Origin of the sequence: Streptomyces sp. NPDC058401 (assembly GCF_042722885.1) — a bacterium.
GTDB lineage: Bacteria > Actinomycetota > Actinomycetes > Streptomycetales > Streptomycetaceae > Streptomyces.
The window spans coordinates 1-52,987 of record NZ_JBHXKA010000053.1 but is presented as its reverse complement, the minus strand read 5'-3'; the positions used below and the strand labels follow the sequence as shown (position 1 = coordinate 52,987).

General features: G+C 73.0%; 35 protein-coding genes. 16 read left to right on the top strand and 19 right to left on the bottom strand.

Going from position 1 to position 52,987, the window contains the following annotated elements:
* Positions 1-398 precede the first annotated feature (398 nt).
* The 4 genes from ACFWNV_RS20755 to ACFWNV_RS20740 all read left to right on the top strand — a co-directional run bounded on the left by ACFWNV_RS20755 (position 399) and on the right by ACFWNV_RS20740 (position 5,101).
* Positions 399-1,355 carry an oxidoreductase gene (locus ACFWNV_RS20755; protein WP_383948911.1) on the top strand — a complete coding sequence of 319 codons (957 nt, stop codon included), beginning with the start codon at positions 399-401 and terminating at the stop codon, positions 1,353-1,355.
* 103 nt (positions 1,356-1,458) lie between these two features.
* On the top strand, positions 1,459-3,060 hold the full coding sequence (locus ACFWNV_RS20750) for an esterase/lipase family protein (protein ID WP_383948908.1): 1,602 nt from the start codon (positions 1,459-1,461) through the stop codon (positions 3,058-3,060).
* Between the two features lie 154 nt (positions 3,061-3,214).
* Positions 3,215-4,687 carry an FAD-dependent oxidoreductase gene (locus ACFWNV_RS20745; RefSeq protein ID WP_383948905.1) on the top strand — a complete coding sequence of 491 codons (1,473 nt, stop codon included), beginning with the start codon at positions 3,215-3,217 and terminating at the stop codon, positions 4,685-4,687.
* Positions 4,688-4,723: 36 nt separating this feature from the next.
* A complete protein-coding gene (locus ACFWNV_RS20740) occupies positions 4,724-5,101 on the top strand; it encodes a VOC family protein (protein ID WP_383948902.1) in 378 nt (125 codons plus the stop codon).
* Between the two features lie 45 nt (positions 5,102-5,146).
* Here the strand turns inward: ACFWNV_RS20740 and ACFWNV_RS20735 are convergent, their stop codons facing one another.
* Complete coding sequence (locus ACFWNV_RS20735; protein WP_383948900.1) at positions 5,147-7,453, bottom strand: immune inhibitor A domain-containing protein; 2,307 nt, start codon at positions 7,451-7,453, stop codon at positions 5,147-5,149.
* A gap of 265 nt (positions 7,454-7,718) precedes the next feature.
* On the opposite strand from ACFWNV_RS20735, the gene ACFWNV_RS20730 reads away from it, so the two are divergent.
* From ACFWNV_RS20730 to ACFWNV_RS20715, 4 genes are all read left to right on the top strand, one after another.
* The gene (locus ACFWNV_RS20730; RefSeq protein WP_383948897.1) at positions 7,719-8,981 is read left to right on the top strand and encodes a hypothetical protein; all 1,263 of its coding nucleotides are present in this window, start codon (positions 7,719-7,721) and stop codon (positions 8,979-8,981) included.
* Positions 8,978-11,203, top strand: a complete 2,226-nt coding sequence (locus ACFWNV_RS20725) for a hypothetical protein (RefSeq protein WP_383948894.1) — start codon at positions 8,978-8,980, stop codon at positions 11,201-11,203. Before ACFWNV_RS20730 ends, ACFWNV_RS20725 begins: the two co-directional genes overlap by 4 nt.
* 100 nt (positions 11,204-11,303) lie before the next feature.
* On the top strand, positions 11,304-12,440 hold the full coding sequence (locus tag ACFWNV_RS20720) for an AAA family ATPase (protein WP_383948892.1): 1,137 nt from the start codon (positions 11,304-11,306) through the stop codon (positions 12,438-12,440).
* On the top strand, positions 12,437-16,054 hold the full coding sequence (locus tag ACFWNV_RS20715; protein ID WP_383948889.1) for an SAV_2336 N-terminal domain-related protein: 3,618 nt from the start codon (positions 12,437-12,439) through the stop codon (positions 16,052-16,054). The genes ACFWNV_RS20720 and ACFWNV_RS20715 overlap by 4 nt, the downstream gene beginning before the upstream one ends.
* On the opposite strand, the gene ACFWNV_RS20710 is transcribed toward ACFWNV_RS20715, so the two are convergent.
* The 8 genes from ACFWNV_RS20710 to ACFWNV_RS20675 form a co-directional block, all read right to left on the bottom strand.
* Complete coding sequence (locus ACFWNV_RS20710; protein WP_383948886.1) at positions 16,014-16,787, bottom strand: class I SAM-dependent methyltransferase; 774 nt, start codon at positions 16,785-16,787, stop codon at positions 16,014-16,016. The two genes, ACFWNV_RS20715 and ACFWNV_RS20710, sit on opposite strands and share 41 nt — an antisense overlap.
* 128 nt (positions 16,788-16,915) lie before the next feature.
* Positions 16,916-17,722, bottom strand: coding sequence for a hypothetical protein (locus ACFWNV_RS20705; protein WP_383948883.1), 807 nt, complete (start codon positions 17,720-17,722; stop codon positions 16,916-16,918).
* Complete coding sequence (locus tag ACFWNV_RS20700; RefSeq protein WP_383948880.1) at positions 17,722-18,984, bottom strand: VWA domain-containing protein; 1,263 nt, start codon at positions 18,982-18,984, stop codon at positions 17,722-17,724. Before ACFWNV_RS20700 ends, ACFWNV_RS20705 begins: the two co-directional genes overlap by 1 nt.
* Positions 18,985-19,042: 58 nt before the next feature.
* Positions 19,043-21,511 (bottom strand): protein kinase, encoded by a 2,469-nt coding sequence (locus tag ACFWNV_RS20695; protein WP_383948877.1) that lies wholly within the window; start codon positions 21,509-21,511, stop codon positions 19,043-19,045.
* Positions 21,512-21,614: 103 nt separating this feature from the next.
* The gene (locus ACFWNV_RS20690) at positions 21,615-22,772 is read right to left on the bottom strand and encodes an ABC transporter permease (RefSeq protein WP_383948874.1); all 1,158 of its coding nucleotides are present in this window, start codon (positions 22,770-22,772) and stop codon (positions 21,615-21,617) included.
* 41 nt (positions 22,773-22,813) lie between these two features.
* Positions 22,814-23,542 carry an ABC transporter ATP-binding protein gene (locus ACFWNV_RS20685; protein ID WP_383948871.1) on the bottom strand — a complete coding sequence of 243 codons (729 nt, stop codon included), beginning with the start codon at positions 23,540-23,542 and terminating at the stop codon, positions 22,814-22,816.
* Positions 23,539-24,741 carry a peptidoglycan-binding protein gene (locus ACFWNV_RS20680; RefSeq protein ID WP_383948868.1) on the bottom strand — a complete coding sequence of 401 codons (1,203 nt, stop codon included), beginning with the start codon at positions 24,739-24,741 and terminating at the stop codon, positions 23,539-23,541. Before ACFWNV_RS20680 ends, ACFWNV_RS20685 begins: the two co-directional genes overlap by 4 nt.
* A gap of 2 nt (positions 24,742-24,743) precedes the next feature.
* Positions 24,744-25,337: a hypothetical protein gene (locus ACFWNV_RS20675; RefSeq protein WP_383948865.1), complete on the bottom strand. Its 594-nt coding sequence runs from the start codon at positions 25,335-25,337 to the stop codon at positions 24,744-24,746.
* Between the two features lie 168 nt (positions 25,338-25,505).
* Between ACFWNV_RS20675 and ACFWNV_RS20670 the strand changes: the two genes are divergently transcribed.
* Entirely contained in the window at positions 25,506-26,162 is a 657-nt protein-coding gene (locus tag ACFWNV_RS20670; protein ID WP_383948862.1) for a response regulator transcription factor, read from the top strand.
* Complete coding sequence (locus tag ACFWNV_RS20665; protein ID WP_383948859.1) at positions 26,159-27,415, top strand: sensor histidine kinase; 1,257 nt, start codon at positions 26,159-26,161, stop codon at positions 27,413-27,415. The genes ACFWNV_RS20670 and ACFWNV_RS20665 overlap by 4 nt, the downstream gene beginning before the upstream one ends.
* 145 nt (positions 27,416-27,560) lie before the next feature.
* On the opposite strand, the gene ACFWNV_RS20660 is transcribed toward ACFWNV_RS20665, so the two are convergent.
* A complete protein-coding gene (locus ACFWNV_RS20660; RefSeq protein ID WP_383948857.1) occupies positions 27,561-31,937 on the bottom strand; it encodes a S8 family serine peptidase in 4,377 nt (1,458 codons plus the stop codon).
* A gap of 121 nt (positions 31,938-32,058) precedes the next feature.
* Between ACFWNV_RS20660 and ACFWNV_RS20655 the strand changes: the two genes are divergently transcribed.
* Together ACFWNV_RS20655 and ACFWNV_RS20650 are read left to right on the top strand one after the other, a co-directional pair.
* On the top strand, positions 32,059-33,030 hold the full coding sequence (locus tag ACFWNV_RS20655) for a helix-turn-helix domain-containing protein (protein WP_383948854.1): 972 nt from the start codon (positions 32,059-32,061) through the stop codon (positions 33,028-33,030).
* Positions 33,031-33,244: 214 nt separating this feature from the next.
* Positions 33,245-38,032, top strand: coding sequence for a HEAT repeat domain-containing protein (locus tag ACFWNV_RS20650; protein ID WP_383948852.1), 4,788 nt, complete (start codon positions 33,245-33,247; stop codon positions 38,030-38,032).
* Positions 38,033-38,258: 226 nt separating this feature from the next.
* On the opposite strand, the gene ACFWNV_RS20645 is transcribed toward ACFWNV_RS20650, so the two are convergent.
* From ACFWNV_RS20645 to ACFWNV_RS20625, 5 genes are read right to left on the bottom strand one after another with little or no spacing between them, the layout of a single operon-like run.
* Complete coding sequence (locus ACFWNV_RS20645; protein WP_383948850.1) at positions 38,259-39,683, bottom strand: cytochrome P450; 1,425 nt, start codon at positions 39,681-39,683, stop codon at positions 38,259-38,261.
* Between the two features lie 10 nt (positions 39,684-39,693).
* The gene (locus ACFWNV_RS20640; protein WP_383948847.1) at positions 39,694-40,254 is read right to left on the bottom strand and encodes an ATP/GTP-binding protein; all 561 of its coding nucleotides are present in this window, start codon (positions 40,252-40,254) and stop codon (positions 39,694-39,696) included.
* Positions 40,255-40,257: 3 nt separating this feature from the next.
* A complete protein-coding gene (locus tag ACFWNV_RS20635) occupies positions 40,258-40,650 on the bottom strand; it encodes a DUF742 domain-containing protein (RefSeq protein WP_383948845.1) in 393 nt (130 codons plus the stop codon).
* Positions 40,643-41,485 carry a roadblock/LC7 domain-containing protein gene (locus tag ACFWNV_RS20630; RefSeq protein ID WP_383948843.1) on the bottom strand — a complete coding sequence of 281 codons (843 nt, stop codon included), beginning with the start codon at positions 41,483-41,485 and terminating at the stop codon, positions 40,643-40,645. Before ACFWNV_RS20630 ends, ACFWNV_RS20635 begins: the two co-directional genes overlap by 8 nt.
* On the bottom strand, positions 41,482-42,741 hold the full coding sequence (locus tag ACFWNV_RS20625) for an ATP-binding protein (protein WP_383948840.1): 1,260 nt from the start codon (positions 42,739-42,741) through the stop codon (positions 41,482-41,484). Before ACFWNV_RS20625 ends, ACFWNV_RS20630 begins: the two co-directional genes overlap by 4 nt.
* Before the next feature lie 847 nt (positions 42,742-43,588).
* Between ACFWNV_RS20625 and ACFWNV_RS20620 the strand changes: the two genes are divergently transcribed.
* Together ACFWNV_RS20620 and ACFWNV_RS20615 are read left to right on the top strand one after the other, a co-directional pair.
* Positions 43,589-43,987, top strand: a complete 399-nt coding sequence (locus ACFWNV_RS20620; protein ID WP_383948837.1) for a CPCC family cysteine-rich protein — start codon at positions 43,589-43,591, stop codon at positions 43,985-43,987.
* 142 nt (positions 43,988-44,129) lie between these two features.
* Complete coding sequence (locus ACFWNV_RS20615; protein ID WP_383948834.1) at positions 44,130-44,327, top strand: antitoxin; 198 nt, start codon at positions 44,130-44,132, stop codon at positions 44,325-44,327.
* 251 nt (positions 44,328-44,578) lie between these two features.
* On the opposite strand, the gene ACFWNV_RS20610 is transcribed toward ACFWNV_RS20615, so the two are convergent.
* The 4 genes from ACFWNV_RS20610 to ACFWNV_RS20595 form a co-directional block, all read right to left on the bottom strand.
* Positions 44,579-45,340, bottom strand: coding sequence for an enoyl-CoA hydratase/isomerase family protein (locus ACFWNV_RS20610; protein WP_383948831.1), 762 nt, complete (start codon positions 45,338-45,340; stop codon positions 44,579-44,581).
* Positions 45,341-45,372: 32 nt separating this feature from the next.
* Positions 45,373-46,242 (bottom strand): cytochrome P450, encoded by an 870-nt coding sequence (locus ACFWNV_RS20605; protein WP_383948828.1) that lies wholly within the window; start codon positions 46,240-46,242, stop codon positions 45,373-45,375.
* 580 nt (positions 46,243-46,822) lie between these two features.
* Positions 46,823-47,491 (bottom strand): TetR family transcriptional regulator, encoded by a 669-nt coding sequence (locus ACFWNV_RS20600; RefSeq protein WP_383948825.1) that lies wholly within the window; start codon positions 47,489-47,491, stop codon positions 46,823-46,825.
* 1,097 nt (positions 47,492-48,588) lie between these two features.
* On the bottom strand, positions 48,589-49,767 hold the full coding sequence (locus ACFWNV_RS20595; RefSeq protein WP_383948822.1) for a magnesium and cobalt transport protein CorA: 1,179 nt from the start codon (positions 49,765-49,767) through the stop codon (positions 48,589-48,591).
* Between the two features lie 173 nt (positions 49,768-49,940).
* Here ACFWNV_RS20595 and ACFWNV_RS20590 point away from each other — a divergent pair, with 173 nt between their 5' ends.
* Both ACFWNV_RS20590 and ACFWNV_RS20585 read left to right on the top strand, forming a co-directional pair.
* Positions 49,941-51,125: a winged helix DNA-binding domain-containing protein gene (locus tag ACFWNV_RS20590; RefSeq protein WP_383948820.1), complete on the top strand. Its 1,185-nt coding sequence runs from the start codon at positions 49,941-49,943 to the stop codon at positions 51,123-51,125.
* A gap of 252 nt (positions 51,126-51,377) precedes the next feature.
* A complete protein-coding gene (locus ACFWNV_RS20585; RefSeq protein ID WP_383948817.1) occupies positions 51,378-52,928 on the top strand; it encodes an AMP-binding protein in 1,551 nt (516 codons plus the stop codon).
* Positions 52,929-52,987 lie beyond the last annotated feature (59 nt).

Below are 52,987 nucleotides of genomic sequence, written 5' to 3'. Positions count from 1 at the left end.
GCGTTTGAGGCGCGGGGTCTGGGGCGGAGCCCCAGGGGGTCCGGGCGCAGCCCGGAGCTCCTCCTCCAGCCCGTCCGGCGTTTGACCGGGGTCCGGGCAGCGCCCGGGGAACGGTGGAAGGGCGGGTAGGGGAACTCCGCCCGCGCAGCGGAATGGGTCGAGGCAGGGGCTCCGCCCCGCGCAGCGGCAAGGGGGGTGTGGTGGCGCCGCCTCGGGCAGTGGTGAGGGGGGTGGCCGGGGGCTTTGCCTCGCGCAGCGGTGCGGGTTGCTGCGGGGGCTTCGCCTCGGGGCGTGGCGAGTGGGGGCTGCGGGGGCTCCGCCCCGTGCAGCGGGGTGGGGGCGGAGTAGGGTGCGGGGGTCGGTGGGTCGTTGGGGCTGCCGGGGTGGGAGGAGCTGGCATGGCGGGTTGGACGGCTGGCCGGATTCCGGATCAGAGTGGGCGCGCTGCCGTCGTCACCGGAGGCAACAGCGGGATCGGCTACGCCGCCGCCAGGGAACTCGCACGCCGCGGCGCCTCGGTGGTGCTGGCCTGCCGGAGCGCCGCCCGGGGGCGGGCCGCGGAGGTCGCGCTGCGGGGGGAAGTGCCCGGTGCCGAGGTGGAGTTCATGGAGCTCGACCTCGCCGATCTGGGCTCCGTGCGGGAGTTCGCAGCCGCGTACGGGCGGCGGAGCGGCACCCTTGATCTCCTCGTGAACAACGCCGGTGTGATGGCGCTGCCTTACGGCCGCACCGCCGACGGGTTCGAGACGCAGTTCGGGGTCAACCACCTCGGGCACTTCGCCCTCACCGGACTCCTGCTGCCCCGGCTGCTCGACGCCCCGCCCGGCGCGCGGATCGTCAACCTCTCCAGCAGCTTCCACGTCCTGGGGGACGTGGCCCACGACGACCTGAACAGCGAGCGGGACTACCGCCGTTGGATCGCCTACGGACGCTCCAAGAGCGCGAACCTGCTCTTCACCCACGAGCTCGCCCGCCGCCTTGCGGCCGCCGGTTCCGGGATCGTCGCGGCCGCGGCCCACCCCGGCTACGCCGCGACCAACCTGCACGTGGGGGCGACCCCGCAGGCGGGTACCACCTTCACCTCGCGGTTCACCGCCGCCGCCACCGCACTCGGGAACGCGATCGGCAACACCGTCATCGCCCAGTCCGCCGCCTCCGGCGCGCTGCCCACCCTGTACGCGGCCACCGCGCCCGGGGTCCGGTCCGACGAGTTCATCGGGCCGCGGCTCGGCTGGCGCGGTGCGCCCGTCCGTTCCCGGCGGGCGAAATGGACCCTGGACGACAAGTCCGGCGAACGGCTCTGGGGTGCCTCCGAAAAGCTCACCGGAGTCTCGTACACATCTCTATCGCGCTGAATCCCCGGCGGCTAACTTGCTACTCGCCAGTCACTTCAGGCTGAGTTCGGAGTTCTGAGCTCGGAGTTCCGAGTTGCGTCACGCCGCATCCCCTGGGAGAGCCATGCGCAGATCCGCCCTGCCCGTGCCCTTGTTGTTCCCGATGCTCGTCGCCCTGGCCGCGGCCCTCGCCGCGGCGCTCGTCGCCACCCTGCTCACCGCCCCGACGGCGCGGGCCGCGGCCGCCGTGGACGGTACCGTCCGGGCGGAGCGGCGTACGCCGGTCGTTCTCGTCCACGGTTTCGGGGACACCGCGGCCTCCCTCGACGGGCTGGAGGACCATCTGCACGCGCAGGGGTGGCTGTCGAGCGACCTCGCCGAATTCGGCTACGACTGGGCCGCCACCAACGACGCCAACGCCGCCCGCTTCGGCGCCTTCCTCACCGAACGGTTCGGCAGCCGCCCCGTCGACGTGGTCGCGCACAGCATGGGCTCGCTGCTGACGCGCAAGTACCTGAAGGACGGCGGGAGTTCGCGGGTCCGGGCCTGGGTCTCGCTCGGCGGGCCCAACCACGGGGCGGGGGACGCGGCGCCCTGCGGCCCCTTCGCCACCTTCTGCGACATCCACGCCGCCTCGCTCGCCGACATGACCCCCGGCAGCCCCTTCCTGAACTCCCTCAACGCGGGCGACGAAACCCCGGGCGCCACCCGCTACACCACCATCAGCTCCACCTGCGACCAGCAGATCCCGCCCGGCGACAGCCGCGCCCCGCGCTCCACCGAGCTGGCGGGAGCCGTCAACCACGTGCTGCCGGTGGGGGACAGCGGCTGCCCCTCGCACTACGGGCTGCTCGGCAACGACTGGGTGCGCCGGCAGATCGTCGCCGAGTTCTCCAAGGACCCGGTGAGTGAAGTGGAGCTGAAGACGGGGCCGTTCAGGATCACCGTCGACTCGGCCCGGTTCACCTCCACCGGCGAGAGCGGGCCCGAGCTCTACGACGGCCTCACCCTCACCACCGAGGGGACCGCCCGCTCCCTCTGGCACCGCGACCGGTCCGGCGCCACCGCCTTCCCGGACCACGACCCGTGGTTCGGGCTCGACGATCCTGCCCGGAGCCAGGTCTTCAGCGGCCGGGCGACCGTCACCGCCTACCTCACCGACGCCGACTACAGTGCCGGGAACAACGACGACGTGATGGCCGCCGGCCGCGTCCACTGGGATCCGGCGCTCGGCTTCGGCCGGTTCACCGCCCGGATGTCCGGTGTGGACGGCGGCGAGGTCTCCGTCACCTACACCGTCACCCCGGTGCAGGGCGTTCCCGCCTGCCGGGTCCGCGTGGACCAGGCGGAGCTGACCTACTTCGACGACGGCACGACCCGCCCCGCGCTCTACGGGGACATTGCGGTCCGGACCGGCGACGGTGCGCGCACCGCCGTGTGGTCGCGCTCCGGCTCCGACCCGTCGACCTTCCCCAACCAGGGCAACCGCACCGACCCGGACCCGTACTTCTACCAGCGCGTCGGCTCGGGGACCACGTACGGACCCGGACCGTTCGAGATCGGCGTCTTCCTCTGGGACTACGACGCCTCCTCGGCCGACGACCTGGTCGCCCGGGGCACCATGGCCTGGGATCCGTACACCGACCGGCCGGGGACCCGTACGAGCGAGTTCCGCGGGGACGACGGCGGGCACGTGAAGGTCACCTGGACCGTTCTCTGCCCCTGATCCGGCGGGGGTCCGGACGGGGGGACGGGCGATGGTCCGGGTGACGGTCCGGACGGGGGCGCGCCCCGATATGAGCCCGTCCGCCCCCGTCTGCCTCCGGGCGCCCCGTCCGGGCCCTGACCAGGCCGCCCCGTCGGCACCCACACTCGGCGGCATGGACGACGACGCAACGGACAACCACCTACGTACCACCGGCCCGCACGCCGAGGAGCACAGCGAAGACCGCTCCGAGGACCGCGCCGGGGACCATGCCGTGGTCCTCGGCGCGGGCATGGCCGGACTGCTGGCCGCGCGCGTGCTCGCGATGCGGTTCTCCCGGGTCACCGTGCTCGAGCGGGACGAACTGCCGCAGGAAGGGCCGGTGTTCAGAGCCGGTATACCCCAGTCCCGGCACACGCACGTCCTGTGGGCGCGGGGCGTGGAGCTGATCGAGCTGATGCTGCCGGGCATCACCGGCAAGCTGCTGGCCGCGGGGGCGACCCTCCTCGACACGCCGCGCGACTTCCTCTGGCTGAGCCCCGCCGACTGGTTCGGGCCGGTGCCGGGAGCCAGGGTGCTCCTCGCGAGCAGGGAGCTGCTCGACTCGACGGTGCGCCGGGAGGTACTGCGCAACCCCCGGGTGCGGATCCGGGGCGGTGCGACGGCCGCCGGACTCGTCGCCGGGCCGGACGGCCGCACGGTGACCGGTGTGCGGCTGCGCGACGGCGAGCGGCTGGCCGCACGCCTGGTCGTCGATGCGACCGGCCGTACCTCGAAGGCGCCCGCCTGGCTCACCGAGATCGGCCACCCGGCGCCCGCGGTCACCCGCTACGACTCCCATCTCGGGTACACCAGCCGCTACTTCGCGATCCCGGACGATCCTGCCCGCAGTTGGCAGGGCGTGTACGTCCAGGGCCGGCCGGACCTGCCGCGCGGCGGGGTGCTGATGCCGCTGGAGGGCAACCGCTGGCTGGTGACCCTCGTCGGGAACGGCGAACATGCCCCGCCCGTCCGGGAGGAGGAGTTCCTGCCCTTCGCGCGGAGCCTGCGCAGCCCGGCCCTGTACGACGCCATCCGGGACGCGATCCCGCTGTCCGCGCCCACCGCCTTCCGGAACACGGCGAACGAATGGCGCCACTACGAGCGCCTGGAGCGCTGGCCGGCCGGCTTCCTGGTCCTCGGCGACGCCAACTGCCGTTTCAACCCCGTGTACGGGCACGGGATGACGGTCGCCGCGCTCGCCGCGGAGGCCCTGGCCAAGGAGATCCGCACCCTGGACCCGGAGCGGATCGCCGCGGCCTCCCGCCGGATCCAGCGCCGGACCGGTGCGGTGGCCGCCGTCCCCTGGCAGATCGCCACCAGCGAGGACCTGCGGTACGCGGTGACGGAGGGGCCGCCGCCGGACCGGGCCACGCGGATCCTGCAGCGCTACATGTCCCGGGTGATGGCGGGAGCCAACGTCGACCGGACGATCGCCGCCCGCTTCTTCGGGGTGCTGTCGCTGACCCGCCCGCCGGGCACCCTTTTGGACCCCGTCACGATGGTCCGCGTCCTGTCCAAGCGGCACCTCCCGGCCGATCCGGACACCACCGCCTACCCGCCGCACCACCGCGCACCCGCGGAGCGGGGGGCACGCCGCACCGCCTGAGCGGCCCGGGCCGCATGGGCCGCCTAGGATCCTCCCGTGATCGCCGAGATGCAGTGCGTGGTGCTGGACTGTCCCGACCCGGCGGCACTGGCCGGGTTCTACCAGTGCCTCACGGGCGGTGAGGTCAACCGTCCCGACCGGCGCTGGGCGACCGATGAGACCTGGGCGACCCTGCACCTGCCGGCCGGTGCGGTCCTCGCCTTCCAGTACGCCGAGGACCACCGGCCGCCCCGCTGGCCGGACCCGGCCCGGCCCCAGCAGCTCCACCTGGACTTCGCCGTCGCGGACCTGGAGGCGGCCCACGCGCAGGTGCTGGCCTGCGGCGGCACCCTGCTGGACGGGGACCGGGAGGGCGAGGGCTGGCGGGTCTACGCCGATCCGGCCGGGCACCCGTTCTGCCTGGTGCGCCACTGACCGGCGGCCCCCGCCGACCCCCTGCTGCCGTTCGGCTCCGTCAGGTCACTTCGACGGGGTGAGCTGTACCGTCGTCAGGGCCCCGCCCGCGGCCTCCTTCACCACCGTGAGCCGGGTCCCGGTGTCCGGGACCTTGACCCCGAGCTGCGGCAGCTGCGCGTTCCAGTACGTCCCGTGGCGGTCGTCGAAGACGGGTACGCCGCTGCGGGCCGGGATCACGGTCGGGACGCCCGCCTTGTGCAGGACGATGCGGTCGCTCCTCCCGAGGGAGAAGGGGGCGTCGAAGGTCTGCGCACGCGCGTTGAGCAGGGTGCCGTCCGTGTGGGTCAGCGGCTCCGGGCGGGAGTCGACGGGCAGCAGCATGCCGCCGCCGGGGTGCGCCTTGGTGGTGTTGTCGCTGTACGCGGTGTCCCAGAGCCAGACCAGCACGCCCTGCTGGTACGGGTAGAACTCCACCTTGTCGCCCGTGAAGCCGAAGTTGTACGGGCCCGTCCGCAGCAGGCTGCCGTAGCCGGTGTAGCGGCGGTTCTCCACGAAGTACGCCCGCGGGTGCTGCTCGCTGCCCGTACGGCCCTCCGTACGGGACCACTTGACCGCGGTCCAGCCGTTCGCGCCCTGCTCCGCGCCGTCGCGCAGCAGCACCCGGCCGTCGTCGCCCGCCGTGACGCGGATGTCGTCGAAGGTGACGCCCTTGCCGTGCGTATTGCTGTCGGAGGTGACCCGAAGCCTCAACTGGACCCGCTTGCCGTCGAAGTGGGTCAGTGGGATCGAGAGCTGCGTCCAGCCCGCGGAGGTGCCGGAGATGCCCTTCGCCCCGATCGGCGCCGCGTCCACCGTGCCCGGCAGCGCCGTCCAGGCGGCTCCGCCGTCCGTGGAGGCCTCCACCGTCAGGTAGTCGAAGTCCTGCTCGATGTCGTACCAGACCCGCGCGTCCAGGCGGGCCGGTGTCCCGGCGGCGATCCCCGAGAGGTCCACGGTCCGCGACAGGGTGTTGTCCATGAAGTCGCCGGTGCCGCTCCACCACTGGCTGCCGCCCTCGTACGGGTCGGCCAGCTCGGTCGTGGTCACCGACGGCGGCAGGTGCACCAACAGGGCCTGCGGGTCCTCGGTGTTGTAGCCGGACACCCCGAGCGTGGCCCGCGTGGTGCGGCCCGCATCGGCCTCCGTGTACTGGAGCCAGCCCAGTTGCAGCTTGCTCCAGGGGTCGAGGTCGCCCGGGAACTCGCCCGTGGAATTGCGGCCCTTGCCCAGGTAGGACGCCGAGGACATCAGCGACCAGAAGTTGACGCTGTTGTCCCCGTCCGAGCTGTACAGGTCCGGCAGGCCCAGGTCGTGCCCGAACTCGTGCGCGAAGAGGCCCGCGCCGCTGTTCTCCCCGCCGGTCAGGTAGTCCCCGGCCCAGATGCCGGTGTCGCCGACGGGGGTGCCGCCCGCCTTGTTGCCGGCCGGGCCCGCGCTGCCGGCCTGGTTCCAGTAGGCGAACCAGCGGTGCGCCCACACGGCGTCCTTGCCCTGCGTGCCGCCGCCCCAGGTGCCGTCCTTGCCCGCGTGGACGACGACGAGGTGGTCGAGGTAGCCGTCCGGCTCGTCGAAGTTGCCGTCGTGGTCGGCGTCGTAGCGGTCCCACACGTCGTACTCGGCGAGCTGCGCCTTGATCTGTTCGGCCGTACGGCCCTTCGCGCGTTCGGAGCGGTACCAGGAATCGGTGGCGTCCCGGATCATGTCCCAGTTGCTCCGGCACTGGCCGGACTCGGAGCAGTTGTCGGTGCCGTAACGGGCTTCGTTCCAGGGGAGTTTGACCCAGTCGGTCACCATGCCGTCCATGTCGTACCGGCCGGAGGACTGGAGCCGGTAGTAGGAGCGCAGGGACGCCGACTGCGGGTCGGTGGAGAAGAACTGCTTCTGGTAGAAGGACCGGTCGAAGTCCTTGCGCCACAGGGTGTGGTTGTCGTCCGCGGCCGGCTTGCCGATCGTGTTGTGCGCCGGGCCCGGGGTGCCGCCGAAGCGCGGCTTTCCCTCGAACTCCGTGGTGTTGTCGACCTGGTCGCCGAACTCGGCCAGGATCACGAAGACCTTGTCCTTGCGCTCCTGGGCCAGCTCGACGTACCGCTTGCCGATCTTGGCCTGGCGCGGGAGCCTGCCGTCGGCCCCTGCGCGCAGGCCGTCGGGGCGGCCCGCGGCCACCTCTTCGAGGGCCTGGCGGCGCAGGGCCTGCCGCTGGAGTTCGAGGGGGGCGGGCGGCGGAGCGGCCCGGTCGGGCTGCTGCCCGGCGGGCGCCGGCGCCGGGGTCGGGGGTGCGGTGGCGGCGAGCGCGGGGGCGGCGAGGAGGGCGAGTGATATCGCCGCTCCCACCGCAGCGAGTCTGCGCAAGATGGCTGGCCTTTCTGGGAGTTCCGGTCGGTCGGGTTGGCCGGAGCGGGAGTAATATTTCACATGTGACAGATGATTGATAGGTGTGGGAAGAGGGGAGGAGCGCAAGGCGGGAGGGCGGCCGGGACCTGCTCCCTGACCCCTCCGAACGCGACGGCCCCGCCGAACTCGACGTTCCGAGGGCCCCGTTCACCGCGCGGCGCTATCGTGCCCAGCGGGGGCGACGGTGCGAGGGGGCGGAACCGCGATGCGATTTCTGTTTGTGCACGGCACGGGGGTGCGGCGCGAGCGCCACGACATGCTCTTCGCCCTGGTCCGGGACCGGCTGACCGCCCGGTTCCCCGGGGCCTGCGTCGACTCCTGCTTCTGGGGGGAGCGGTTCGGGGCCACCCTCAGCGCCCAGGGGCGCTCGGTGCCCGGACTGGGCGCCGACGGCGCGGCCCCCGGCGCGGACGAGGAGGAGATCGCCGAGTGGGGGCTGCTGATCGCCGACCCGCTCTGCGAGCTGCGGGTCCTGGCGGAAGCGGGCTGGGACACCGGCGCCGGTGTCCTCCCCGACGAGGACCCCGGCGATCCCTACGCGGACGGCTTCGCCATGCCCGGCGTGCAGTCCGCGGGAGACCGCGTGCTGGACCTGCTCGCCGCACTCCCCGGCCTCCCCGACGGCGGCGAACAGGCCGCGCTGCTGCACGGCACCGGCCTCGCCGCCGGATTCCCCGCCGCCCTGGAGACCGTCTCCCGCTCCGCCGAGGCCGCCCGCGCCGGGAGCCGGGCCACCGGCGAGACGCAGGCCCGGGAGCTGGCCAAGGCCCTGGCCCGCGCGGTGACCGCCGCCGCGCTCGGCTCGGCCGGAGCCGAGGCCGACTGCACCGGAACCGAACGCGACCGCCTGGTCGAGCTGATCACCGCCCGCCTCGGCGGCGACGCCCGGGTCCCCGGCGCCCGCGCCGCCGCCGTCCTCGGCCGGCTCGCGATGCGCGTCACCACCCAGCCACTGCTCAACGCCTGGCGCGGCTCCCTCACCGTCGGGGCCACCCCCGCCCTCGGCGACATCCTGCGCTACCAGGCCCGCGGCGCCGACCTCCGCGCGTTCCTGCACGAGCGGATCACCGCCGATCCCGGACCGACCGTCCTCATCGGCCACAGCCTCGGCGGCATCGCCCTGGTGGACCTCCTCGCCCTCGCGGCCGCCCGCGGCGAGCCGGTGCCCGGGGTCGAACTGCTCGTCACCGTCGGCTCGCAGGCCCCCTTCCTCTACGAACTCGGCGCCCTGGCAGGGGTGGTGCCGGGCACCAAGCTCCCGTACGCCTTCCCGCGCTGGCTCAACGTCTACGACCGCCAGGACGTGCTCTCCTACCTCGCCGAGCCCGTCTTCCCCGGCGACCCGCGCGTCACCGACCAGGAGATCGGCAGCCGCCAGCCCTTCCCGGCCTGCCACAGCGCCTACTGGAAACAGGACTCCCTCTACGCACGCATCGAACAGGCGGTGACCGAAGCGGAGATCGGGTGAACCCCCTCGGCCTCCCGCCCTCCGAGCTGGGGCCGCGCACCTTCGCGCTCGTCGCCGGGGTCGAGAAGTACGAGATCAGCCGCCACTGGAACCTGCGCGGCCCGGCCCGCGACGCCCTGCGCTTCGCCCGCTGGCTGACCGGACCGGGAGGGGTACCGCCGGGCCACGTACGGCTGTTGCTGTCCCCGCTCGACGACCCGGACTCCCTCGACTGGTCGGCCTCCGCCGGTCTGGAAGCCCTGCGCGGTACGCACCGCCCGGCGACCGAGGCCAACACGAAAACGGTGCTCTTCAGCGAACTCCCCGCATGCGACGGAGATTTACTCGTGATCTTCTGGGCCGGACACGGCTACACGGAACCGCTCCGCGGTGACCTGATGCTGCCCTCCGCGGACGCCCGGCCCGGCCAGATCCTCCACCTCAACCTCGACTCCGCGCTGCGCTGGTGGCGCACCAGCCTGGTCAGGCGCGAGATCTTCCGCCACCAGGCCGCCCTGGTGGACGCCTGCCGGGTCGACGCGCCCCGCGAGGCCCGGTGGAACTTCGGGGCCAACGACTACGGCGGCGGCGCCACCGTCCCGGGGCGGCGCCAGTTCCGCCTGTACGCCTCCCGCGAGGGCGAGGCGGCGAAGAACGACGCCGAGCGCGGCGCCGGCCGCTTCACCGAGGAACTCCTCGCCGAACTCGGCGAACGCCCGGTGCGCGAGGCCGTCTCCGGTCTCGCCGACACCGCCCGCTCCATCCACCGGACCTTCCTGGACCTGCGCGAACGCGGCGAGGGCTGGCAGCTCCCGCAGTTCGTCGTGGACCGCAACTGGGACGCCTCCTCCTTCCTCGACGACGACGTCCCCGGACTGGCGCCGCCGGCCGCGGGCCGCCTCGACCAGAGCGCCTGGGACGGGCTCGGCGAGCTCTTCGCGGACCGCGACCTGCCGCGCTGCGCCCACGAGGCGTACCTGTGGGCGTTCAAGGCGGCCGGCTGCGCGGCCCCCGCCCGGGGCGGCCTGCCCGGCGACAGCCTGCTGGAGGTGGTCCAGGACCTCGACGAACGCCACGGCGGGCCGGGCGGCATGCCGCTCGCGGTGCCCTTCGTACGGTTCCTCGGGGAACAGGGCGCGGCGGGCGACGAGCGCTGGGCGGTCCGGGCGCGCGACTGGGTGCGCGCCACCCGCGAGCGCCTCGGCCTGCCCGCGCTGCCGCCCCCGCCCCCGCCCCCGCGCAGGACGGCCCTGCACGTGCGGCTGGAGACGCCGCCGGGCGGCGAGGACGGTTTCCTCGCCCGGATGTGGCTGCGCCGGGAGGCGACCGAACACATATGGGAATCGGAGGGGGAGCCGGTCCGGCTGGACGCGGTACGGAACGCAGTCGTACGGCAACTGGCACTCGCGGCGAAGGCGTTGGGAGCCGAGGCGGAGGCGGGGCGGCCGTCCGGGGCGGTGGAGCGGATCGAGTTCCACGTACCGTACGAGCTGCTCGACCTGGACTTCGACCAGTGGCCGGTCCCGCGCGGCCCGGGCGGGCGCTCCCGGCCCCTCGGGGCGCTCTACCAGGTGGTGGTGCGCTGCCCGCAGGAACGCGAGGACAGCGGCGCCGAATGGCGCGGCAAATGGCGCTGGCTGTGGGCCCAGGGCGGCCGGCACCCGGAGGCGGTCAGGGTGGTGGCCGACGCGGACGCGGGCGACGGGCTCGGCATGGAGCTGGGCGCGGGACCGGCGCCCGCGTGCGTACTGGCCCACACCCGGGCCGGGGCGCGGACGTCGGCGGTGGTGGAGGCGGTCCTGGAGGGCGGTGTCCCGGTGGCCCTCTGGCGCCGCGGCCCCGCTCCGGCGGGCACGGACCGGGCCGGAGCGGACCGGGCGGGAGCGGACCGGGCCGGAGCGGCGCAGGCGGCTTCCGGCGGCTTCGCGTACGCCGGGGCCGGCCGCGCGGTGGCTTCAGGGGGCGGCGGCGGTGGCGGGAGCGCCGGAGGCGCAGGTCCGGGCGCGTCCGCGGGCGACCTGCTCGATCTGCTGGTCCCGGCCGGCGAGGACGGGCGGCCGCCCGACCCCGGCGCACTCGACGTGCTCGCGCTGCCCGCCCGCGTGCGCGCGGTGCGCCGGGCGGCGGCCGTCGCGGGCGCGGGCGCCCCCGGCGGCGACGGCCGACAGCCGCCGGGGGGAGACCGGTTGGTCCTCTTGTGGGACGATCCCGACGACACCCTCACCCTCCGGTCCCTGGCGTGAATCCGATCCCGCTCGCGACCCCGCTCCCGACCCCGCCCCCCGACTTCGCATCCGCACCGATCCCGATGACCGTGCGCGGCAAGGGCCCGCGACACCGACGATGGAGGCAGAGGCAGTGGTGAAGGACTGGTGGCTGTACCAAGGGACCGGCGAGGCCGCCGAGCGCCGGGCCAGGCTGGAGGCGGGACCGCCACCGCCCTGGCGCGATTTCAAAGGCGTCCCCGATCCGGGGTACGCACCCCCCGGCTGCGAGGGGCCGGCCTGGGAGCGCACCTGGCGGCGCGGCGAGGGCTACGTGCCCGACGAGCTGGAGAAGGACGTGGTCAACACGGCCCTGCACCTGCGCCGGCCGCTGCTGATCACCGGTAAACCGGGAGTCGGCAAGTCCACGCTCGCCTCCAGCATCGCCGCCGACCTGGGCCTCGGGCCGGTACTGCACTGGCCGGTCACCAGCCGTACGGTGCTGCGCGACGGCCTCTACCTGTACGACGCCATCGGCCGGCTCCAGGAGGCCGGGCTGGAGCAGATGCGGACACCCGGAGCCGAGCCGCCCGCGGTCCGCGCCCGGGCCGTCGCCTCGGCCTCGGCCGCCGGCTCGGTCGCCGCCTCGGTCGCGGTCCCCGCCGCAGGCTCCGCCGGGGGCGGCCCGTCCATCGCCCGCTACCTGCGCCTCGGCCCCCTCGGCACGGCCCTGCTGCCCCAGGACCGCCCCCGCGTCCTGCTCGTGGACGAGATCGACAAGAGCGACATCGACCTCCCCGGAGACCTCCTCACCGTCTTCGAAGACGGTGGCTTCGTCATCCCCGAGCTCGCCCGGCTCGTCAAGGAGGCCCCCACCGTCGCCATCGGCACCGACGACGACACGGAGGAGGCCGTCCGAATCACCCAAGGCCGTGTCCAGTGCCGGTACTTCCCCATCGTCGTCCTCACCAGCAACGGCGAACGCGATTTCCCGCCCGCCTTCCTGCGCCGCTGCGTCCGTCTCCACCTGGACCCGCCGGACCCCGACAAGCTCGCCCGCATCGTCCGCGGCCGGCTCGGCGTCGACATCGAGAGCAGCGACGAGTACCGCGATCTGGTCCAGAGCTTCCTGGAGCGCGCCGAGGACGGCGACCTCGCCACCGATCAGCTCCTCAACGCCATCCAACTGCGCCTGGCCGGTGCCTGGTCGGCCCCCGGAGACCGCCAGCGCTTCCTCGACACCGTCATGCACCACCTCACCGGGCCCTCAGCGTGATCGAGAAGCTCCTCGCCGCCCTGGCCGAGGGCGCCGAGGACAACGGCCCGCGCCCCGGGCTCGGAGCGGAGGAGATCGCCGACATCCTGTGGCTCGCGACCCGGGTGGACGCGGCCGCCCCCCGGCCGGATCCCCCCGGGGAACCCCCGGCCGCCGGACCCGAACCGGAGGCGAACGACACCGAGTTACCGGCCAAGGCGCGCGGCGGAGCCGTCGATCCGGGAGTCCAGTACTACCCTGCGGCCGTACCCGCCCCCGACCCCAAGGGCCCGGCGGAGCCCGCCGCCGGCCGGGCCGCGGGAGGCGCCGCCGCGCCCGCGCGCCGGGGCACCGCGGTGCGGCTGCCGCGCGCCGCCACCCTCGACGACCCGCTCGCCCTGATGCGCGCCCTGCGCCCGATCGGCCGCCGCAGCATCGGCGGGCCGGGGGAGGAGCTGGACGAGCAGCTCACCGTCGAGCGCAGCATCGAGCGGATGGTGCTCACCCCGGTCCTGCGCCCCGCCGAGAGCCGCTGGCTGGACGTGGCCCTGGTCGTCGACTCCCACCACTCGATGCTGCTCTGGTCCGACCTGGTGGACGAGGTGCGCGGGGTCCTCACCCGCAGTGGGGTCTTCCGGGACGTACGGACCTGGCGGCTCGCCGGCACCGGCCCCGGCGGCGTGCCCGTGATCGCGCACCATCGCGACGGCCCGCCCCGCAACCCCCGGGAACTGGTGGACCCGGCGGGCCGGCGGCTGATCCTGGTGCTCTCCGACACGGTGGCCGGCGGCTGGCGCGAAGCCCCGCTGCGCGGCGTGCTCCGGCAGTGGTCGGCGCACAATGCCGTGGCCGTACTGAACGTCCTGCCCGAGCGGCTCTGGACGCGCGGGGCGGTCCGGCCGGTCCCCTTCGCCGTCCGCGCGGACCGGCCCGCGGCGGCCACCCGCTCCTGGCAGCGGGTCCCGATGTCCCGGCGGGCCCGCGGCGGCGGGGCGGTGATCCCGGTCGTCGGCATCGCCTCCGGGAGCCTGGCCCGGCTGGTCCGCGTGGTGTCCGGCGACGGCCGCTGGCGCCGCCTCGCGTGCCTGCGCCTGGACGCGGAACCCGCGCGCGGAGCCTCGTACGCGACCACGCCCGAAGGCCCGGCGCTCCTCCCGGACCCCCTGGAGGCGGTGGAGCGCTTCCGCGCGAGCGCCTCGCCGACCGCCCAGCGCCTCGCCGACCACCTGGCCGCCGTACCGCTCACCCTGCCCGTGATGACCCTCGTACGCCGCTCCCTGCTGCGGGGGTCCGAACACGGCCACCTCGCCGAAGTCGCCCTGGGCGGACTGCTCGCCCCGTGGGACGGCGAACAGCACGCAGACACCGTGCAGTTCGAGTTCCTGCCGGGCGTACGGGAAGCCCTGCTCGGGTCCCAGCTGCGCGGAGACGTGGCCGCCGTACGGGAGCTGGTGCGGCGCCGGGTGTGGGAGTACATGGCCCACGCGCGCGGCACCGGCCGCGAGTTCACCGCCATCCGCCGCGGGCCCCGGGGCGGCGGACGGCGCGAACTCACCCCGGAAGCCATGCCGTTCGCCGTCGCCGCGGGGCCGGTGTCGGGGCTGGCCGACCGGGTGGTCCGGGTCCGCTTCGAGCCGCAGGGGGAACCGCAGGCGGTGGGCGTCCTCCTGTCTCCCCGACTCGTCCTGGCGGTCGGCGAGTCGGCTCAGACCCAGCGGACGAGCGCTACCGCATGGGTCCGGGTCGGGGACCAGGAGTTCCTCTGTCAGCAGGCGTGGGGAGACGGGGCGGCGCCCCAAGTGCTCCTGCTCGTCTCGCACACGGACATCGTGGACCCCGCCGACTGGTCGGGGCCGGCCTGGGCGGCGGGATTCGCCGCCGCGGGGGACCACCTCGTCGTGGACGGTTCGACGGACCAGGGCGAGGCGGTGGCACTGACCGGCGAGGTCCTCCCGTACGAGGGGGAACGCAACGGGGAACTCGTCCGGCTCTCCGCCGAACCGGAGGCCTGGAGCCACTACACGGGCTCCCCGGTCTCCCACGGCGGACTGCTGGTGGGCATCGTGCACAGCGTGCTGCCGGACCGGATGGTGTTCCTGACGGGGCACGCGCTGCGGGAACAGCCGGGATTCCGCGAGGTCGTGGCGGCGCACGAGCAGGTCCGCAACGTGCGGTCGGGCATCTGCATGGCGGTACGCCTCCACGTCGAACTGGGCCCGGTCGGCCGGTCGGCGGAGGAGGAGCTGACCATGCTGGTCGGCCGGGTGCAGGCGGATTCGGGTGCCGGCGGGGTGAGCCTTCGCCGATCGGACGGGGTCCTGCTGGTTCCCCTGGCCGATCCGGGCGCCCTCGGCCGGGCCGGGCTCACCCTGGCCGCACTCCCGGAGGCCCTGGCACGGCTGCGCGGCGGCTCCGGGGAATGGGAGGCCGCCCTGATCGTTGCCCTGGCCGCCGGGGAGTTCACACTGGACGGGGAGGGGATTCGGGGTCCTGCGGCGGACGAGGCCCTGGCACTGGTCCACCGCAGCGACCTCCTGGAGCGGCAGAGCAGCCTCGGCACGTCGGGGACCGTCCTCGTCGTCAACGGTGATTCGCTGCGCCGTATCAGCGGGCTGGAAGCCCTGGCAGCGGAGTCGGACCGCCCCGCCGCGGTGGCGCGGGCGCTGGCCGATGCCGAGCTGAGCATCGACGAGCCGGGAATCGGCTGGTCGCGGTGCGGATACCCGAGCCCGGCGGAGGGGCCGGGCGGGTGCATCGGCATCCGGCTGCCGTGGAGCAGGCGCTGCCTCGTGCACGCGAGCGGCACGGAGCGCGCCGACTACCTCGATGCCCTGCGTCCGGGATCGAAGGTGGACCTGCGGGGAACCACCTTCGCCGACGATCTGCTCGATCGGCTTCTGCTCGCCCTGAGCGAGCCACCGACGGGCCGGGTGAGGCTGGGGTCGGCCAAGTTCGACCGGGCACGGTTCGTCGCCGACTGGTCAACGCCGGGTGCGGAGTTCGAGGGCCCTGCTTCCTTCGACCGAGCCGTCTTCGAGGGCCGGGCGGACTTCTCCGCGGCTCGTTTCCAGCGGAGAGTCTCCTTCGGGCGAACGGTGTTCCGGCGTGACTGCGGGTTCGCCGGAGTGACAGTCGACGGCGAAGCACGCTTCGTGCGGGCGGACTTCGGAGGCGAAGCGGACTTCACGGACAGCGCGTTCGCGGGAGACCTGGACATGGCCTGGGCCGAGCTGTGGGGCAGGGCTCGGATGGGCCGGATGCGGGTTCTGGGTGACGCGGAGTTCAATCGGACGCTCTTCCACGGCCGTACCGAGTGGAGGCTGAGCAGCTTCGTGGGGCCCGCCTCCTTCGCCGACGCGGTATGGGGCTCGACCGTCCGGTTCGACGAGGTCCGCTTCATGGACCGGGCTACCTTCGACCGGGCCGTCTTCGCCGACCACGCGTCCTTCTCGTCCACGGGGTTCGCCGACCGGGTGACGTTCGCCGACGCGGATTTCGCGGGGCGGGCCGACTTCTCGGACGTGACGTTCGCGCATCCCGGAGACCTCCCCGGCACGTGGCTGCCCTACGTGCCGCCGTCGGGTTCCGCCACGTTCACTCTGGGAGGCCCCGACGGAGCAGGAAGAACAGGCTAGGGCCGAAGTTGAGGGCGGCCAGGGGGCTCTGGACGCGTTGCTCGACCGCCAGCAGGCGGTCCTCGCCCAGGCTGCGCTTCAGGCGGCCGCTGCGCATGTTGGACACCGAGAGCTTGTCCTCGACCCGTAGGCCGGATTGCGCGAACTGCTCCACGACGGTGTCCGGATGGTGGTTGACGAAGGGGATGCCGCCCTCGGCCGCCTTCTCGGCGGAGCGGATGTCCACGGGGTCCCGCGGGACGCCCCGCAGCCGCTTCGCGTAGCGCAGCTTGTTCAGCATGTGCGCGGAGTTGGCCACCTCGATCAGGGCGCGGCCGCCGGGCTTCAGGACGCGTGCGATCTCGCGCAGCGTGGGGCCGGGGTCGGGAAGGTGGTGCATGACGCGGATCATGGAGACGAGATCGGCCGAGCCGTCGTCGAGCGGCAGTTGGCCGGGGCGCATGGAGTGCGCCGTGATCCCGGGGTGGCCGGCCAGTAGCCGCCCGGCGATGGCCACGTGCTTGGCGCTCGGGTCGCACATCATGACCCGGTCCGCGTACTCCTTGAGGACCGGGCTCAACCGTCCGAAGCCGCCGCCCACTTCACAGACGAGCTCGTAACGGCGGTCGCCGACCAGTCGTTTGACCGCGGCTATCTCCGCCGCGTGTTCGTAGTCGCGCCCCTGCCAGTAGGCGACGTAGTCCTCCGACTCGTCGTCGTACTGGTCGCCCCGTACCGCTTCACCGTCGTTCATGTGCCGCCCCCCGATGTGCGTGTGTGGCGCATCATCCCGGCGGAGCCCGGGAGGAGGCAACGGCTCCGGTGTGCGGATGCTGCGCGGATTCCCGGGTGCGGGGCCGACGGCCCCGCACCCGGTCCGGATCAGGCGATGGGCGGTACCCGTCCCGGGCGGCCCGCGCCGCGGGTCAGGCGGTAGCCGCCGATGCCCGCGAGGGCGGCGATCAGGCCGCCGGCCGCCGTCCAGAGCCAGCGGTCCGACCACCAGGTGCCCGACCAGCCGTCGGCCGGTTCGACGGTGGACGCCGTGCCCGCGCCGGGGACGAGCGGCACGGCCAGGGCGTTGTCGGCCGCGTAGGCGCCACCGACGTCCTGGGCCTCCGCGCGCAAGCCGGCCCGTACGGGCTGGCCGAGGTCCTCCGGAGCGAGGTCGGTGACCGTGAGCCGGATGTAATAGGCGCCCGGCAGCGGGTCGTTGGCCCACTGGTCGGCGCCCGAGCGGACCGGACGCAGGGTGCAGGACAGGTCGACGGTCGCCGCGTCCTTGGCGGCCGTGCCGGTCTGCGTGCCGTACGTGCAGGGCTGGCGGCGGCGCAGGCCGTCGTACACGTCGAGCTGCCACGTGGAGGCGGAGTGCCGGCCGGCCGCGGCGGGCAGGGTGACCGAGGCCCGCACGGTGGCGCGCTGCCCCGAGTCCAGCGGGAGCACCCAGTAGAGGTAGTCGCCGGTGGAGGCGTCGGCCGTGGCCGCCTGCCCCAGCTGGAGCGGTGTGGCGGTACGGAAGGCCGTGCCGGCCTCGGTCGGCGCCTCCCCGCCACCGCTCGGGCTCGGCGAGGGCGAGGCCGCCACTCCGAGCAGGCCGCCGCCCACGAGCAGGGCGGCGGTCAGCACGCGCCGCACGCGCCGGCCGGTGGTCGGGGCATCGTCGCGTTCACGTCTCAGGGCACTCATCAGTTGGTCCTCCAGACCGCGATACGCCAGCGGGAGACCCAGCCCCACACCAGTCCGGCGACGAGGCCGGTCAGTGCCAGTACGCCGATCAGCCACCAGCCGCGTCCGAGCCCGAAGGAGGCCACGTCGGAGGCCTCGTCCGGGCCGTCCACCACGTCGATGGTCAGCTCGACCGGCATGCCCGGGGTGGTCTTGACCGTGGCGGGCGCCGAGAAGGAGTTGCTGACCTGGAGGCACACGGTCTCGGCCGGCTCCTCATCGTCCGCGCTCCCGGCCTTCGGATAGCGCAGCCCGGACGAGATCAGGTCGGTCCGTCCGTCACCGGCTTCCTGGCCGCGTACGATCTCCCGGCCGCTCAGCGTCGTGGCGCGCAGCAGCACGCCGTAGTCGTTGTTCACGGCGCGGTCGGCCCCGATGCTGACCGAGGCCCGCAGTTCCTGGCCCGGAGCCACGGAGACCCGGTACCAGCGGTGCTCCCCGAAGCTCTCGCGGTCGCTGTAGAGACCGGGCTTCAACTCCGGTGCTCCCGTGCACTGCTTGGTACCCTCGGTGGCCACCGGGTTGACCACCGGGGTGGCCGCACGTCCGACCAACTGCCGTACTCTGCCCGAGAGTTCGGCCGTGTGCTGTACGGAGGTGTACGTGCCGCCGGTGGCCTCGGCGATGCAGATCAGCTGGTCGCGGGTCTTGGCGTCGGGCACGAGCCCGAGGGTGTCGATGACCAGGTGGATCCCCTGGGCCGCGATGTCCCGCGCCACTTCGCAGGGGTCGAGCGGGGCGCAGGTGTCCTCGCCGTCGGTGATGAGCACGATCCGCCGGGTGGCGTCGCCGCCCTTCAGGTCCTCGGCCGCTCCGAGCAGCGCCGGCCCGATGGGCGTCCAGCCGGTGGGGGCCAGTGTGGCGACCGCCGTCTTGGCCTCGGTCCGGTCCAGGGGGCCGACCGGGTAGAGCTGCTTGGTGTCCTTGCAGCCGAGGTTCTTGTCGGGGCCGGGGTAGTTGGCGCCCAAGGTCCGTATGCCGAGCTGCACTTCCTCGGGTACCGCGTCCAGTACCTCGTTGAACGCCTGTTTCGCGGCGGACATCCGGGTCTGCCCGTCGATGTCCTGCGCGCGCATCGAGCCGCTGACGTCGAGCACCAACTCGACCTTGGGCGCTTCCTTGGCCACCGGTTCACCGGCGGCGGCACCTGCCGGGAACAACCCGGCAGCGAGGGTGACGAACAGGCCGCACGCACTGGCCCTCACCCATCTTCTAGTGATCATCGCCGGATCGTATTGAGATTCCCGGCACCCGCCAAACCGAGCGCCCGTTCCCCACGCCCTAGACGGGGGTTGGTTCCACGGAGGACCACCCCTTGGCCGTCGGGGTGAAGACGATCCCGCCCACCACCAGGAACCCGAACGGATCGTCGGACCCGGTGCGGACACCGCCCGGAACGGTGAAACGGGCGGTCTGCTTGCGGGAGGCCAGGTCGATGACCACCCCCGAGGTCCTGCACCGTACGTACGCCAGCCCGCTGGTCACCACCACCGCGTTCGAGGCCTCCGGGCGGTCCGGATCGGTGCACTCCCGCGGCAGCGGAATACGCCACACGGCCCCGCCGGACTCCTGGTTGAGCTCCATGAACCCCGGCTCGCCGCCCGCGGCCGTCGCCATCAGGTACACCTTGTCGCCGGCCACGGCCGGTCCGGACAGGGTGGTGCCGGCGTACGGGAGGTCCGCGCTCCGCCGCCGCGCCGGCTCGCCGCGCAACACCCCGGCCCCGTTCTCCTTGTTGCACAGGAAGACGGTCGCCTCGCTCTCGTCCCGGCCCAGCGTCAGTCCGCGCGTCTCGCAGGTCCCGGGCATCGCGAAGCGGGTGCCGTCCGCGGGAGTCCCGAACGGCAGCTTCTTCCCCGTGGCCCCGTCGAGGGCGGTCACGAAGGTCTCGAAGCCCATGTCGGCCTTCTGGGCCCGCCCTTGTACGTACACCCGGTCCCCGTCCACGCGCAGCGCCGGATAGCCGTCGTCCGATCCGGGCACCGCCTGCTGCCACAGGACCTTCCCGTACCGGGTCTCCAGCGCGGTGACCGTGCCCTGCGCGGAGACCGCGAACACCCGGCTGCCGTCCGCGTCCAGTACCGGCCGGCGCAGCTTCTCCTTGGTGGGGAACTCCCAGCGGGGGGTGCCCTCGACGAGGTCCAGCGCGGTGAACCCCCTGCTGTCGAGCGCGATCACGGTGTGGGTTCCGGCGACCGTTCCGGGGGCCACCAGCGGAGCCTGCCCGTCCGTGGCGCCCTCCAGCAGCTGCCCCCACAGCAGTTCGCCGGTGGCCGCGTCGAACCGGCTGAGCCCGTCGCCCGGCAGCTCCTTGCTCGGGCGGGGCGAGGTGCACACCAGCGAGGACTCCGCGTACACGCAGGACCCCATGTCCTTGCCGCCGTTCCAGGCCCGCCATCCGGTGGGGCGCCGGGCGGGCGCGTCCGCGTAGGCACGGCCGCCGCCCGGGCTGCCGCCCTCGGTGGCCACGTACGGGGCGAGGCTCCCGAAGGGCGCCGGCCCGGAGGATGCGCCCGGAGCGGCGCCGGGGGTGCCGGAAGGTCCGGCGGAGGACTCGGGGGCCTTCGCGTCGTCCCGCGAACCGCCGGCCGGCGGGGCGAGGCGAAGGTAGACCCCGCCGCCGGTCAGCAGCGCGGCCACCAGCGCCCCGGCGAGGAGGACGCGCCTACGGGGCCGCCGCACCCGCCGGGGCCGTACGGGCACCACGTCTGCGGCGGGCCCGGTCGGGGGGCCGGAACGGTGGGTGAGCGGGCCGCCGGCGTCCTCGGCTCCCGCACCGTCGGCGCCGGCAGCGGCACCCGCCCCGGCCGCCGGGTCCGCCGCCTCGCCGGCCGTCGAGCCGGTCCCGGTCCCGGTTCCGGCTCCGGCTCCGGCTCCGGCCCCGAGGGGCTTACGAGCCTCCCCGCCGGGGAAGTCCTCCCCGCGGAGCGGGCTCTCCCAGTCGGCCGCCGGGATCTGCGCCAGCACGGCCAGCAGTTCGTCCGGGCCCGGCCGGGCGCCCGCCTCCTTGGCCAGGCAGGCACCGGCCACGGCCCGTAGCGAATCGGTCAGATCCTCGATGTCCGGCGCCTCCGACACCACGCGGTAGGCCGTCATGTAGTGGGACTCCGCGTCGAAGGGGCCCCGGCCGGTCGCGGCGAACACCAGCACCGACCCCAGCGAGAACACGTCCGACGAAGCCCGCACCCGGGCCGGAGCCGACAGCTGCTCCGGTGACATGTAGGGCGGCGTCCCCAGGATCTGCCCGGTCGAGGTCAGCGTCTGCTGCCCCGCCGCCCGCGAGATCCCGAAGTCGATGACCCGCGGCCCGTCGTCCGTCAGCATGACGTTGTCCGGCTTCAGGTCGCGGTGGATCACCCCGGTGGTGTGCAACTCGCGCAGCGCCTCCACCAGTCCGAGCGCCAGCACGCGCAGCGCGCTGCCGCGCAGCGGCCCGTCCGCCTTCACCCGGGCGCCCAGGGTCCACCCCGGCACCAGCTGCGTGGCCATCCAGGGCCGCTCCGCGTCCGGGTCGGCGTCCACCACCGCGGCGGTGAAGGCCCCGCTCACCCGCCGGGCGGCCGCCACCTCCTGCCGGAACCGGGTCCGGAACTCCGGGTCGTCGGCGAACTGCTGGTGCACCAGCTTCACCGCGACGAGCCGCCCCGAAGCGGCCCGCCCCGAGTACACCGTCCCCATCCCGCCGGAACCCAGCCGGGCGATCAGGACATACCCGCCGATCGCCCGCGGATCCCCGTCCCGCAGTGTCATGTCCCGCCCCACTCCACCGAGTACGTCCGTCGGCGGCACCCTATCCCGGACCTGCGCACTCGTACCGCGAACACGCTCCCGCGCCCGCACGGATCCGTGGGCGTCACGCCGAACGCAAGGCGTCCGTGGGGGAGGCCCCGGCGGCCCGCAGCGCGGGATAGAGGCCGGCGAGCGCGGCCACCACCACCGAGACCGAGGGACCGGCGACCAGGGTGTAGAGGGGGATGGCCGCCGGCCAGCCCTGGACCAGCGCGTAGCCGTACACGGTCACGCTGCCGAGGACCAGTCCGCCCGCGCCGCCGATGAAGCCCATCAGCACGGCCTCCAGCAGGAACTGCGCCGAGATCTGACCGCCCCGGGCGCCCAGGGCGCGCCGCAGCCCGATCTCGCCGTGGCGCTCCATCACTCCGACGACCATCGTGTTGGCGATGCCGACGCCGCCCACCAGCAACGCCACGCCGGCCAGGACGAGAACGAGCGCGGTGAGGCTGTTCTCCGTCTCGGTGCGGGCCAGCAGGAGATCGGAGGGCCGGCTCACCGCGACCATGGTCGGGCTGCCGGGGTTCGCGCTGGCCGCGGCCACCGCCTGGACCTGCGGCACGCGTGCGGAGTGCGAGCGCAGGTAGACGGTCGCGGCGCTCCCGTCGGCGCCCAGGTGGGCGACCGCCTGGGGCCAGCCGACCAGGGCCGCCGTGCCCAGCTCGGGGGCGAGCTCGTTCGGGGCGAGGATGCCGAGGACCTGGTACCACTGCCCGCCCAGCCAGACCCGCTCGCCCGGGCCGGTGACGCCGAGCCGCTCGGCGGCCTGCCCGCCGAGCACGGTCACCGGCAGGTTCTCGCTCGCGGCGTCCAGCCACCGCCCGCTGTGCAGTTCGGCGCGCAGCACCTCCAGCAGGTTCAGGCGCGCGGCCAGCACGGTGAGGCTCCCGGTCTGCTGGGCCGGCACCAGGTCGTTGCGGTACACCTGGGCCTTGGTGGCCCCGGTGGCGGTGGTCCGCTGCACGGGCGCGATCACGGACAGCATCTTCTCCGCGGTGAGCGGCAGCGGCACCGGCTGCTGGTCGGGCCCCTTGCCGGGGGCCACGGTGATCAGATTGGAGCCGAGCTGGTCCAGCCGTGCCAGCAGGTGCTGCTGGTGGGAGCCGGCGATGCCGGTCACCGCGACCACGGCGGCGATGCCCAGCGCGATGCCCAGCGCGGACAGCGCGGTACGCAGCTTGCGGGTGCGCGGCCCGATCATGCCCAGGCGCAGCAGGTCCATGGGGCGCAGCCGGGTAGGGGACGTTCTTTTCGCGCGGTTCTTCATCGGCTTGCTCCCGCGGGCTCCGGGAGCCGTTCGTCGAACTCGATTAGGCCGTCCTGGATGCCGACCCGCCGGGGGAACGAGGCGGCCAGCGCACGGTCGTGGGTGATGACCACCACCGTGGTGCCGTCCGCGTTCAGGGTGCGCAGCAGCTCGACCACGGCGGCGCCGGACACGCTGTCCAGGGCTCCGGTGGGCTCGTCGGCGAGCAGCAGCGCCGGTCGGCCGATCAGTGCGCGGGCGATCGCCACGCGCTGCTTCTCGCCGCCCGAGAGCTGGTCGGGGCGGTGGTCCAGCCGGTGCCCGAGGCCCACGGAGCGCAGCGCCTCCACGGCCCGCGCGCGACGCTCGGAGACCGGCGCCCCGGCGTACAGCAGCCCGGTCGCGACGTTCTCGACGGTGGTGAGGCCGGAGAGCAGGAAGAACTGCTGGAACACGAAGCCGATCCGGTGCGCCCGCAGCGCGGCCAGCTCCCGGTCGGACAGCCCGGACAGATCGCGGCCCTCGAAGCGCAGCCGGCCCGAGGTGGGCCGGTCGAGCGAGCCGAGCAGCGCGAGGAGGGTGGACTTGCCGGAGCCGGACGGGCCGACGACGGCGAGGAGTTCACCGGCTTCGACGGTGAGGTCGATGCCGTGCAGCACGCGCAGCGCGGGCGCGCCCGGATACTCCTTGCCGAGGCCGGACAGCTCCAGGACGGGCGCCGTGCCCGCCGCGGGGGGAGTCGTCACTTGGGGATCACCACCTGCGCGCCGGGCCGGACGTCGCCGGTGATCTGCGCCTTGGCGTCGGCGATCAGGCCGAGCTGCACCTTGACCAGCCGGGGGGTCGGCCCGGGCGCCGGACCGTCGGAGACCCGCACGCCGTAGCCGCCGCCGTCCAGGGCGAGCAGCGCGGTCACCGGAACGATGAGCGCGTGCTCGGCGGTGTCGCCCACCACGGTGACGGTGACCGCGGACTGGCCCGCCCGCTGCGCCTGTTGCTGGTCGTCCGGCACGATCGTCACGGTGGTCCTGGCGCCGCCGGGGCCGCCGGAACCCTCCCCGGAACCGCCGCCCGGCCCGCCGGACCCGTCCTCCGCGCCGGAACCGGGCCCGGAGCCGCGGATCAGCGAACGGACGCGCCCCTCGACGGCGGTGCCGTCGGCGGTCTTGATGCGGACGCGTCCGTCCGGCTTGAACCGGGAGAGCTGGTTCTCGGCGGGCCGCACGGTGACCACGAGGTCCTCACGGGTCACGGTCATGACCGAGGAACTGCCCGGGGCCGCGCCGAGCTGCGCGCCGACCTGCTGCACGCGTACGGACTCCGGCGGCAGCATGGTGACGGCGCCCAGGGGGACCGTGCCGGTCTCCGGCAGGCCCAGGGACTTCTGCCAGCGCTTCACGGCGGTGGCGGTGTCCGGGGTGAACTTCTGGTCGGCGGCCAAGCCGAGCCCCTTGGCGTGGCCGAGCCGCAGCAGGTTGCGTTCGAGCTGCTCCACGTCGGAGCCGGCGGGAACACCGGGGCCCAGGTCGCGCCACATCGGGCGGTCGCCGGCCATCAGCACCACCGGCTGTCCGTCGACCTCGTAGAGCTTCTGTCCGACCTTGACGACGGCGCCCACGGCCGGGAGCCACGTGAGGGTGCCCTTGCCGGCCGCGACGACGGGGGTGGGCGCGTCGTACACGAGCGAGCCGGTGAGCTGGATGCCGCTGGACAGCGAGCCCTGCTCCACCGGGGCGAGGCCGTACTGCACGCCCTCCCGCTCGGGCCCCGCGGCGCCGCGGTCCCACGGGCGGGCGACGGCGACCGCCCCGGCCCCGGCCACCACGGCGGTCAGCACGAAGGGGACGAGGACCCTGCCGCGCCGCTTCCTGCCGCGCACGCGGCCGCCCTCCCCGGCGGGTTCTGCCGCTTCTGCGGGCCCCGCGGGCTCCACGGTGCGGGTCACGCTCACTCCCCGATCCGGTAGCCGGGCAGCGGGAACTGCGCATCGCAGGCACGCGAAGCGGCATCCCACTTGGCCGCGTCGAACAGGGCGCGCGGGATGACGACCGTCGCCTCCTCGGGATCCGGATCCGGCATGTCCGGGTAGCCGTTCTTGCGCGCGCACTCGACCCACTTGCGGGCCAGCTCCACGAATTTGGCGCTGTCGGCCTTCTGGATCTGGTGGATGCCGGGCACCTTCTCGTCGCACAGCCGGGCGGCGGCGTCGTACCCGGACGGCAGGCCCGTGTCCGTGCTCGCGGCCGGAAAGCCGATGTTGCCATCCTTGTCCTGCTCGACGCTCGTCTGCCCCTGCTGGTGCATGCAGTCCACCCAGGCCCGGCGGACCGCGTTGTCGTCCTGCGGCTTGACCTTGCCGCCGCGGTCGCTCCCGGCGACCTCGGGCGCCGGGGCGGCGGCCGAACAGCCGGCCAGGGCCAGCACCGCCACCGCGGCGGCCGCGCCCGGAACCGCTCGCAGGCGCCGCAGGCCCCGCAGGCCCCGCAGTTCTCGTAGGCCTCGTACCGACCGCCCGCGTATCGCGGTGGATGCGCCTCGCATGTCCCACACTCCCTGTGCGTCGCCGATGAACGCCCAGTTCTACGGTCCGCGCGGTGAGCCCCCCGTGATCGCGCGCCTAACCACCGGCTAACCGGCCTGCGGGCAGGCTGGTCCCCGGCGCCGGCCCGGAGGGAACAGCGGCGGCACGGGCGAACGGAGCGGGACGCGATGCGGGTGCTGATTGTCGAGGACGAGCGGGAACTGGCCCTGATGCTCGCCGAAGGACTCCGCGACGAGGGCATGGTCTGCGACCTCGCCCACGACGGCCTGGAGGCGCTGCGGCAGACCGGCGAGGCCGACTACGACGTGGTGATCCTGGACCGGGACCTGCCCGGACTGGGCGGCGACGCCGTGTGCCGGGCGCTCGCCGCGATGGGCCACCCGGCCCGGATCCTGATGCTCACCGCCGCGGACACCCTGTCCGACCTCGTCGAAGGCCTCGGCCAGGGCGCCGACGACTACATGACCAAACCCTTCTCCTACCTGGAGCTCGTCGCCCGGCTGCGCGCGCTCGGCCGCCGCTCCGCGGCCGGCCGGGCCGAGGTGGTGCTGAGCCGGCGCGGAATCAGCCTCGACACGGTGCGCAGGGTCGCCGAACGCGAGGGCCGCCCGCTGCACCTGACGCCGAAGGAACTGGGCGTCCTGGAACTGCTGCTGGCCGCGGACGGAGCCCCGGTCAGCACCGAGGAACTGCGGGAACGGGTGTGGGACCCGGCCCTCGACCCGGCCACCACGGCGGTACGGGTCACCGTGCACGCGCTGCGCCGCAAGCTCGGCGATCCGCCGCTGATCGTGCACGACACGGGCTACGGGTACCGGCTGTGAGCCGCTACGGGCCCGGCCGGCTGCCGCTGCGCGGCCGGCTGACCCTGGTGACCACGGCCGTCTTCGCCGTGCTCGGCTGCGGGGTGCTGGCACTGAACTGGCTCAGCTCGCGCCAGCTCATCGAGGCCAACAGGGACCTCATCACGGCCTCCGCCGGAACCCCGCAGGCGCCGCTCCCCGACCCGGGGACCACCGAGGCGCCCCCGGGGACCACCGAGATCCCCCCGGGGACCGGCGAGCTGCCCCCGGGGACCGGCGAGCTGCCCCCGGGCTCCACCGGCGCCGTCCTCACGACCCCGGCCCGGGCCTTCGACCACTTCCAGAACGCCATCCTGGGCGACCTGCTGACCCGCTCCGTGCTGCTGCTCACCGTCTTCACGGCGCTCGCCGCGCTCCTGGCCTGGTGGGCCAGCAACCGCTCCCTGCGCCGGCTCCACCAGGTGACCGGGGCCGCACGGCGGATCAGCACCGGCAGCAGCCTGGAGGAGCGGCTCGCGCTCGAAGGCCCGTACGACGAGATCCGCGAACTCGGCGACACCTTCGACGCCATGCTCGACCGGCTCGACCGCAGCTTCACGGCCCAGCGGAGCTTCACCGCGCACGCCTCGCACGAGCTGCGCACCCCGCTGACCGTCCTGCGCACCGCGCTGGAGATCCCGCTGGCCCGCGGGCGGGTCCCGGACGACCTGCGCCCCGCCGTGCTGCGCGCGCTCGACGCCAACGCACGGATCGAACGGCTGATCGCCGCCCTGCTGACCCTGGCGCGCGCGGAGACGGCCACGCTGGCGCTGCGCCCGGCGGATCTGGCGGACGCCGCCCGGAGCGCGGCGCACGAACTGACCGACGAGGCCGGTACCGCCGGGGTCCGGGTCACGCTCGACGCGGCGGACGCGCCGGTGGACGGCGACCCCGCGCTGCTCCGGCAGGTCGCGCTCAACCTGCTCGCCAACGCGGTGCGCCACAACCACCCCGGCGGCACCGCCGTGATCGCGACCGGGACCACGGACGGGACGGTGTTCCTCGAGGTCTCCAACACCGGCCCCGTCCTGCCGCCGGAGGAGGTGCCCGCCCTCTTCGCGCCGTTCCACCAGGGCCGGGAGCGCGGCAGCGGTTTCGGGCTCGGGCTCGCCGTGGTCCGGGCGATCACCGCCACCCACCACGGCGAGGTGGAGGCCACGCCCCGCGCGGGCGGAGGACTCACGGTCCGGGTCGTCCTGCCGTCCCGCAAGAGAGGCGCTGTCCACAGGGGTTGACCCCCTAGGTCGCCTCGGCCCCGCCCGCGGACACGGACGCCTTGCGGTGCCTGAGGTTGACGGCCGCCGCCCTGGCCACCACCAAGATCGCGGCGGCCCCTCCGGGTCCGGCCCGGACGCGGTCCGGACCCGGAGGGGCCGGATTTCAGTCGTCCAGCTCCAGGCGGTGGACGCCGCCCTGGTCGACTCCGGCGAAGAGGTACCGGCCGTCGGGCGAGGCCGCCAGGGACAGGACGTCCTTGTTCGGCATCCCGCGGGAGATGTTGTGCCAGGTCAGCCCGCCATCGGTGGAGCGCAGCACACCGCGCCCGCCGGTGGGGGTGAAGTCCGTCCAGCGGGTGTCGGTGCCCGCGTAGAGCGTGTTTCCGACCCGGAGGAGGTCGGAGACGCTGATCCGCAGCGGGCCCGTGTCCGCCTTGGTGAACGTCTTGCCGCCGTCCTTGCTGACCCGGATCGCCTGGCCGCCCGTGACCATCGCGCCCGCCGTGAACTGGATGGCGTGCACCTCGGCTTCGGACACCTGGTGCAGGGTGGCCCCGAAGTCGTCCGAGTAGGACAGCCCCCACCAGCCGCCGAACCAGACCCGCCCCGGCGTGCCGGGGTCGGCCACGATGGTGTCGTAGTACCGGCCCTGGTCGAAGGTCTTCCAGTGGGCGCCGCCGTCGGTGGTGGTGTAGAGGCCGGCCGAGCCGGAGCCCCGGTACGAGATCATCATCCGGTCCGGGTTCGCGGGGTCGGTCAGGAACGCGGTCCCGTTCGCCTCCCGCGCGGCGACGTCCGACCAGGTCCGGCCGCCGTCCGTGGTCTTCTGCAGCACCAGGTCGTAGAGGTAATTCACCAGCTGCCAGCCGGACTTCGGGTCCGCCGCGGAGGGCTGGAACCCGACGACAGCGGTACCGGTCGTGCCCTCGCGCTCCGCCGCACCCCACTCGGGGCCCGCCGCGGGCACCGTGGTGCGGTACGTGCCGACCGAGGTGCCGGCGAGGAGCTGGTCTCCGAAGGCCGCCAGCGCCGGCACGGACTCGCCCTGGACACCGATCCGGCGGTAGCCGCCGTCCCGGGTGGAGCGGAACAGACCGGCCGAGGCGGAGCCGATCGTGTGCGAACCGTCCGCCCAGCGGTCGTAGTCGTAGACCACCGAACCCGGTACGGGCTGCGCGGCCGTGGTCCACGTACGGCCGCCGTCGCGGCTCAGGGCGCCGGTGCCGCTCAGGTCGTCCTGGTAGATGTCGCCGCCGGAGACGTCGACCAGACCGCTGTAGGTGCGGCCGGACTTCTCCACGCGCCGGCCGCCGTCACGGCTCACGTACAGGCCCGAGTCCTGGCCCTGCACCTTGATGGCGAGCAGCGGTCCGTCCACGTCGAATCCGCCGATGAGCTGCACGCGCGGCGCGGCCTGGAACACCTGCCGCGCGGGCTTGGGCGAGCCGGTGACGAAGTCGCGGACCACCCAGATCGCCTGGCCGGCCCAGACGTACAGGTCATCGCCGCCGATCAGGCTCTTGGCGACGTACCCGGTGATCCCCGTGAGGTCCACCGGCGCCCAGGTGGAGCCGTGGTCCCGGCTGACGAACCGCTCGCCGGTGAAGTCGGAGACGGCGAGCAGGACGCGCGTGCGGGCATCGGCGCTCAGCTCCGTGATCGGAGCCGGCGGCCCGGCGATCCGCTCCCAGCTGCGGCCGCTGTCCTCGGTGCGCATCAGGGCGCCGCCCTCCGGGAACGCCGACGGGTGCGCACTGACCACGGCCTCCCACCAGCGGTTCGGATGGCGGGAGTCGATGACCAGGGACGGTTCCCGCAGCGCGCTGCTGACCGGGGTGTGGCCCCGCTGCTGCCAGCTCCTGCCGCCGTCGGTGGTGAGCCAGGCACCCGGGCGGGTGCCCTGGGTCATCACGGCCTGGCGCGGTGCACCGGGCGTCAACTGGGTCGTGCCCACCGCACTGTTCGGGCCGACCGCCTTCCAGTCCTTCGCCCTGGACGCCGTGAGGGTCACCTCGACGGCGCCCGTACCGTACTGGCGCACCCCGGTGGAGGTGGTGGCGCGGGCGGTCATCGTGTGCACGCCCGAGCCGAGACCGGTGAACTCGGCCCGGTAGTAGGACGGGTCCGGGGTGACCGCCGTCGCCTTGGTGTAGGCCCTGCCCCTGGGCGGGGTGACCGTCAGCACCGGCGGCGCGGTGAGCGGCGTCGGGCTGTACACGTAGACGGTGGTGGAGCCGTCGTTGGACGGGTCCTCGGCCGGGTCCACGTACAGCGGGATCGCCGCCATGAGGTACGGGACGGTGAGCGCCCGACCCTCCCCGGGGGTGACGGTGACGCGGCCGCTCAGGTAGTTGGTGGCGTAGTCCGTGACGTCGGGCCGGTCGCGCCCGACGGTCAGCACGACCTTCGCCGAGCCGCCCGCCGGGATGTCGACGTGGTCCGGGGCGACGGTCGCGGGGCCGGTGACGGTCACCTTGCCGCGGACCGGCCCGCCGCCGGGGTTGTGGAGGGTGATCTCCCGGCTGCCGGTGACCTTCGGCTGGTCCATGTGCGCCAGCCCGAAGGAGACGGTGGCGGGGGAGGCGTACAGCCCGGCCCGGGCCGCGGCGGCGGTGTCGAGCCGGCCGCTGCCCTGCGCCTGCAGGTCGGGGCCGTCGAGCGGCTTCGCGGAACCGATCACCTCGGCGCGCAGCCGGTCCGCGGGGCGGTCGGGGTGCAGCTGGCGCAGCAGGGCCGCGGAGCCCGCGGCGAGCGGCGAGGCCATCGAGGTGCCGGACATCCGCCGGTAGCCCGTCGGCTCCAGGGCCTTGGGCACCGTGGAGAGGATCTCGACACCGGGCGCGACGATCTCGGGCTTGAGGCCGAGCCGTTCGGAGTCCGGGCCGCGGGAGGAGAACGAGGCCATCTCGTCGGTGGAGTCGCGGCCGCCGAGCACCAGCTCGCCGCCGGACTCGGCCAGCGAGGCCAGCCGCTGCCCCGTCTCGGGGTCCACCCCGGCCACGACGAGCCGGTCCAGGCGCAGGGAATCGCCCGATTCCGCGGGCGTGGCACCGAGCAGCACCTCGCTCCGGGCCGCGGTCGCGGCGCCGCTGCGGGTGGGCGGCGCCTGCTCGCGCTGCGCCTGGAGCGGGTTCGTACGGCTCCGGCCGCCGAACACGACCGGGCCGCCGCCCCCGCCGCCGACGCCGCCCACCAGGGCGACGGCGCCGCGCCGTTCGGCCTCGCGCCAGGTGTCGAGCTCCTCGGGCCACACGTCGTACGGGTTCACGGCCGGCGGGATCGCGTACAGCACCACCTTGCCCTTGACGTCGCCCGCCTTCGCCCAGTCCTCCGCGGTGCCCATGCCGACGTCGACCACCCCGGCGGTCACCTCCGCGGCCGGCGGATTGGCGGACCGCCCGCCGCGGTAGCTCTGCAGGGTGTCGCCCGCCGCCTTGAGCACGGGCAGCCGGATCCCGCTCGTGGAGGCGCCGACGGCGATGACACCGGGGGCGGCGGCCGGGGAGCCGACGGTCCAGTAGCCGGGACCGGAGTTGCCGGCCGCGGCGAAGACCAGCACACCGGCGTCGACGGCCGCGGACGCGGCCCGGGACAGCGGGTCGCCCGCGGTGCCCGCGCTGTTGCCGAGGCTCAGGTTGATGATGTCGGCACGGTGCGGGTTGGCCGGGTCCACCGCCGCCTCGATGGCCGCGATGATCCCCGAGTCGTCGCCGCTGCCGTCCGCGCCGAGCACCCGGTACGCCAGCAGTCCGGCGTCCGGCGCGGCGCCGGTGACGCCCCCGGCCGCAGCCGCCCTGCCCGCGACGATGCCCGCGACATGGGTGCCGTGGCCGTTCTCGTCCATCGGGTTGGCATCGTTGTCAACGAAGTCCCAGCCGCCGACCACCTTGTGACCCTCGCCGAAGCCGCCGCCCAGATCGGGATGGGTGTAGTCGACCCCGGTATCGATCACGGCGACGGTGACGCCCTTGCCGGTGACCTTGGCACCGCCGGGATCCTCCTGCGCCCACAGGGCCGGGTTGCCCACGACCCCGTTGGCATCGGAGTCCAGGGCCCGCGAGGTCCCGGCGGGGCTGACGGCCTTCACACCCGGCAGCTTCCGCAGCTTCGCCACGTCGTCGGCGCCGACGGTCATGGCCATGGCATTGAGCAGCAGCGTGTGCCGGCGTACGGAGGTGGCGTCGACGCCCGCGCCCTTGGCCCGGGCCAGGAAGGCGTCGTGCCTGCCGGTCAGGCTTTTGCGGGCGGCCGTCACCTCGGCGGCCATCACCTCGGCGGCCTTCGCGCGCCCGGCGGCCTTCGTGTCCTTCGTGCCCTTCGCGGCCTTCGTGTCCTTCGCGTCCTCCGTGTCCTTCGCGTCCGCGGCGGAACCGCCCGCGGCGGAACCGCCCGCGGCCGGACCGCCCGCGGACTCCAGCGCCGCGGCGCCCTCGAACTCGACGATGACCCGTTGCGGGCCGAGGCCCGCGGACTCGGAGGCGGCGACGGCCGGCGGGACCGAGGAGAGCAGCCCGCCGAGCACCGCGGCCACCAGGCCCATGTGCGCAGTTCTACGGTGTGAGTGACCCATAGGCGGTACCTAATGCGGCCGGGTCCGGCCAGGGCAACGATTCACCGTGGCCCATTGCTGCCGCTGGCACAGGTGGGCCACGATGGCCCGCATGTCCCAGGAGCTGGCGGCCGTCGGTATCGACGCCTTCGACGAACAGGTCTACCGTGCGCTGCTCGCCCGGCAGGCGGCCGCACCCGCCGAGCTGGCGCGCGAACTGGGCACGGGCGCCGAGCGGGTGGCGCGGGCGCTCGACCGGATGCACGACCTCGGGCTGGTCGGGCGGCTGTCCGGCCCGAGGCGGCGCTACGCGGCGATCGACCCGCAGCACGCGGTGGAGGCGCTGATCCAGGAACGCACCGTGGAACTGGGCCGCGTACGGTCGGCCGCCGGCGAGCTCGCCGGACTCTTCGAGGCGGCCCGGCGCGGCGACGCCAAGGAGGTCGAGATCGTCTCCGGCCGCGAAGCGCTGGGCCGTTGGTTCGTACGCCTCCAACAGGAGGCGAGACAACAGGTCCGCACCCTTGACCGGCCGCCCTACGCACTGACCACCGCCAACCCGGTGGAGGAGACGGCGATGCGCGGCGGGCTGACGTACCGCGCGGTGTACGCCCCGGAGGCGCTGGAATGGCCGGGGGTGCTCGACGACATCCGGCGGCTGGTGGCTCAGGGGGAGCAGGCCCGGGTCCTGCCGGGCCTGCGGATCAAACTGGCCATCGCCGACGACGCACTGGCCCTGATGCCCCTGTCGCTGGACCTGACGGACGTACGCGCCGCGGTGATCCGACCGTCATCACTGCTCGACGCACTGACGGACTACTGGCGGCTGTGCTGGACCCTGGCGACCCCGCTGCTCGCACCACCGGAGCCGACGGGACCCGGAGAGGATTCCGCGGACCCCGGCGAGGAGGACCGGCTGCTCCTCGCCCTGCTGGTCAGCGGGTTGAAGGACGAGGCGATAGCGCGCCAACTCGGCTGGTCGGTACGGACCATGCGACGCCGGATGAGCCGCCTGCACGACCAGCTGGGCGCGGCGAACCGCTTCCAGGCGGGAGCCATCGCGGCCCGGCGGGGCTGGATCTGAACCGCCGCGGGGGGCAGGGGTGTTGCCGCCTTCGCCCTCGTCGCCTCCGTCCTCGTCGGGTTCGTCCTCGTCGTCTTCGTCGGCGTACTGGAACAGGCGCACAGGGCCCTCCCGGAGCCCTCCGCGGACGGCCGGAGCCCCAGCGGCGGGTGCCCCGGCCGCCCGTACGGAATCCCGTTGGCGGCGCCCGGAACCTCCCGGTTAGCATCCGACGATGACCACGCCGGCAGACAAGTCCGCCCATGACGCCGTGCATCGGACCGACCCCGGCGGGCCGGCCGCCCACCTCGACCCGCAGCTCTGCCCGCCGTCCGCCTTCGGGCCGCTCGTCCGGCACGAGGATTCCCGAGTGCGGTACCTGGGGCTGTCCCTGCTCGCCGAGCGCGTGGCCTCGGGCCGGCCGGGAGACGAGGCCGAGCGGGCCCAACTCGCCGAACTGCTGCCGGCATCGGTGGACGGCACGCCGGAGGAGGCGCTCCTCCTGGCGCGGATCCACGAAGGGCTGGGGCCGCACATTCCGGGCGCCCGGTGGCCCTCGTGGCGTACGGCGGCGGGACTGCCGGTCCGGGTACGGATCGCCTGGCTGCGCGCCGAGATCCTCAACGATCCCGTGGTGATCCGGAAGGAGCCCGCGGGCGAACTGCTCTACCAGGCCGTACGGGAGGCCACCGCCACCGCTGCGCACCACCCCGAGCAGCTCGTGAACGAGCTGCTGGCCGGCGGCGACCCGGTGTTGCGGGCCGAGGGGCTGCGGCTGGCCCGGCAGGGGCTGCACGCCGGCCTGCTGGCCCCCGTACGGGTGCGCGCCCACGTGACCGGCCTGCTCGGCTGCGACAGCGCGGCCGTCGTCACTGCCGCGCTGGAGGAACTCGGCCGTCCCTGGGCGGCGTTGGAGCCTCTTCCGGCGGGGCGGCTGTCACCCTTCCTGGCCGCCGCATCCGTGACCGCCCGGCCCGGGGCCGCCGATGCCGCCCTCGCGGCCGCCGCCCTCCACGGACACCGCGGCCTGCTCCGGCAGGTCGTCGACGATCCGGATCTGCCGCCGGGGCTTCGCCGGCGCGCGCTGGAACTGCTCGGCGAGCTGGCGGACCGCGGTGACATCGGCGCGCTGACGGCGATCGCCGCGCGGGACCCGCTGCTGTTCGGCGGCCCGTTGGTGACCTGCCTGCGCGGGCTCCACCGGCGCGGGCACTTCCCGGACGCCCCGCACGTCCCGGCCGTCCTCGGCCTGGCGCTGGCCGACGAGTCGATTCCGCCGCAGGAGGTGGCGACGGTCCTGTTCACCTGCCGCCACGAGATGCTCCGCGTCCTGATGGACGCGGCCCCCGGCGATCCGGGCTGGCCGCGGCGGCTCGCCCTGCTGGTCGCCCTGGCCGGACAGGGCGACCAGGAGCTTGCGATCGGGGAGGCCGTCACCCGGGCCCTCGCCTCGGCCCCCGTGCCGGGCCCGTTCCTCGACGCGATCCGCGCGCTGCGCCACGCTGCTGCCGAAGACGCCGTGATCGCCCTCCTGCCCTCGGCGCCCGCAGCGGCCCTGGACGCGCTGGAGGCCATCGGCGGGCACCGGTCGACGGCAGCGCTGCGGGAGGGCCTCGGCCTCGTCGCGCAGATGGGGGAAGGGGAAGATGAAGGGGAAGCCGGGGGAGACATCGCCCCGCATCTCCGTGCGGTGCGCCACCGTGCGCTCGAAGTGCTGTGGCACCTCACCGAGGATCCGGCACGGCGGCGTGCCCTCCTCGTCCGCCTCGATCCCGCCGATCTGCCCCCGCGCATCGCGGCCGACCTCGGCGGGCCGGACGAGCGGGAACTGGCCCTGCTGAGCTCCCACTTGGACCCGGACCAGCCGGTGGCCGCCCTGTGTCGACTGGCCGCCCACGGCGGCGCGGGCACCCTGCCGGTCATCGCGGACCTGCTCCTGCGCGTGGTGGCCGAGCTGGCGGCCTCCCGGGAACCGGGCGGAGCCGCCCCGCGCCCCGAGGGCGTACGGCAGGCCGGGCAGCCTGCCTGGGAAGGGGCCGGACACTCAGTCGCGGAGCCCGTGGTCCCCCAGGAGGTGCTGGACGCCGTACACGGCCTGGGCCGCCGCCTCCACGAGCGGGCACGGATCAGGCCGGCCTGCCTGCTCGACGCCGCGACCCCGCACGAGGCGGGGCACGCTCTCGTCGCCACCACGGCCCTCGATCTGCTGGACCGGCCCGGACTGTCGAGCGGGGAGCAGGCGGTCCTGCTCGAACTGCTGCTCCGGGCCCCCTACGCGCGCACCCGGGCGCGGGTCCACCGCCTGCTGCGCCACCGCGACCGGCACGTGCGCAAGCACGTGATCGCGCTCCTCGCCCGCGAGGCCGCCGGGGACGGGGCGCAGGCCCTGTCGGCGACGCTGATCGCGCTGATCGCCGCCGAGGACGTGCAGACCGTACGGCAGGCGCTCCTCGCCCTCGGTCATGCGCGGGCCCGCTGGGCCTCCGCGGCGATCGCCGCATGCCTCGACCATCCGAACATGAACGTCAAGAAGACCGCCGCCGGGGTCCTCGTCGGCGCGGGTACGCCCGCGGCGGTACCGGCGCTCCTCTCCTGGCTCGGGCGCCACGACAATCCGGGCCTGCGCGGCACCCTCGTAGAGGCCCTGCGCGCCATCCTCGGCGACGCGTACCCGGCGACCGTCCTCGCCGCCGCGGAAGGCAGCGGCCACGGCCGTACCCGCGAACTGCTGCTGGCCGGCCTCGACGGAGTTCTGCCGGCGCGTTCGGTCCTCGCCCTGAACGCCCAGGACTCCCCGGTCGCTCCGACCCTGCTCACTCTGGTGGCGACCCGCCGCGTCGGCCTCGCCGCCGGGACGGTCGAGGAGCTGTCGACGGCCATGGCCGGGCACGGGATCACCACACCCGCCGCCGCCGTACGCCGGCCGCTGGCGGACCTCGGGGCGGATCCCGAGGTCAACGCGCTGGCGACGGAGGGCTGGCACGCCCCGACCGCGCTGCGCCTCGCCGCGCGCCGCGAGCCTGCGCACCCTGTCCGACTGGGGGCGCTCCGCCCCCTGCTGGCGGACTGGCTGCGGCTGGCCGCCTGCGAACCCGCCGCGCGGGCCCGCGTCCTGCGGCTCACGCTCCGGCTCTGCCCCGCACCGTGGACGACCGGGGAACTGGCCTCCTTCGCCCGTTCGGCCGGGACCCTGCTCGACGGCCTCGCCGAGGCAACGGCCGAGGACCGCCCCGGCCTGATGGCGGTACTCGAAGCGGTCGCCCCGACCCTGCCGGCGATCGAGAAGCAGGCCGTCGCCGCGGCGGTACGCGCACTGCCCGCGGCCCCCTCGGACGGCCCGGCCACGCTGACGCTGCTCCGGAGCCTCGGCGCGGTACTGGTCCGGGCCGACCTCGAACAGGCCATGGAATCAGCCCGGTTGGGCACCAGCCCCCGGCGGGCCGAAGCGGCCGTACTGAGGGACGCGTTCCTGCGGAAGGATGCGCGCGCCGCCCCGCAGCCCCCTGCGGCCACCGCGCCGGCCGCAGCCGCAGCCAACGCGGAAGCCGAAGCCGAGGCGTGGCGGGCCGGGCTGGAGGTCGCGGTGCGTACACCGGGCGCCCTGGCGGAGTTCCGCAGGCTCCGCCCGCCCCACGGCGGCGCCCCGGGCTCCCGGGACCGTCTGGCCGCGCTGATCGACGTCCACGCCTCGGCCGGAACCGAGGCCCGCGCGGCCCTGGCCGACTGGATGGCGGACCTCCAGCCCCTCGACGCACCGCCCTGGACGCTCGCAGAAACCGCTCTCGCCGAAGCCGCTCTCGCTGAGACCACCCGAGCCGAAGCCGCCCGAGCCGACGCACCGCACCCGCGGACCGTGCGCAGCGACGACCTCGACCAACCCCGGTCGGCCGCCCTGCGGGACCGCCTGCTGGCCATGCTGGAAGGACCTGCCGAAGGCGGCCGGCGAACCGCGGCCCTCGCGCTCCTGGAATGGCCCGAGCTCGCATGCGGGCTCGCCGTGCTCCGCGCGTACCTCCGGGGCCGCGTCGACGTACCCGTCGGCGCCGGCCCGACCGCCGGCCCGACCCGCGGGCTGAGCCGCGCACTGGGCGCGGCCGACGAGGCCGAACTGCGCGCGGACGGCGTCCTGCACGACCGGGCCGCCCTCGTGGCGAGCGGACTCGACCCGTCGGACCTGGAACCGCTGGTCCCGCTGCTGCTCGACTGGTGGGAGCACGACCCGCCGTCCGGCAGCTCCGCAGCCGGGCAGGCCCTGCGCCGGGTCCCCGCCGACGTACTGGCGCAGCACCTCGCGGGCCGCCTCGACTCCGGCGCCTGGGGGTTCCTCGACCTGCTCCGCGGGCGCCCCCTGCTGCGCACCCCCGCGCTGACCCGGACCTGCCGACGGCTGCGCGCCGAAGGACGCGAGGACCTCGCTGACACCCTGCTCCTCGTCGACGGCCCGCTGCGCCGCCCGGACACCGCGCGGCAGGACACCGAGGCGCTGGCGGCCCTCCGCGACCGCGGCCCGGCCGCGGCGGCGGCGGCCCCGCCCCCGGCCCGGCAGGAGCTGCTGGAGCTGGCGGGCACGGGCGACCCGGTACGGATACGCCGGGCCCTCACGCGGCTGGCCGAGGAACCGCGCGGCCCGGACACGGACGTGGACCCCGGCCTGCGGGACCTGATCGGCGCCCTGCTGCACCACCCCAGGCCCAAGGTCCGCCTGCACGCCCACCGCACCTCGCGGACCGTGCTGGACCGCCGGACCTACCTCCAGCACACCGCGGTCCTGCTGGACGACCCCCAGCCGGACCTGGTGCGCACGGCGATCCGGACCCTGTGCCACGCGGCCTGGGCCCCCGCGATCCCCGCGGTGACCGGCCTGCTGGAGCACTCCCATCCCGTCGTCCGCAGGGCCGCCGCCGAGGGACTCGTCGCCATGGGCCCGCCGGCGGTCCCGGCGCTCAGACGCGCCGCCGTACACGCCCGTCCCGACAAACGCTCCCTCTACGCGGAGATCCTCGAACGGATCACCACCGCGTGAGCACCCTCCGGATCACCACCGCGTGAGCACCCTCGACCGGTGACCAGGCGGGGCATCCCAGGGGGCGGGCACGACCTCGCCGGGCGCGCGGGGTTCGGCGCATGCCGGGAAGGGGTCGGCCTGCCCTCCGGCCGTCCGCGGACGGGAGATGAGGGAAGCCGACGCCCGGTGGTCATACGTCGGGATGGTGGCACGTGCTCAAGGTGCCACCTGAATCACGGATTCCTCATTCGCCTCTGGTCCAGGCCAGGAAGCGGCTGAACAGGCCGCCCTTGGGCTGCGGCGCGGCAGGGGCGTGCGTACCCGAGGGGCCGGTGTGGGAGGGCGAGGCGTCGGCTGCCTGCTGCTGGGGCGTTTGGCCCGCGGTCGACCCCGCCGGCCAGACGGAAGAGGCGGATCCGGCCGATGCGACCGAGGCGGCCGCCCCGGATCCCTGCGCGACGGCCTTCGGGGTGAAGCGGATCGGGAGGGTGACCAGCGAGCGGCTCCACGGACTCGGCGCCCAGGTGAGCGACTTGAACGGGACGCGCAGCTCCACGTCGTGAAGCTGGTTGAGCAGCGTCTCGACGGCCGTCACGGCGATCATGAAGGCCGGGTCCTTGGCGGGGCAGGCGTGCGGACCCGCCCCGAAGGCCAAGTGCGCCTTCGCGCTGAGCTGTTCCCGGTGCTCGGTCAGCTTCGGGTCGGTATTGGCCGCGGCGAACGAGACGAGGATCGGGTCGTTCGCCCGGATCAGCCGGCCGCCGAGCTCGACGTCGTGCGTCGGGTAGTGGGCGGCGTAGTTGGCGATCGGTGCGTAGTTCCAGAGGGTCTGGGAAATCGCGTCCTCGACCGGGAGCCCGAGCGGCCAGTCCTCTCCGAGGTACAGGGCGCTGCTGGTGCCGATGACCGCGGCCAGCGGCGCGGTGCCGCCGGAGAGCAGGGTGACCAGCTGGTGCAGCATCTCCTCGTCGTTCAGCCCGGCCGAGTGCTCCATCAGGCGCGTCGTCAGGTCGTCCGTCGGACGCCGCCGCTTGAGGGCGATGAGCTCGGTGAGCGCCCCGCCGAGCACCTCGTCGGACCCGGGGGTTCCCTCGAAGAGGCCGCTGATCCCGGCGATCACGCGGTCGCCGATGTCGGGCGGGCAGCCGAAGAGCTCGCTGAAGACCAGCAGGGGCAGCGGCTGGGCGTACTCGGCCATCAGCTCGGCATGGCCGCGGATGTCGGTACTGAACTGGCTGATCAGGTAGTTGGCGGACTGCTGGGTCTGCCGGATGAGCTTGTGCTCGTTGACCGTGGCGAGACTGTCCGTGACGGCCCGCCGCAGCCGGGCGTGTGCCGCGCCGTCGCTGAGGAGGGCGTTGGGGCGGTAGGCCATCATCGGCAGGGCCGGGCTGTCGGCCGGTACGCGGCCTTCGTTCAGCGCGTTCCAGCGCCGGGAGTCGCGTACGAAGGAGGCGGGGTTCTGCAGGATGTACAGGGCGGCGTCGTAGCTCGTGACCAGCTCGACCTCGACGTCGGGAGCGATGTCCACGGGCGCACTGGGACCGTGGGAACGCAGCTGTGCGTAGTGGCTGTCCGGGTCGGCTCCGAAGGACGGGCCGTACATCCGGACGTTCCCGTGCGCGGGGCAGCCGGGGGGTATCTCGTGCGGGTCGTGTGGCTGTTGCATTCCGGCGCTCCTAGACGAGTTGGGACATGAGGTGTTTCACGAGGGTGATGAGGGCCCGCGCGGAGGAGTTCTCGTCCCGTACGTCGCACTCCACGACAGGGGTCTCGGGGGCGAGGTTCAGAGCCTCGTGCACCTCGTCGAGCGGGTAGTGAGTGGTGCCCTCGAAGTGGTTCACGGCGATGGCGTACGTCAGGCCGAAGCGTTCGACGAGATCCAGGATGGGGAAGGACTCGTGCAGCCGCTCCGGGTCGACGAGGACCAGCGCCCCCAGCGCACCCCGGGAGAGCTCCTCCCACATCTCCTTGAAGCGCTCCTGGCCCGGCGTTCCGAAGAGGTAGAGCACCAGGGTGTCGCTCAGGGTGAGCCGGCCGAAGTCCATGGCGACGGTGGTGGTCGTCTTGTCGGGCGTGCCCGACAGGTCATCGAAGCCCACGCTGGCCTCGGTGATCTCCTCCTCGGTCCGCAGGGGCTCGATCTCGGAGAGACTGCCGATGCAGGTGGTCTTGCCGACCCCGAAATGCCCCACGATGAGAATCTTCACCGCGTGGGAAACATCTGGATCCAGGTACACGCGTTACGCTCCGAATCGATTCTTCAGGCCTTCGAGCACGGCGCTGACCAGCTCTTTGTCGACACGTTCGGCGCGCGGGATCGGTGTCCTCGCAAGGATGAGTTCGTCCTCCTCCAGCTGCGCCAGCAGGATGCGGACGACACCCAGGGGCAGGTGCGTGTGCCCTGCCACCTCGGCCACCGACAGGAAGCCGTTCGCGACCAGGTCCATGACCCGCCCCGCTTCCGGGGACAGCGTGCGCGCCGCCACCTGTCCGTGCTCGGCCGCCGCGGTCACGAGCGTCGTGTGCTCGTACTCGTGGTCCGGGGGCAGTGCCCGTCCGTTCGTGATCACGAAGAGGGGGACTAATGGAGAGGTCAGTTCCAGCTCCGCGTCCCAGTGGGGCCCCTCAGACATGGCTGACCCCCTTCCCCGATGCCGCCGCGGCCGTCAGCCGGGGAACCACCTCGTGCAGGCGCGTGGTGAACTGCTCGATGTCGCAGTCGTGTTCGGCGGCGGCGGCCAGGAAGGCGTCGGGGCCGGCCGCCATCAGGAAGATCCAGCCGTGCTGGAACTCGATGACCGTCTGACGCCATTGCGGGTCCTCGACGGCCCCGGCGAACTGGGAAGTGACCCGGCTGTAGGCGTGGATGCCCGTCATGGCCGCGGAGATCGTGTCCGCGAGGTCGCGGCTCATCCCGTTGGTCGCCCCGCGGGGAAGTCCGTCCGACCCCAGCAGTACGGCGTGGCGGGCTCCCTTGACCTCCGACATCACCCGGTCGAGATCGCCCAGGACGAATCCCGCGTCACCGGGGCCCTGCTGCCGGGGGGCGCCCCCGCGCGGACCTCCGGCGTCCTCGGTGTTCACCCGCGGGGGAGAGGTGAGGTTGTTGCCCAGCCGGGCGACGAGGCGGTGCATGCGGAAGGAGATCTGCTGCATGTCCACATCGGGCGCGGCCGCGGCGGCGAGGTAGGAACCCTGCCCCGCCCCGATCAGGAAGCTCCAGCCGTGCGCGAACTCGATGATGGTCTGGTTCCACTGCCGGTCCTCCTGCGTCCCGGCGAAGTGGGCCGTGGCCCGGCTGAGCGACTGCATCCCGGCCATGGCCGCCGAGATCGTACGCACGTCCTTCTCGGCCAGGCCTTCGGTCGCGCCGCGAGGAAGGCCGTCGGCGGACAGCAGGACGGCGTGCCGTGCACGGGGCACGTTGTGCACGATGTCCTCGAGCATCCACGACAGGTCTGCGGTCATGCCTCTTCGGGCCCTTCGAACGAGGTGGCGTCAAGGTTGCGGCCGGAGAGCGTGCCGCGCTGGAAGGCCCCCAGGCTGCGCCCGGAAGCGCGGCCCGTGTCCCCCGGGGTCCGCGGTGCCGGCGCGGTGGCGTCGGGGACGCTCGCGATGGGCGCCTGGCGTGCGCCGCGCTTGGGCAGGCCGTGCATGGTGCGCGACGTCGGGCCCTGGGCGGGCCGGCTCTCGGCGGCGCGCCGGAAATCGCTTACCGGAGCCTGGGCGGCCGGAGCTTCGCCGAACGGGGCTTCGCTGAAGGGAGCCTCGCTGAACGGGGCTTCGCTGAACGGAGCCTGCTGCACGGGCGTGATCTCCTCCATGGTCCACAGCTCCTCGGGCAGGAGGACGACGGCCCTGACGCCGCCGTACCGGGAGACTCCGGTGACATCGACCTTGAAACCGTGCTGACGCGCGATCAGGCCGATGACCGGGAAGCCGAACTTGGGCTGGGTCCCGAGCTGCGAAAGACGGGGGGCGATCTCTCCGGAGAGCAGCCCGGTCGCCCGCTGCCGTTCCTCGTCGTTCATGCTGACACCGGCGTCGTCGATGACGATGCACAGGTTGTTCTGGACCCGCTGGAACGTCACCTCGATCGGCGCGTCGTGCTGCGAGAAGCTGGCGGCGTTGTCGAGCAGCTCCGCCACGGCGAGGGCGACGGGCGCGACCGCGGACGCCTTCAGGGCGAGACTGGTCTGCTGCATGATGGCGACCCGGTGGAAGTTGCGGATCTGCCCCTGGGCGCTGCGCACCACGTCGTAGACGCTGGCGGGCCTGTTGCGGCGGCCGAGCGGCGCCCCGCACATGACGGCGATGCCCTGGGCCTTGCGCGCCATCTGGGCGTTGGCGTGGTTGACGTCCAGCAGGTCGCTCAGGACGGAGTGTCCGCCGTACTTGCGCTGGATGCCGTCGAGAAGCGTCGTCTGCTCGGCGGCGAGGCTCTGCAGGAGGCTGGCGGCACCCTTGAGGACGGTCTTGGTGTTCTCCTCCGCGGCTTCCTTGGCCGCGCGGAGCGTGGCCTCCTGCTCGCCCTGGAACCGCAGCAGATCGGCGCGCGATGCGTGCAGGTGGCTGTCCGCCGCGAGCAGCTGGTGCCTCAGCTCGGCCTCGGTGTGCTCCTTCTTGGCCCCCAGCGCTCTGTTGCGGGCGACGAGTGCCACGACCGCGACGACGGCTGTCGCCGCCACCGCAACCAGGCACCACACAAGTGCGTCTTGATTCATGGAAACCTTTCCCGGCGCGTGCCATGCGGACGGCTGCAGATACACCTCGCGAGGCCCCGCAACACAGCTGATCGGCACGGTTCACCTGCTGCTGCGCGGAGAGCATGCCGCCGATCCAAATCGGCATCTGCGTCCAAATGCATCAAGATCACAGATGCCCGGGATGCTATCACCGGATCATCACCTCCCCGGACGCCCGCTTTGCCGCCCGAACCCCCAACCGGACTGTCACGGTTGTGGGTTGACATGCCCTTTCGGCCCTTCTTGTCGGCCGTCGGCCACCCCCTCCCGCACTCGGTCCGTTAAGCAGTTCTTCACGCGAGGTGCGGCGATCTCTCACAACTATTCGCCGTACGGCCGGCCGACGCCCGGTCCGTGTGTCCGCTACTTCCTGACGCGTCGGCAGGTGCCCGCAGGGTCCCGTCCAGTGAGCGACTTTCGGCCAGGCGGCGTGATTTCGCTCCTTCGCACGCCGCGGGGCTGCCGCTTCCCTTGGCTCGTACGCCGGTGTGCCGACCCCCTCGCCGCACCCCGGCCCCCGGAGGATTCATGGCATCCGACCGGGAGCGGGGGCTCGACGCCGGAACCGCGCGGATCCCTCCCGCTGGGGACAAGGGCATCGTCAAGCCGCTCATTCCGGCAGGCTAGGCGGGACCGGGGGAGACGGACCTGGCCGCGCTCCGGGCCCGCCCATTCGCAATTCAATGTTCAATTACCCGAGGGCGATATCCGTGAGGCAGAGCCGTAGCCGGCCGGACGGCGAAGCGGAACCCTCGGCGGAGCAATCCCGTGCGCCACGGCAGGGAAACCCATGGCACACCGACGGCGCCTGCACGAGACTGCGCGGATGAGCGACACCCGCCCCCACAGCCACCGCCACCCCTGCCCCTGCTGCGGTCACCGGGTGCTGGACGACATGCCGGGCTCCTACGAGATCTGCCCCGTCTGCTTCTGGGAGGACGACGGGATCCAGTTCCGCTGGCCGGCCATGGACGGCGGAGCGAACAAAATCTCCCTGATCGAGGCCCAGCAGAACTACCAGGACTACGGCGCCTGCGACCAGCGCCGCCGCGAGCACGTCCGCCCCGCGAACGAGCACGAGCCGCTCGACCCCGCCTGGCGCCCCATCGACCCGACCCGCGACTCCTTCGAAGCCTGGGACGATGAAGAGAGCGTCCCGTGGCCGGACGACCGCTCGGTCCTCTGCTGGTGGCTCCCCACCTTCTGGCGCCTCCCGGGCGCCTGAGGGCTGCACGGCCGCCGTCTTCGCAGGTCAGGGTCGCTGGGCGCGATGCGGGCTCGGACGGTTCGCGTGCGTCCGGGATGCGGCCCACGGGAGGAGCCGTGATCCTGGAACGAACACGGGGGCCGCGGCGAGGAGGGCCGAGATGTCTGTGATGGACAAGCTCAAGCAGATGCTGAAGGGTCACGAGGACCAAGCGGCACAGGGAATCGACAAGGCCGGTGACTTCGTCGACGAGAAGACGCAGGGCAAGTACAGCAGCCAGGTCGACACGGCCCAGGCAAAGCTGAAGGAACAACTGGGCGGCACCCAGCCCCCGGACGACACCCCGCCCCGGCAGTAGAACGAGCCGCAGCACGCGAAGGCCGACGTCCACACCGGCCGGCCCGGCCCGGCAGCACCCGGATGGCGAGCCGGGGATAGCCGGGGACACCTGCTCCGGCGTTTCGCGCCGGAGAATGCCGCGTCCCCATCGGGTGGCGAGGGCGGCGACGTCCTACTGGTGCCGACCGCAGCCGACCGCCGGCCGGCACCAGTACCGGCTCGGCACCAAGGTCCCCGTCGCACGCAGGCGGGCGTCGCACCTGCCTGAAGTCACCGCCGATGCAAAGCCCGCCTGGCGACAGCGGCCGTCAGCAACTCGTCGTCGAAGTGCGAGGCGACGGCAAGCTGGGTTGCGCCTGCGCGCGCGTTCAGCATGCTCTTCGTGATCCGCACGGTGGTCGGGTCACGACGAATGATCGGCTTCGCCCAGCGCGCGACCGCGGCGTCGAGATCACCTGCGGGCACCACCTCATGCAGGATGGACAGTTGCTCCGCCCTGGCGGAGTCGAACGGCTCGGCCGTGAGCAGGAGCCGGCGAACCCAGGCCTGCCCCGCCTCTTCGGCGAGACGGGGAAGGACACCTCCCCAGGCGGGCGGAACTCCGAGGCCGACCTCCGGCATCCGGAATCGGCAGGTGTCTGCTCCGACGCGCAGATCGCAGAAGACCGCGAGCCCGAGGCCGGCGCCTATGACATCGCCGTGGAGGCGGGCGATGGTGACGATTCCCAGTTGCGAGAGCGTCGAGCACACCCGCTGGGCCTTGTCGGCGAGGGACCTCAGCTCGGAGCCGGACGGGTCCCTCTCCAGCAGTGCGGGGAACTCCGAGCGGTCACCTCCCTGGCAGAAATGGTCTCCCGCACCGGACAGCACCATCACGCGGACGGTGCTGTCATCCTCCAGGGCGCGCAGGACCTGCAGCAGTTCGCTGAGCATCTGGCCGTCGACGCTGTTGCCCGTCTCGGGGCGGTTGAGCTGCACCCTGAGGATGGGCCCTTCGTCGGTCACCTGGAGGGCCTTGAAGTCCGTGAGCATGTGGGGCCTTGTCTCGTTTCTCGAGCGGGTGGTCAGGTGAGGGTGAGTTGCAGGGACGCAATCCGTCGGAAGGCTACGCGGGACGCCCATCGCGGGGGCCCGCTCAGGCGCGGCCGTATCGAGCGCCCGAGGAGCGAGGTGAGGAGGGTGACAGCTTCCAGGCGGGCGAGGGCGTTGCCCGCGCAGTAGTGGATTCCTGCTCCGAAGGCCAGGTGGGACGCTCCGCGACCGGGGCTGAAACGATGGGGGTCGGGGTAGCGTTCGGGATCGTGATGGGCGGCCCCCACCATGAGCTGCACCATCTGGCCGGCCGGCACCAGGGTGTCTCCGAGCCGGGTATCCGTCGGGGCCACGCGGCTGATCATGTGGATGGGGGCGTCGTAGCGCAGTACTTCATCGACGGCGTCCGGGATGAGTTCGGGGTTGCGGCGTAGTACTTCCAGCTGCTCGGGGTATTGGAGGAGCAGGCGCACCGACGTGGACAGGACGTGCGAGGTCGTCTCCAGCGCCGCGAGAATCATGAAGAGCGCGAGAGCGTGAACGGCTTCGTCCGCGCGGTGCCGGTCAGGTTCGAGCCCATCCCAAGTCCGAAGCCACGCCGAAATCGGATCGCTCCCCGGGTTCTTACGGCGCTCACGGATCAACTCGGCGAAGTAGGCGCGCAGTTGCCTCGTTGCGTTATCGGAGAGGGCCAGCTGGCTAGGCGTGGGGAAGAGCTCCTGCGCGAAGACCTGGTCATGTGTCAGGTCGCGCAGTAGTCCGTAGTCGGTGGCAGGTATGCCCATCCACTCGCCGATGGTGATGATGGGCAGTTCTTCGCTGACGAGTGTGTGGAAATCGGCCGGCCCATGGCGCAGTTGGTCCGTGAACTCGGTGAGCAGCCGGTCGACGGCCCGCTCCACGAACGGACGAAGGACTGCGAGTGAGCTGTGGGGGAAGAGGCCCCCCAGGGACCGCCGTTCCCTCGTGTGCTGGGGTGGGTTGAGCATCGGCAGAGACGCGGCCATCTGCTGCGAGGCTGGTGAATTCCCTTGAGGCGAATGGTTTCTTCGCCAGTCGGCGTCGGGAACGCTCCAAGCTTTGTCTCGAAGGATCTGGTCACAGAGAGCGTAGGACGTGACAATGTATCCGCCCCACGGCGCCGGGATAAGCTCTCCCATTTTCGCGAGTTGCCGATAGGCCGGCAGCGGATCCGACTGTCCCGCCTCTGTCCGAAGCCGAGAAAAGATAGCCGTCAAGGCCCGCCGGTCGACGCCGACAGTAGCCGTGGAAGTATTCAAAACAGCTCTTTCTTGCAAGATCGAACAGTGATGGCCAGCGCTGCCTACCCTCACCGTTGATCTTCCACGCAAAAAGGAGATTTTCCCCACACCGATCTGCGGCATGCCGCGCAGGCGAGAGTCTGAAGAATCGTTTCTTTTATGGACATCCAGTGCAAAATGCCCTGAGCTCGCCTGTCCTTCACGGAAGGGGTGCAGGCCCTCAGGGCCGCGGGTCGAGGAAGGCCTGATAGAGATCCCGGCCCCGAGTGGGCGAGTAGTCGATTTGCCTGAGGATCCGCGGATGCGCGATTACGATCATGAGATTCTCGTACATCGTCGACATCCGTTCTTCCAGGCCATCGAGGTTCCCGTAGATGGAGTGACCTGTCAGAACGAGGCCCGACCACGTGCCGGAGATCTGGTGCGCCTGGTCGGCGGTCTTCACGTCGGAGCCGATCTCGCCTCGCCGTTGGGCTTCGTTCAACTGTGCGGTGTTGAATTTGATCCATTCGGGCCAGGGAGTTCCGTACACCTCTCGCGCCTCATGGGTCAGCGACAGGCGCAATGCAGCCATGATCTTCGGGTCCCGGGAGATCCTGTGACTCAGGATCAATCCGGCGTCGACCACCTCTTGAAGCTTGATTTCCTGGGGGACGAGCCCGTCGACTTGAAGGGTCGATTCCAGGATCGCTACCGCGAGGTCCTTCTTTGACCGGAAGTGAAAATAGAAGGCCCCCTTGGTTACGGCTGCAACCCGGATGATCTCATTGACCGATGCTCCCTCGTATCCATTCCGCTCGAATACGAGGCCGGCCGCATCAAGGATCTTTCCGTATGTCCACTTGGCGCGGTCTGACTGCGCCCTGGACAGCTTGTGTGCCTCGGGCACGTTCCTTACCCCCTTCTGCCGTCACTGACGAGCTCACTCGTGATCTTCACGGCGAAAGCGAGACTCTCACAGCCTGAGCAGATCGCGTAAGCCCCGACCGGGACGGGGCCGCGCCGGCCGGCCTCAAGGGCCCTCCGGGGAGAAGGCGGGCTCACCCAAGTCGACGCCGAGCTCGGTCATGTGCTTCCGGGGTCCGCCCAGTCGGGTCGTGCAAGCGGGCAACTGGCCTCCTTCCGCGCCTCCGTGGTCGGTTCCGCTTGACGCCTGCGCAACTGGCGTCCCAAGATGGCGCCAGCTGAACAGACCGACTGGTCCGCTGTAAGTCCGATAGGTATCCAGGTAAATGGGACATCACTCCCGTAAGGGGTTGAGTCTCCTTGAAGGCGTCGAGTGTCCAGGCCGGCACTTGAGCCGGGTCAAGGTGGGCGGAGAGCGGGATGTGGGCTCTATCGCAAGCATTGAGCAGGGGGCGTTCCCCTCAACTGGAGGCAGGCGATGTGAACAGACCAATCGGTCTACTGGCGGACCGGGCTGTCTGTCGAGAGGCGAGCGGGTAGGCCATCCGCCGCGACGTCTGACTGCATCCCGCGCTGCGCGATGCCTGCCTCAAGGGCATGACCAACTGGGTCTGGACTCCGGTGCCGACCCGGTTCACCACGAAGGAGCGATGCATGCACTGCGCCACCCCCATCCGCGTCTTGGCCTCCAGGGATACAGGCTGGTCGCGGAGACCTCGCGGCCACTGAAGGCGGTCGTGCCCACGTGTTCGCCGTCCAGCTACTTCGTGCATGGCCGGAGCATGTCGTCACAGTTCGAGAGGGGGCAGGAAGCTGGTTTGACGAACCGGAGCAGAGATCCACACGGTGCCCGTGGCGTCCCTGTTGCCGTCGGATGCACAGCGTCTCGGGGGGCCTGTGCCACGACCATGCACAGGTACTCGCCGAGAGCGGCAGGGAGCTCGAAAGGCGGCGACGACGCCGGCGGCCTGAGCGGGCTGACCGCTCGCGCCGGCAGGGGTCTCCATCAGCGCGGTGCACCGTATGCGTCACGCGGCGTCGGCGGCGCCCCCTGGTAGTGGCCGGGGCGCGCGTTGCCGGCTAGAGCCAGTCGCGCTTCTTGAAGATGACGTACAGGCTCACGCAGACCATTGCCATCAGCAGGATCGCGAAGGGGTAGCCGCCCGCCCACTTCAGCTCCGGCATGGACTCGAAGTTCATGCCGTAGATGGTTCCCACCAGGGTGGGGGCGAACAGGATGGCCGCCCACGAGGAGATCTTCTTGATTTCTTCGTTCTGTTCGAAGCCGGCCTCGGCCAAGGCGCGCATTTCGGCGTTCTGTTGTTGGGAGACCAGGGTGGCGTTGACCGTCAGGATTTCGGTCAGGGCCTGGCGGAAGCCGTCCACGCGTTCGCTGGTGTGGGTGACGTGGTCGGCTACGTCGCGGAGGTAGCGCTGGAGTTCCTCGTCCGTGCCGTATTTGGCGAAGCCGGCCATCAGGCTGTGGAGCATGCCGACCAGGGGGCGGGTGGCGCGCTGGAACTCGACCATTTCCCGGGAGAGTTCGTAGATGCGGCGTGAGACTTCCGGGTCGCCGCTGAAGACCTCGGTCTCGATCTCGTCCATGTCGATCTGGACGCCCTCGACGACGGGGGCGTAGCCGTCGACCACCGCGTCGAGGATGGCGTACAGGGCGGCTTCCGGGCCGAGGGAGAGGAGTTCGGGGGACTCCTCCATGCGGCGGCGGACCGCCGAGAGGTCCGGGGCCGCGCCGTGGCGGACCGTGATCAGGAAGTCGGGGCCGACGAAGATGTGGAGCTCGCCGAAGTCGACCTCCTCCAGCGCGTCCAGGTAGCGGGCGGCCCGCAGGACGACGAAGAGGGTGTCTCCGTAACGCTCCAGCTTGGGGCGCTGGTGGGCCTCCAGGGCGTCTTCGATGGAGAGCGGGTGGAGGTTGAACTCATCGGCCAGGGAGTGGAGTTCGGTCTCCGTGGGGCGGTGCAGGCCGATCCAGGCCATGCCGTCGGGCTGTTCGCGGAGTTGGCGGAAGGTGTCGGCGAGGGTGGTGGGCGAGGCGATCCGGACCCCGTCGCGGTAGACCGCGGAGTCGATCACGCTGCGGTGGTCCGCGGGGGTGGGGGCCGGCGGGGGCGGCTTCGGGGACCGTGGGGGTGCGGACGGGGGAGGGGAAGGGAGAGCGGCCGGACGTCGCCAGCCGGCTCGCTTCGCGGGCCCGGCGCCGGACGGGGGCGAGGGGCGGCGGTCTGGTCGCTCCGACATCGCAGGTCAGCTCCCGGTCGAACGGGTGTTTACGGGCAAGGTGCAGGATATCCGGGTGAATGGATCCCGGGGTTCACGCGGGTCCGTGCAGGTCCGTGCAGGCCCGTGCTGGTCCGTGCTGGTCCGTGCGCACGGATGAGGCCGGTCCGGAGTTGCGGACAGAGGATGTCCGCATGGCTCGCTACGTTGCTGTCATGGCCTCCAAGACGACGCGTCCCGTACTCGACACCCGTGCGCTGAACCGCGCCACGCTCGCCCGCCAGCTGCTCCTGACCCGCGCCGAGATGTCCGCGCAGGACGCCACGGGGCACCTGCTGGGTCTCCAGGCACAGAACGTGAAGCCGCCCTACTTCCAGTTGCACGCCCGCCTCGCCGGATTCGGGCCGGCCGAGCTCGCCGGGCTGATGGAGTCCCGGCAGGTGGTCCGGATGGTCACCATGAGGTCCACCATCCACACCCACACCGTCGACGACGCGCTCACCCTGCGCCCCCTGGTCCAGCCCGCACGCGACCGGGAGATCAACTACTTCCGCAAGGGCCTGGTCGGAGTCGACCTGGACAGGCTGGCCGAGCGCGCGCGGGCGTTCGTGGAGGCGGAACCGCGGACCATGGCGGAGATACGGGAGGAACTGCTCAAGGAGTGGCCCGGCGCCGACCCGCAGTCGCTGTCCGTCGCCGCGCGCTGCCGGCTGCCGCTCGTCCAGGTCACCCCGCGCGGGGTCTGGGGGAAGAGCGGACAGGTCCGCCTCACCACCCTGAACCAGTGGGTGGGAGAGGGGAAGGGAGGAGAAGTCGGAGAGGGCGCCGGGATCGATGACGTCGTTCTGCGGTATCTCGGGGCCTTCGGGCCCGCATCCGTCAAGGACATGCAGACGTGGGCCGGGCTCACCCGGCTGCGCGAGGCCTTCGAGCGGCTCAGGCCCGGACTGGAGGTGTTCCAGGACGAGAACGGCGTCGAACTGTTCGATCTGCCCGACGGGCCCCGCCCCGATGCCGGGCAGCCGGCCCCGCCCCGCTTCCTTCCGGAGTTCGACAACCTGCTCCTCTCCCACGCCGACCGCTCCCGGGTGATCGCGCCCGAGCTGAAGGGGAGCACCTGGTCCGGCAACCAGGCCCATTGCACGCTGCTCCTCGACGGCTTCCTCGCCGGGCTCTGGAAGCTGGAGGGCGGGGCGAAGGGCGGGGCGAAGGCCGGAGCGGGCGGAGGGGTGCTCACCGTCGAGCTGTTCTCCGCCGTCTCCAAGGCCGGTAAGGCGGAGATCGTGGCCGAGGGGGAGGCCCTCCTCGCCGCCATGGGCGACAGCTCGGGTGAGGGCCCGGCGGGCGGCTCCGTCCGCTTCGGGCCCATCCGCGGCTGAAGCGGCACGGCGGAGGCGGAGGCGGACGGAGGCCGAGGAGGGACCGCGGCTGAGCCGCGGCGCGCCGGGTCCCGGAGACCCGGCCCCGTCGCGCTCTGGTGGCCCGTACGCCGGACACGGCACGATGCCTGGCACGACCGAGATCACCCGCGATCGTTCTCGTTCGTGGCGGGCCGCTCGACCACCGGCGGACGGTGGCGGCGCGTCGGCCGGGCAGCAGCTGTTCGGGATCAGGGACCTAGGAGTGAGCACATGCGGATTCCCATGACCGTCACGGACTTCCTCGACCGGGCGGAGCTGGGGTTCTCGTCCAGCCCGGGCGTGGTGGACGAGCCCGACCAGCCGGCTCCACCGGTCCCCGAATCGACGTACGGGAGGCTCGGCGAGCGCGTACGGGCCTGGCAGGCGGGATTCGACGCGCTGGGGGTCGGCGAGGGCGAGCGGGTGGCCGTGGTCAGCCACAACTCCGCCCGGCTCCTGGAGCTGCTGTTCGCGGTGCCGATGAGCGGGCGCGTCTGCGTACCGGTCAACTTCCGGCTGAGGCCGGAGGAGGTCGACTACGTGGTCCGGCAGAGCGGGGCCTCGGTGCTGCTCGTCGACCCGGAACTGGACGAGGCGCTGTCGGGCGTCAAGGCCCGCCACCGCTTCGTCCTCGGGCCGGAGACGGACACGGCGCTGATGCGCTTCGGTGTGGAGCCGCGCCCCTGGTCGCATCCGGACGAGGACGCGACCGCGACGATCAACTACACCTCGGGGACCACCGCCCGCCCCAAGGGTGTGCAGCTGACCCACCGCAACATCTGGGTGAACGGGCTCACCTTCGGCCTGCACACCCGGGTCTGGGAGCGCGACGTCTACATGCACACGCTGCCGATGTTCCACTGCAACGGCTGGGGCATGCCCTTCGTGATGGCCGGGCTCGGCGTCAAGCAGGTCGTGCTGCGCAAGATCGACGGCGCCGAGATCCTGCGCCGGGTCGAGGAACACGGCGTCACGCTGATGTGCGGTGCCCCCGCCGTCTGGAACACCGTGCTGGACGCGGCGGCGAGCTGGGAGGGCGAGATCCCGGGCCGCGACCGGGTGCGCGTCGTCTGCGCGGGCGCCCCGCCGCCGAGCCGGACGATCCAGCGCATGGGCGAGGAGCTGGGCTGGGAGTTCACCCAGATCTACGGCCTCACCGAGACCTCGCCGCTGCTCACCTTCAACCGGACCCGCCCCGCCGACGCGGAGCTGCCGGCCGGGGAACGGGCGCGCCTGCTCTCGCGTGCGGGGATGCCCGCGCTGGGGGTGAAGCTGCGGGTCTCCGAGGACGGCGAGGTCCTGGCCAGGTCGAACGTCGTACTGGAGGGGTACTGGGACAAGCCCGAGGAGACCGCGGCCGCCCTGCGGGACGGCTGGTTCCACACCGGCGACGGCGGCACGGTCGACGAGGTCGACGGCCACCTCACGATCTCCGACCGGAAGAAGGACGTGATCATCACCGGCGGCGAGAACGTGTCGTCGATCGAGGTGGAGGACGCGATCTTCAGTCATCCGGCGGTCGCGGAGGTCGCCGTCATCGGCGTGCCGCACGAGAAGTGGGGCGAGACGATCAAGGCCCTCGTGGTCCTCGCCGAGGGAGTCGACGGGGAGGCCGTCCAGGAGGCGGACATCATCGCCCACTGCAAGCAGCGTCTGGCCGGGTACAAGGCCCCGACGAGCGTCGAATTCCGCGCCACCATCCCGCGTACGGCCACCGGCAAGATCCAGAAGTTCAAGCTCCGCGAGCCGTACTGGACGGGCCAGGAGCGGCAGGTGAACTGACCCCGGCCCAGGCCCCGGCCCGCGCGCAGCCCCGTAACGACCGAGGGCCGGTACGGGGC

Coding starts and splice junctions, on each gene's coding strand:
- ACFWNV_RS20650 (WP_383948852.1), top strand. CDS start 33,245: ATGACCACGCCGGCAGACAAGTCCGCCCATGACGCCGTGCATCGGACC.
- ACFWNV_RS20710 (WP_383948886.1), bottom strand. CDS start 16,787: ATGAACGACGGTGAAGCGGTACGGGGCGACCAGTACGACGACGAGTCG.
- ACFWNV_RS20615 (WP_383948834.1), top strand. CDS start 44,130: ATGTCTGTGATGGACAAGCTCAAGCAGATGCTGAAGGGTCACGAGGAC.
- ACFWNV_RS20595 (WP_383948822.1), bottom strand. CDS start 49,767: ATGTCGGAGCGACCAGACCGCCGCCCCTCGCCCCCGTCCGGCGCCGGG.
- ACFWNV_RS20690 (WP_383948874.1), bottom strand. CDS start 22,772: ATGGACCTGCTGCGCCTGGGCATGATCGGGCCGCGCACCCGCAAGCTG.
- ACFWNV_RS20695 (WP_383948877.1), bottom strand. CDS start 21,511: ATGACACTGCGGGACGGGGATCCGCGGGCGATCGGCGGGTATGTCCTG.
- ACFWNV_RS20675 (WP_383948865.1), bottom strand. CDS start 25,337: ATGCGAGGCGCATCCACCGCGATACGCGGGCGGTCGGTACGAGGCCTA.
- ACFWNV_RS20670 (WP_383948862.1), top strand. CDS start 25,506: ATGCGGGTGCTGATTGTCGAGGACGAGCGGGAACTGGCCCTGATGCTC.
- ACFWNV_RS20720 (WP_383948892.1), top strand. CDS start 11,304: ATGGAGGCAGAGGCAGTGGTGAAGGACTGGTGGCTGTACCAAGGGACC.
- ACFWNV_RS20630 (WP_383948843.1), bottom strand. CDS start 41,485: ATGACCGCAGACCTGTCGTGGATGCTCGAGGACATCGTGCACAACGTG.
- ACFWNV_RS20645 (WP_383948850.1), bottom strand. CDS start 39,683: ATGCAACAGCCACACGACCCGCACGAGATACCCCCCGGCTGCCCCGCG.
- ACFWNV_RS20620 (WP_383948837.1), top strand. CDS start 43,589: ATGAGCGACACCCGCCCCCACAGCCACCGCCACCCCTGCCCCTGCTGC.
- ACFWNV_RS20635 (WP_383948845.1), bottom strand. CDS start 40,650: ATGTCTGAGGGGCCCCACTGGGACGCGGAGCTGGAACTGACCTCTCCA.
- ACFWNV_RS20585 (WP_383948817.1), top strand. CDS start 51,378: ATGCGGATTCCCATGACCGTCACGGACTTCCTCGACCGGGCGGAGCTG.
- ACFWNV_RS20655 (WP_383948854.1), top strand. CDS start 32,059: ATGTCCCAGGAGCTGGCGGCCGTCGGTATCGACGCCTTCGACGAACAG.
- ACFWNV_RS20625 (WP_383948840.1), bottom strand. CDS start 42,741: ATGAATCAAGACGCACTTGTGTGGTGCCTGGTTGCGGTGGCGGCGACA.
- ACFWNV_RS20660 (WP_383948857.1), bottom strand. CDS start 31,937: ATGGGCCTGGTGGCCGCGGTGCTCGGCGGGCTGCTCTCCTCGGTCCCG.
- ACFWNV_RS20755 (WP_383948911.1), top strand. CDS start 399: ATGGCGGGTTGGACGGCTGGCCGGATTCCGGATCAGAGTGGGCGCGCT.
- ACFWNV_RS20730 (WP_383948897.1), top strand. CDS start 7,719: ATGCGATTTCTGTTTGTGCACGGCACGGGGGTGCGGCGCGAGCGCCAC.
- ACFWNV_RS20700 (WP_383948880.1), bottom strand. CDS start 18,984: ATGATCACTAGAAGATGGGTGAGGGCCAGTGCGTGCGGCCTGTTCGTC.
- ACFWNV_RS20590 (WP_383948820.1), top strand. CDS start 49,941: ATGGCTCGCTACGTTGCTGTCATGGCCTCCAAGACGACGCGTCCCGTA.
- ACFWNV_RS20745 (WP_383948905.1), top strand. CDS start 3,215: ATGGACGACGACGCAACGGACAACCACCTACGTACCACCGGCCCGCAC.
- ACFWNV_RS20750 (WP_383948908.1), top strand. CDS start 1,459: ATGCGCAGATCCGCCCTGCCCGTGCCCTTGTTGTTCCCGATGCTCGTC.
- ACFWNV_RS20705 (WP_383948883.1), bottom strand. CDS start 17,722: ATGAGTGCCCTGAGACGTGAACGCGACGATGCCCCGACCACCGGCCGG.
- ACFWNV_RS20610 (WP_383948831.1), bottom strand. CDS start 45,340: ATGCTCACGGACTTCAAGGCCCTCCAGGTGACCGACGAAGGGCCCATC.